The organism is Bradyrhizobium sp. 482_C4_N1_8 (assembly GCF_052075965.1).
Classification (GTDB): domain Bacteria; phylum Pseudomonadota; class Alphaproteobacteria; order Rhizobiales; family Xanthobacteraceae; genus Bradyrhizobium; species Bradyrhizobium barranii.
On the sequence record NZ_CP197231.1, the window covers coordinates 8,169,493 to 8,227,163 of the forward strand.

Annotated in this window: 47 protein-coding genes and 1 tRNA gene (1 of these 48 running past the window's edge); 21 read left to right on the forward strand and 27 right to left on the reverse strand. The window is 64.9% G+C overall.

The genetic code is table 11. From position 1 onward, the window contains the following. Window positions 1–267: 267 nt before the first annotated feature. A complete protein-coding gene (locus AB7Z56_RS38770) occupies window positions 268–747 on the forward strand; it encodes a tautomerase family protein (RefSeq protein WP_071909434.1) in 480 nt (159 codons plus the stop codon). 126 nt (window positions 748–873) lie between these two features. Here AB7Z56_RS38770 and AB7Z56_RS38775 read toward each other — a convergent pair whose 3' ends face one another. Together AB7Z56_RS38775 and AB7Z56_RS38780 are read right to left on the reverse strand one after the other, a co-directional pair. Next, complete coding sequence (locus AB7Z56_RS38775; protein ID WP_063986720.1) at window positions 874–1,119, reverse strand: hypothetical protein; 246 nt, start codon at window positions 1,117–1,119, stop codon at window positions 874–876. A gap of 11 nt (window positions 1,120–1,130) precedes the next feature. Next, entirely contained in the window at window positions 1,131–1,616 is a 486-nt protein-coding gene (locus AB7Z56_RS38780; RefSeq protein WP_063986719.1) for an L-2-amino-thiazoline-4-carboxylic acid hydrolase, read from the reverse strand. 472 nt (window positions 1,617–2,088) lie between these two features. On the opposite strand from AB7Z56_RS38780, the gene AB7Z56_RS38785 reads away from it, so the two are divergent. After that, a complete protein-coding gene (locus AB7Z56_RS38785; protein ID WP_354234281.1) occupies window positions 2,089–3,387 on the forward strand; it encodes a heme-binding protein in 1,299 nt (432 codons plus the stop codon). Window positions 3,388–3,546: 159 nt separating this feature from the next. Continuing rightward, window positions 3,547–4,071 carry a DUF4440 domain-containing protein gene (locus AB7Z56_RS38790; protein ID WP_084795403.1) on the forward strand — a complete coding sequence of 175 codons (525 nt, stop codon included), beginning with the start codon at window positions 3,547–3,549 and terminating at the stop codon, window positions 4,069–4,071. A 201-nt stretch (window positions 4,072–4,272) separates the two neighbouring features. On the opposite strand, the gene AB7Z56_RS38795 is transcribed toward AB7Z56_RS38790, so the two are convergent. Further along, a tRNA-Val gene (locus AB7Z56_RS38795) sits at window positions 4,273–4,347 on the reverse strand. Between the two features lie 73 nt (window positions 4,348–4,420). After that, window positions 4,421–4,780 (reverse strand): cell cycle two-component system response regulator CpdR, encoded by a 360-nt coding sequence (cpdR, locus tag AB7Z56_RS38800; RefSeq protein ID WP_007597092.1) that lies wholly within the window; start codon window positions 4,778–4,780, stop codon window positions 4,421–4,423. Between the two features lie 329 nt (window positions 4,781–5,109). On the opposite strand from cpdR, the gene AB7Z56_RS38805 reads away from it, so the two are divergent. From AB7Z56_RS38805 to AB7Z56_RS38815, 3 genes are all read left to right on the forward strand, one after another. Next, window positions 5,110–6,000, forward strand: a complete 891-nt coding sequence (locus tag AB7Z56_RS38805; protein ID WP_014491809.1) for an N-formylglutamate amidohydrolase — start codon at window positions 5,110–5,112, stop codon at window positions 5,998–6,000. A gap of 547 nt (window positions 6,001–6,547) precedes the next feature. Then, window positions 6,548–7,330 carry a histidinol-phosphatase gene (gene hisN / locus AB7Z56_RS38810; RefSeq protein ID WP_014491808.1) on the forward strand — a complete coding sequence of 261 codons (783 nt, stop codon included), beginning with the start codon at window positions 6,548–6,550 and terminating at the stop codon, window positions 7,328–7,330. 33 nt (window positions 7,331–7,363) lie between these two features. After that, window positions 7,364–8,329, forward strand: coding sequence for a Bug family tripartite tricarboxylate transporter substrate binding protein (locus tag AB7Z56_RS38815; protein ID WP_063985694.1), 966 nt, complete (start codon window positions 7,364–7,366; stop codon window positions 8,327–8,329). Window positions 8,330–8,550: 221 nt separating this feature from the next. On the opposite strand, the gene AB7Z56_RS38820 is transcribed toward AB7Z56_RS38815, so the two are convergent. Further along, complete coding sequence (locus tag AB7Z56_RS38820) at window positions 8,551–9,441, reverse strand: LysR substrate-binding domain-containing protein (protein WP_063986722.1); 891 nt, start codon at window positions 9,439–9,441, stop codon at window positions 8,551–8,553. Window positions 9,442–9,533: 92 nt separating this feature from the next. Here AB7Z56_RS38820 and AB7Z56_RS38825 point away from each other — a divergent pair, with 92 nt between their 5' ends. Then, window positions 9,534–10,286, forward strand: a complete 753-nt coding sequence (locus AB7Z56_RS38825) for a sulfite exporter TauE/SafE family protein (RefSeq protein WP_028148087.1) — start codon at window positions 9,534–9,536, stop codon at window positions 10,284–10,286. Window positions 10,287–10,289: 3 nt separating this feature from the next. On the opposite strand, the gene AB7Z56_RS38830 is transcribed toward AB7Z56_RS38825, so the two are convergent. Further along, the gene (locus tag AB7Z56_RS38830) at window positions 10,290–10,859 is read right to left on the reverse strand and encodes a LysE family translocator (protein WP_283017743.1); all 570 of its coding nucleotides are present in this window, start codon (window positions 10,857–10,859) and stop codon (window positions 10,290–10,292) included. Between the two features lie 214 nt (window positions 10,860–11,073). Between AB7Z56_RS38830 and AB7Z56_RS38835 the strand changes: the two genes are divergently transcribed. Both AB7Z56_RS38835 and AB7Z56_RS38840 read left to right on the forward strand, forming a co-directional pair. Beyond that, window positions 11,074–12,870 (forward strand): adenylate/guanylate cyclase domain-containing protein, encoded by a 1,797-nt coding sequence (locus AB7Z56_RS38835; RefSeq protein ID WP_063985696.1) that lies wholly within the window; start codon window positions 11,074–11,076, stop codon window positions 12,868–12,870. A gap of 190 nt (window positions 12,871–13,060) precedes the next feature. Then, window positions 13,061–15,871, forward strand: coding sequence for a di-heme-cytochrome C peroxidase (locus AB7Z56_RS38840; RefSeq protein ID WP_231143653.1), 2,811 nt, complete (start codon window positions 13,061–13,063; stop codon window positions 15,869–15,871). A 34-nt stretch (window positions 15,872–15,905) separates the two neighbouring features. Here the strand turns inward: AB7Z56_RS38840 and AB7Z56_RS38845 are convergent, their stop codons facing one another. Further along, the gene (locus tag AB7Z56_RS38845; RefSeq protein WP_028148092.1) at window positions 15,906–16,853 is read right to left on the reverse strand and encodes an alpha/beta fold hydrolase; all 948 of its coding nucleotides are present in this window, start codon (window positions 16,851–16,853) and stop codon (window positions 15,906–15,908) included. A gap of 207 nt (window positions 16,854–17,060) precedes the next feature. Between AB7Z56_RS38845 and AB7Z56_RS38850 the strand changes: the two genes are divergently transcribed. Both AB7Z56_RS38850 and AB7Z56_RS38855 read left to right on the forward strand, forming a co-directional pair. Next, a complete protein-coding gene (locus tag AB7Z56_RS38850; protein ID WP_063985698.1) occupies window positions 17,061–17,522 on the forward strand; it encodes an Hsp20 family protein in 462 nt (153 codons plus the stop codon). Window positions 17,523–17,675: 153 nt separating this feature from the next. Then, window positions 17,676–18,446 carry an alpha/beta fold hydrolase gene (locus AB7Z56_RS38855; RefSeq protein ID WP_063985699.1) on the forward strand — a complete coding sequence of 257 codons (771 nt, stop codon included), beginning with the start codon at window positions 17,676–17,678 and terminating at the stop codon, window positions 18,444–18,446. A 104-nt stretch (window positions 18,447–18,550) separates the two neighbouring features. Here AB7Z56_RS38855 and AB7Z56_RS38860 read toward each other — a convergent pair whose 3' ends face one another. Beyond that, window positions 18,551–19,321 (reverse strand): hypothetical protein, encoded by a 771-nt coding sequence (locus tag AB7Z56_RS38860; protein ID WP_231143654.1) that lies wholly within the window; start codon window positions 19,319–19,321, stop codon window positions 18,551–18,553. 491 nt (window positions 19,322–19,812) lie between these two features. Here AB7Z56_RS38860 and gltB point away from each other — a divergent pair, with 491 nt between their 5' ends. Then, complete coding sequence (gene gltB, locus AB7Z56_RS38865; protein ID WP_441256775.1) at window positions 19,813–24,546, forward strand: glutamate synthase large subunit; 4,734 nt, start codon at window positions 19,813–19,815, stop codon at window positions 24,544–24,546. Window positions 24,547–24,709: 163 nt separating this feature from the next. Then, window positions 24,710–26,161, forward strand: coding sequence for a glutamate synthase subunit beta (locus tag AB7Z56_RS38870; protein WP_063985701.1), 1,452 nt, complete (start codon window positions 24,710–24,712; stop codon window positions 26,159–26,161). Between the two features lie 206 nt (window positions 26,162–26,367). Here AB7Z56_RS38870 and AB7Z56_RS38875 read toward each other — a convergent pair whose 3' ends face one another. Beyond that, complete coding sequence (locus tag AB7Z56_RS38875; RefSeq protein WP_231143655.1) at window positions 26,368–28,110, reverse strand: outer membrane beta-barrel protein; 1,743 nt, start codon at window positions 28,108–28,110, stop codon at window positions 26,368–26,370. Between the two features lie 190 nt (window positions 28,111–28,300). Here AB7Z56_RS38875 and AB7Z56_RS38880 point away from each other — a divergent pair, with 190 nt between their 5' ends. After that, window positions 28,301–29,308 (forward strand): KpsF/GutQ family sugar-phosphate isomerase, encoded by a 1,008-nt coding sequence (locus AB7Z56_RS38880; RefSeq protein WP_063985702.1) that lies wholly within the window; start codon window positions 28,301–28,303, stop codon window positions 29,306–29,308. Window positions 29,309–29,471: 163 nt separating this feature from the next. Here the strand turns inward: AB7Z56_RS38880 and AB7Z56_RS38885 are convergent, their stop codons facing one another. Next, window positions 29,472–30,023: a carboxymuconolactone decarboxylase family protein gene (locus AB7Z56_RS38885; RefSeq protein WP_063985703.1), complete on the reverse strand. Its 552-nt coding sequence runs from the start codon at window positions 30,021–30,023 to the stop codon at window positions 29,472–29,474. A gap of 72 nt (window positions 30,024–30,095) precedes the next feature. On the opposite strand from AB7Z56_RS38885, the gene AB7Z56_RS38890 reads away from it, so the two are divergent. After that, window positions 30,096–30,422 carry a winged helix-turn-helix transcriptional regulator gene (locus AB7Z56_RS38890; protein WP_063985704.1) on the forward strand — a complete coding sequence of 109 codons (327 nt, stop codon included), beginning with the start codon at window positions 30,096–30,098 and terminating at the stop codon, window positions 30,420–30,422. 183 nt (window positions 30,423–30,605) lie between these two features. On the opposite strand, the gene AB7Z56_RS38895 is transcribed toward AB7Z56_RS38890, so the two are convergent. The 5 genes from AB7Z56_RS38895 to hemH all read right to left on the reverse strand — a co-directional run bounded on the left by AB7Z56_RS38895 (window position 30,606) and on the right by hemH (window position 35,022). Then, window positions 30,606–31,049, reverse strand: a complete 444-nt coding sequence (locus tag AB7Z56_RS38895; protein WP_063985705.1) for an NfeD family protein — start codon at window positions 31,047–31,049, stop codon at window positions 30,606–30,608. A gap of 112 nt (window positions 31,050–31,161) precedes the next feature. After that, entirely contained in the window at window positions 31,162–32,166 is a 1,005-nt protein-coding gene (locus AB7Z56_RS38900) for an SPFH domain-containing protein (RefSeq protein WP_071909416.1), read from the reverse strand. Window positions 32,167–32,361: 195 nt separating this feature from the next. Continuing rightward, window positions 32,362–32,889 carry a hypothetical protein gene (locus tag AB7Z56_RS38905; protein ID WP_245328496.1) on the reverse strand — a complete coding sequence of 176 codons (528 nt, stop codon included), beginning with the start codon at window positions 32,887–32,889 and terminating at the stop codon, window positions 32,362–32,364. A gap of 106 nt (window positions 32,890–32,995) precedes the next feature. Next, window positions 32,996–33,973, reverse strand: a complete 978-nt coding sequence (locus AB7Z56_RS38910; RefSeq protein ID WP_063985708.1) for an ABC transporter substrate-binding protein — start codon at window positions 33,971–33,973, stop codon at window positions 32,996–32,998. Between the two features lie 11 nt (window positions 33,974–33,984). Continuing rightward, complete coding sequence (gene hemH / locus AB7Z56_RS38915; RefSeq protein WP_063985709.1) at window positions 33,985–35,022, reverse strand: ferrochelatase; 1,038 nt, start codon at window positions 35,020–35,022, stop codon at window positions 33,985–33,987. An 82-nt stretch (window positions 35,023–35,104) separates the two neighbouring features. Here hemH and AB7Z56_RS38920 point away from each other — a divergent pair, with 82 nt between their 5' ends. Beyond that, window positions 35,105–35,503: an MAPEG family protein gene (locus tag AB7Z56_RS38920; protein ID WP_063985710.1), complete on the forward strand. Its 399-nt coding sequence runs from the start codon at window positions 35,105–35,107 to the stop codon at window positions 35,501–35,503. A gap of 175 nt (window positions 35,504–35,678) precedes the next feature. Here the strand turns inward: AB7Z56_RS38920 and AB7Z56_RS38925 are convergent, their stop codons facing one another. The 3 genes from AB7Z56_RS38925 to AB7Z56_RS38935 are packed head-to-tail and all read right to left on the reverse strand — an operon-like array spanning window position 35,679 to window position 39,525. After that, entirely contained in the window at window positions 35,679–36,809 is a 1,131-nt protein-coding gene (locus AB7Z56_RS38925) for a nickel/cobalt transporter (RefSeq protein WP_187387826.1), read from the reverse strand. Then, window positions 36,806–37,444 carry a DUF1007 family protein gene (locus AB7Z56_RS38930; RefSeq protein ID WP_063985712.1) on the reverse strand — a complete coding sequence of 213 codons (639 nt, stop codon included), beginning with the start codon at window positions 37,442–37,444 and terminating at the stop codon, window positions 36,806–36,808. The genes AB7Z56_RS38925 and AB7Z56_RS38930 overlap by 4 nt, the downstream gene beginning before the upstream one ends. Next, window positions 37,444–39,525, reverse strand: a complete 2,082-nt coding sequence (locus AB7Z56_RS38935) for a M3 family metallopeptidase (RefSeq protein ID WP_063985713.1) — start codon at window positions 39,523–39,525, stop codon at window positions 37,444–37,446. The genes AB7Z56_RS38930 and AB7Z56_RS38935 overlap by 1 nt, the downstream gene beginning before the upstream one ends. A gap of 137 nt (window positions 39,526–39,662) precedes the next feature. On the opposite strand from AB7Z56_RS38935, the gene AB7Z56_RS38940 reads away from it, so the two are divergent. From AB7Z56_RS38940 to AB7Z56_RS38960, 5 genes are all read left to right on the forward strand, one after another. Beyond that, window positions 39,663–39,917, forward strand: a complete 255-nt coding sequence (locus AB7Z56_RS38940; RefSeq protein WP_063985714.1) for a hypothetical protein — start codon at window positions 39,663–39,665, stop codon at window positions 39,915–39,917. A gap of 675 nt (window positions 39,918–40,592) precedes the next feature. Further along, on the forward strand, window positions 40,593–41,735 hold the full coding sequence (locus AB7Z56_RS38945; RefSeq protein WP_063985715.1) for a type III PLP-dependent enzyme: 1,143 nt from the start codon (window positions 40,593–40,595) through the stop codon (window positions 41,733–41,735). Between the two features lie 145 nt (window positions 41,736–41,880). Next, window positions 41,881–42,468: a GNAT family N-acetyltransferase gene (locus tag AB7Z56_RS38950; protein ID WP_283017744.1), complete on the forward strand. Its 588-nt coding sequence runs from the start codon at window positions 41,881–41,883 to the stop codon at window positions 42,466–42,468. A 134-nt stretch (window positions 42,469–42,602) separates the two neighbouring features. Beyond that, the gene (locus AB7Z56_RS38955; protein ID WP_063985717.1) at window positions 42,603–42,992 is read left to right on the forward strand and encodes a RidA family protein; all 390 of its coding nucleotides are present in this window, start codon (window positions 42,603–42,605) and stop codon (window positions 42,990–42,992) included. A gap of 68 nt (window positions 42,993–43,060) precedes the next feature. Beyond that, the gene (locus tag AB7Z56_RS38960; RefSeq protein WP_063985718.1) at window positions 43,061–44,503 is read left to right on the forward strand and encodes a homospermidine synthase; all 1,443 of its coding nucleotides are present in this window, start codon (window positions 43,061–43,063) and stop codon (window positions 44,501–44,503) included. A gap of 63 nt (window positions 44,504–44,566) precedes the next feature. Here AB7Z56_RS38960 and AB7Z56_RS38965 read toward each other — a convergent pair whose 3' ends face one another. The 9 genes from AB7Z56_RS38965 to AB7Z56_RS39005 all read right to left on the reverse strand — a co-directional run. Then, entirely contained in the window at window positions 44,567–45,307 is a 741-nt protein-coding gene (locus AB7Z56_RS38965) for an acetoacetate decarboxylase (protein ID WP_063985719.1), read from the reverse strand. A 94-nt stretch (window positions 45,308–45,401) separates the two neighbouring features. After that, window positions 45,402–45,734, reverse strand: a complete 333-nt coding sequence (locus AB7Z56_RS38970; RefSeq protein ID WP_063986723.1) for a hypothetical protein — start codon at window positions 45,732–45,734, stop codon at window positions 45,402–45,404. A 101-nt stretch (window positions 45,735–45,835) separates the two neighbouring features. After that, entirely contained in the window at window positions 45,836–46,546 is a 711-nt protein-coding gene (locus AB7Z56_RS38975) for an MgtC/SapB family protein (RefSeq protein WP_283017745.1), read from the reverse strand. Window positions 46,547–46,654: 108 nt separating this feature from the next. Beyond that, entirely contained in the window at window positions 46,655–49,804 is a 3,150-nt protein-coding gene (locus tag AB7Z56_RS38980; protein WP_283017746.1) for a beta strand repeat-containing protein, read from the reverse strand. A gap of 321 nt (window positions 49,805–50,125) precedes the next feature. Beyond that, window positions 50,126–53,668: an FG-GAP-like repeat-containing protein gene (locus AB7Z56_RS38985; RefSeq protein WP_063985722.1), complete on the reverse strand. Its 3,543-nt coding sequence runs from the start codon at window positions 53,666–53,668 to the stop codon at window positions 50,126–50,128. Window positions 53,669–53,879: 211 nt separating this feature from the next. Next, on the reverse strand, window positions 53,880–54,899 hold the full coding sequence (locus AB7Z56_RS38990; protein WP_354098032.1) for a WD40 repeat domain-containing protein: 1,020 nt from the start codon (window positions 54,897–54,899) through the stop codon (window positions 53,880–53,882). Then, entirely contained in the window at window positions 54,899–55,939 is a 1,041-nt protein-coding gene (locus AB7Z56_RS38995; RefSeq protein ID WP_063985724.1) for a CobW family GTP-binding protein, read from the reverse strand. The genes AB7Z56_RS38990 and AB7Z56_RS38995 overlap by 1 nt, the downstream gene beginning before the upstream one ends. Before the next feature lie 55 nt (window positions 55,940–55,994). Beyond that, window positions 55,995–56,858 carry a metal ABC transporter solute-binding protein, Zn/Mn family gene (locus AB7Z56_RS39000; protein ID WP_063985725.1) on the reverse strand — a complete coding sequence of 288 codons (864 nt, stop codon included), beginning with the start codon at window positions 56,856–56,858 and terminating at the stop codon, window positions 55,995–55,997. 2 nt (window positions 56,859–56,860) lie between these two features. After that, window positions 56,861–57,671, reverse strand: partial view of a metal ABC transporter permease gene (locus AB7Z56_RS39005; RefSeq protein WP_063985726.1) — the 3' portion only. The gene runs 59 nt beyond the window's last position; only the last 811 of its 870 coding nucleotides appear in the window; the start codon falls outside the window, past its right edge; it ends in the stop codon at window positions 56,861–56,863.

The following is a 57,671-nucleotide window of genomic DNA, read 5'->3' on the forward strand; positions in this document are numbered from 1 at the left end:
GATGGTCTGCGCCCGCGTCAGCTTGACGTCGGGGCCGGCCCCTTCCGCAGTCGCAAAGTCGGAAGTGCAGACAAAGGAGAAAAGCCGAGCTCCGGCTCGCCCAGCTGTGGCGGCCCAACAAGGCTGAGCCAACGCAGACGTGATTCAGCGGTTACCGCGGATCGCCAGATCCTGAAGAGTCGACGGCGCAGTCAGTGATATTATCCCCATCATACCAAATGCTGCGCGGGCTTCCCTAAGGACCAGCCAACGTCAAGGAGAACTCGAGTGCCGTTGTGGAAAGTCTATCACCCCGTCGGGGCCTACTCGGCTCATGACAAGAAGGAATTCGCAGAGAAGGTCACCGCAATGTATGCGAGGATTCCCATCCCGAAATTCTACGCCGTGATGATCTTCGAGGAAGTCGCCGCAGGTTCGGTCTATGTCGGCGGAGCTTCGCACGAGAAATTCGTCCGCTTCAAGATCGACCACATGGCGAGGACGATGCCCGGCCCCGTCATCAGGGAATGGTGGGTGAAAGCAGTCGACAAGTTGATCGCGCCCTACGTCAAGGACCGGGGATACGACTGGGAGGTCACCATCGACGAGCTACCGGCCGACCTTTGGTCGATTCAGGGGCAAATTCCGCCGCCATTCGAATCCCACGCCGAAAAAAGATGGGTCAAGGAGAACCGCCCGAGTTCGTATGACCTCCAGGAAAAGCTGCCGGTCGGAGCCCTGTTCAAGCCGGGCGTGTCCGCCGGCTGAGGCGACGCCCGCAAGACTGTCGATCGACGCAAGACGCCGCTCCGCAGGGCGGACCGAGCCTCTATCCGACAGGACTGAAGGACCTGCTGCTCCGGCAGAAGAGCCAGTCCACCTGACGGGCGCCTGCTACCACGCCTCCGCGCCGGGGATTTTCTTTCGCACCGCGATGCGCTGGATCCAGACGCAGCGACGGACGGATCTGTTGGAGCGGCCGACGGCGGATATTCCCTCGCCGGCCTGAAGCAGCGGCGCCACGTTCTGCCGCAGCACGCGGCAGCGCTGGAGCTCGGCCTGCCAGTCGATGATCGCCGCGTCGGCGCATGACGCCATCAGCGCCAGCATTGCCATGGCAAGGCAGCTTGCCCGCATCATTTGCATTCCCTTCACTGTGATCCCCCGGCGTCGCGCCGGTAGCGAAAATCGCAATGGCTGGCGCCCTGCATGATCGTCTGCGTGCGCGTGAGCCTGACGTCGGGACCAAACCCTTCCGCGGTCGCGAAATCGGCAGTGCAGACCAGGAGGAAGCCGAGCTCCGGTTCGCCCAGTGCCTTGTAGAACTCGGCATAGGCGCATCGCGTCACGTCGAACGCGAAGGTGTCAGCCGTCTGCTCGACGATGTCATAGGCGAGCGCGTCGTCGCGGGCATAGGTCTTGAACGCCGACGAGACGGCCTTGCCGAGATCGGTCTTGTTCTCGGTCTCGTTCTTCGTTTTCCAGAACTCCTCGCCGAAGCCGCGATAGAGATCGCCGAGCGCCTTGCGCACCAGCGCGTTGGCGCGCGCCTCGCCGAGCTCGGCCTGCAATGCCTTGACCAGCGGCACCAGCACCTGCGCCTGGATCTTTGCTTGCTCGATGACGGAAACGCTCATGGGCAGCCTCGCTCGTCTCTCGTTGCTGCGACTCTTTGGCCCTGTGACCTGGCACACATTTGCGACCATCTTAAGGTTGTATGATAGCCCAGCATAACCGAAGCCGGCCAGGCGCCCGACATCCATTTTGATGATCTCATTTTCGAGCACGAAGAAGGAAGCAATGCTTCGCTCAGTTCGCAGGGCTCGCCGATTTCCCGACCGCATATTTGCCCGAACCGCAAGTTGAAAATCACGATCGATTCACGCAGATCCGTTCAGTATCCGGCCCGGCCAACAACGTAGGGCCGATCAATGTTCGTAGTCGGCACGCGCGCATGAGCGCGCGTGAACGATGTTGTCATGCCCGGCATCGGGCGGATCACGAGACGCGATCGGGATCACGAGGCGCAATAGCGCAGGACTCACCTGCCCGGACAACCGGCCCGGGGAAATGCCGGCATCGACAGTTGCAGCACCGCGAGGGATCACCATGGACGAGCCCAAACCACTCACCAGTGCATTCACCAAGACCGCGAATTTCTCCATCCACGAGGTCGACGAGGTGTTCAGGGACGCCGCGCAGCCCGCCGCGGGGGCCGCCGCGCGAGCTGCGCGTCCGCCGGTCACCTTGCCGCCCATCCTCGGTCCGCTGTCGGCCTTCACGGGCACCTTCACAGGACAGGGATTCAATACGATCTTCCGGCCCGACAGCAAGATCACGCCGACGCCGATGCCGGGGCCGATCAGCACCACCGACCCCGACGACAACGTGCTGGAGCTGAATCTCACCGACGAGACGATGTCGTTCTCGAACAATCTTGGCTCGATCCCCAATCGCGGCTCGCTGCAGCAGGCAGATGCATTCCTCAACGGCGTGCCGTATCTCCAGACCATCAACGACATCACCACGGGAACGCCCGTGGGCATTCACTTCGAACCCGGCATCTGGCTGGCGGTGCCCGCCACCACCAATCCGCACGAGCCGTTCACCGTCGCGCGCATGGCGTCGATCCCGCACGGCACGACGATCACTGCGCAAGGCACCGCGCTGCCTCCGGTCGCCGGTAAGCCAACCATCGCGGCCATCGACATCACACCGTTCATCGGCGGCAATCCGGGCAACAAGATCACATTCCAGAACCAGACCGCGACCAACAAGACGACTCGCAGGCTACCTCAGGATCTGACCGCACTGATGGCTTCCGGCAAGCTCACCCAGGCGATGATCACCGACCCAAACACGGTGCTGCGCGATCAGATCGCGCATCAGACCATCACCCAGACCATCGTCATCGAGACATCGACGAAGCCTGGCACGCCGCTGACCGGCGGCCCGTTGCCGGCCATCCCCTCGCCCGGCCCGCATCCGCAGGCGCCGAGCTTTGCCGGCGGCGCCGCGAACATCGCGTTCCTTCAGGGCTTGCCCGTTCCGACGCCGGGCGGCAATGGCTCGAACGCCAACGCCTTCCAGATGGACGCGGTGTTCTGGATCGAGACGGTGGTTTACGACATCGACGTGCCGGCCCTGCCGCCCGGAACGCCGCCGGTGATCCTGCAACCGCGCCGGAGGAGCAACGTGCCGCTGGTTCCGAGCTTCGTCGCCGCGATCCCGTTCGTGCCCAACAAGGGATTCAAGGGCGGCCACGTCAGGGTGGCGACGACGCAGATCCAGTATTCACAGAAGGTCATGCTGGATTTCGCCGGGCTGACCTGGCCGCACGTCTCGGTCGCATCGCTGGTGCCGGCCGCACCCGTGCCGATCCCGGATCATCTGTTGCCGCTGACGTAAGGCGGATGGCGGTGTGACGACGATGCGCCACGTCCGCGGTATCGGACGTGGCGTGAACCAACGCATCCGTGATGCAACGGTGACCGCCGCTCGCGCGATCCTGAAAGGCCGGCGCGGCGATCAATGGTATGATCATTGTCATCCAAAAGAGAGATGATCATGCCCCCTTCCAAGATGTCTCGCGGCTCCATCAGGCTACGACCGTTTGTACGGCGCGGTCATCTTGCGGCAATTGCCGCAACGCTGTTTCTCGCCGCGACAGCCTGGTCGGCCGGGCCGGCGCTGGCCGCGGCAGATGATGCGCAGGCGCGAACCATCTTCGAAAAATTCATTGCCGCGCAGAATGCGCACAACGCGGACGATGTGAAGGCCATGCTGTGGAATTCGCCCGGCGTGCTGTTGTTTGCGAGAGGCATCGAAACGAGAGGCCGTGATGCGGTCGCGGACCGCTTCAAGGGCTACTACGAGGGCACCTGGCACCTCGAACCCGACATGTCGAAATTCCACGTCGCCGTGATCTCGAACGAGGTCATGCAGGTCCTCGTTCCCATCGTCTTCACGCGCGGCCTTCCCGGCAAGCCAGCCCAACAGAATACGTTTCTGATCAGCCAGACCTACGTGCGGGATGCGAACGGCTGGTCCGTCGCCTCCGTCCTGCCGGTCGCGAACACGGAACTGAAATAGCTGCGATCGAGTATTGTCGGGGCGTGGCTCGCTGCAGAACCGGGGCAAATCCCGGATTGCGCTTCGCTCCATCCGGGCTACACGCACGCTTCGCAATCGCGGATTGTTTGGGCTTGCCTGGCCGAAGCTCGCGGCGGGCAGCCCGCCTGTGCCCTTTGGGCTTCGGCGTGGCATCCTTCTCTCGCTATCGCGAGCGAAGGATGGTGGGCGCGACAGGGATCGAACCTGTGACCCCTACCATGTCAAGGTAGTGCTCTCCCGCTGAGCTACGCGCCCTAGATGTCTCTAGATCGGGTCGGGTCCCTATAACGGCTCAGGGGAGCCGGTGCAAGGACCGAAGGGGGCCGATTTAGGCCGCCAGCATCTTGTTCACTTCGCTGACCAATTCGCGCAGATGCACGGGCTTGGACAGCACCTTGGCGTTCTTGGGGGCGTCCGAATCCGAGTTCAGGGCGACCGCGGCGAAGCCGGTGATGAACATGATCTTGATGTCGGGGTCGAGTTCCGAGGCCCGGCGGGCGAGCTCGATACCGTCCATCTCCGGCATCACGATGTCGGTCAGCAGCATCTCGAACGGCTCTTCCCGGAGCCGCTGATAGGCGGCCATGCCGTTGTCATGGGACGAGACCTGAAAACCAGCGTTTTCCAGCGCCTTGACCAGGAAACGGCGCATGTCGTTGTCGTCTTCGGCGAGCAGGATTTTGGGCATGGCAGGAAACGTCAAATCCCCAGAGGATATCAGCAGAGGTTACTAAGCCCGACAGAGGGTAAATTTGGGGTGAAAATCTTTACCCTGGGCTGGCTGCGCTGCCGGTCCCTTGTGAACCCGAATGCGGCACGAATCAATCGAGCCGCGCCGGCGCATCCCCGCTTCCCTGCCCACACGGTTAAGACATGTTCCAGCGCAGATCACATCTTTTCGCTTGGCAGAATGGTTGCGATTCCAGACAATGACGACACATAAGAGCCGCTCCACCGGCCGAATCAATTCGATCCGAGACCCGGATCCCGCGGCGCGAAGGGACGAAGCCTGAGAAGATGACCCGGTTTGACGGCGACGTGTCGCCCGCCTTCGAGATCGTGGAGCCCGCGCAATGGCGCGCGCCTGTCATCTTCAACTCGCCCCATTCCGGCTCGACCTATCCGGACGAATTCCTCAGCGCCTCCAGGATCGACCTGACGACGCTGCGGCGGTCCGAAGATTCCTTCATGGACGAGCTGATCGGCCATTTGAGCGAGCGCGGCTTTCCGACCGTGCGGGTCAACTTTCCCCGCTCCTATGTTGACGTCAATCGCGAGCCCTATGAGCTCGATCCCCGCATGTTCACCGGACGGCTGCCGAGCTTTGCCAATACCCGCTCGATGCGGGTCGCCGGCGGGTTAGGCACCATCCCGCGCGTGGTCGGCGACGGCCAGGAGATCTATCGCGAACGCATCCTGGTCGACGATGCGCTGGCGCGGATCGAGACGCTCTACAAGCCCTATCATCGCGCGCTGCGCCGGCTGATCAACAAGGTGCACCAGATGTTCGGCACCGTGGTGCTGGTCGATTGCCACTCGATGCCCTCGGTCGGCGTCAGCAGGGACGAGCCGCGGCGGCCCGACATCGTGATCGGCGACCGCTACGGCACGAGCTGCACACCGCTGCTTCCGGACAGGGTCGAGGAGACCATGGGCGGGCTCGGCTATTCGATCGGCCGCAACAAGCCCTATGCCGGCGGCTTCATCACCGAGCATTACGGCAACCCCGCAAGCGGCCTGCACGCGGTGCAGCTCGAGCTCAACCGCGCGATCTACATGGACGAGCGGCGGCGCGAGCGCAGTCCGCGCTTTGCGCAAGTGGCAAGCGACTTCGGCGTGCTCGCCGACGTGCTGGCGACGACGATCCCGTTCGGCGATCTCGGCCCGTTCCAGGCCGCGGCTGAATAGACGCGAGCCGTCGCCGCGCGATCGCGTCGCCGATCAAACATCAGATCAAGCTGCCAGCGTATCGTGCGCCGAATCTTCGCTTCGCGTTTTCGCGCGCTCGAAGTGAAGATCGAGGCTCAAAGAAAAAAGGGCCGCTTCTGATGAAGAAGCGGCCCAAGTCTAGGGAGGAAACGCCCAAGGAGGGCAGCGGTAACGCAGAGCGCTACCGCACCGCAACAATATGCGGCCGCGACGCACAAAGTGCAAGGGCTTTTGAGCCGTTTCCCATGCAATATGCACATGGCTCAATTGCTTATAGCGAAACCCAGATTCAGTTTCTTTGATAAGGAAATTCAATGGGTTGATAACCGTTTGCATACGAACGAGGCATACTCGGAACTAAGTTTTCAACTCTATGATCGATATTTGGCCAGCATATGACTGGGACGGGGCAGCCGGTTGCGGCATCCAAAATACCAGGGAGCAAACCAACTCAGCGCTGCACGCGAGAAGCGAATTGAGCTAGGCAGGAGCGAGCTTCACCCGACTTTCGTTTTGAGGATGCGCCGTGACGGTGATCGACTTCTCAGCCTTCATCGGACGGCTCGCCACCGCCTCCGGCGAAACCATCCTGCCGTTCTTCCGCACCTCGCTGTCAATCGACGACAAGAGCAAGACCAAGGATTTCGACCCCGTGACGGAGGCCGACCGCGCCGCGGAGGCGGTGATGCGCCGGCTGATCAAGGCGAGCTTCCCCCAGCACGGCATCGTCGGCGAAGAATTCGGCAATGAGCGCGAGGACGCCGATTATGTCTGGGTGCTCGACCCCATCGACGGCACGAAATCCTTCATCGGCGGCTTTCCGATCTGGGGCACGCTGATCGCGCTGCTGCACAAGGGCGCGCCGGTGTACGGCATGATGCACCAGCCCTTCATCGGCGAGCGCTTCTCCGGCGACAACGGCTCGGCCACCTATAAGGGCCCGTCCGGCGAGCGCCGGCTTCAGGTCCGCCGCTGCGCCTCGCTGTCGGAAGCAACGAGCTATACCACCAGCCCGCTGCTGATGAACGAACGCGACCGCGCCATTTTCAGCCGCATCGAACAGGGCGCGCGGCTGTCGCGCTATGGCGGCGACTGCTACTCCTATTGCATGCTGGCGGCCGGTCACGTCGATCTCGTGGTCGAGACCGAGCTGAAGCCTTACGACATCGCAGCCCTGATCCCGATCGTGACCGGCGCCGGCGGCGTCGTCACCACCTGGGAAGGCAAGCCGGCCCAGGGCGGCGGCCGCATCATCGCGGCCGGCGACGCTAGAGTTCACGAAGAAGCACTGAAACTGCTCAACGGATAAGCGCCCCAAGGAGCGTGCATGAAAAGAGCCTGCATGAACAACTGGCCTAAGCTCCTCCTCGCATTCCTGCTCCTGTTTCCCGCCCTCGCCTCCGCGCAGAATTTCCCCGCAAAACCGATCAAGCTGATCGTGCCGTTCCCGGCCGGCGGGCCCAACGACATCATTGCCCGCGTGATCGGCCAGCGCATGTCGGAGCTGTCAGGGCAGCCGGTGCTGATCGACAATCGCGGCGGCCAGGGCGGCGTGCTCGGCACCGACGCGGTCTCGAAGGCCGCGCCTGACGGCTACACCATCGCCATCTCCTCGGCCGGCGCGCTCGCGATCAGCCCGAGCATGGAGCGGGTCGCCTACGACACCTCGAGCGACCTCACGCCGGTGACGCTGGTTGCGACCGTGCCGGAAATGCTTGTCGTTGCCACCAACGTGCCCGCAAAGGACATCGGCGAGCTGATCGCGCTCGCCAAGGCGCAGCCCGGAAAGCTCAACTTCGCCTCCTCCGGCCCCGGCAGCCTGCCGCACCTCGCCGGTGAGCTGTTCAAGCTGACGGCCAAGATCGACATCGTACACGTGCCCTATCGTGGCGCTGCTCCCGCGGTGAACGATCTCCTGGGCCAGCAGGTGCAGATGACCTTCCTGGATCTTCCGGTGCTGCTGCCGCAGGTCAAGGCGGGCGCGTTGAAGCCGATCGCGGTCGGCTCGGCCGAGCGCTCCGCGACCGCGCCCGACGTGCCGACCACCGCGGAAGCGGGCTTTGCTGATCTTCGCATCGAGAACTGGTACGGCATGGTGGCGCCGAAGGGCACGCCGAAGGAGATCGTCACCGCGCTGCATGGCCTGGCGACGAAGGCCATGGCGGATCCGGCCGTCAAGGAAAAGCTCGCCGCCCAAGGCGCGACGCTGATCGGCGACGAGCCGGAGCATTTTCGCAGCTTCATCGCGGACGAGACCGCGAAGTGGGCGAAGGTGATCAAGGACGCCGGCGTCGAGACGGCGAAGTGATCAACGGCTTGAGTCGTGACGCCGCCACGAGGTAGGTGCGTTCCCCCCCCTTGCGGGGGAGGGTTAGGGAGAGGGGTCCACACGGGGACTCCATCGATCTCTCTTCTTCGCGACAGCGATACCTTTTCCTGGGCCACCCCTCTCCCCCGCCCTCCCCCGCAAGGGGGGAGGGAGCGCAGTTGTGCGCACAGCCGCAGCGCAGGCTCACATCAACAGGCCTCTTACACCGCCGCCGCCCGCAAATGCTCCACCAGCATCTTGGCCGGCCTTGGCAGCGCCTTGAAGCTGCGGGCGCAGATCACGAGCTTGCGGTTGGCGAAAGCATCGCGCAGGCGGACCATGGCCAGCGGCATCAGCTTGGCGCAGCGGCGGGCGGCGGATATCGGCACCAGGGCGATGCCGACGTCAGCGGCGACCATCTGGCAGATCGCATCGAAATCGCGCAGACGCGCACGGTAATGCGGACGCATGCCGAGCCGGGCGGCGTGCTTCGAAATGTGCATCTGGAGCGCAGTGGCGCTGGTCAGCCCGACGAAATCACAATCCCGCGCCTCCTGGAAATCGATCTGGCGGCGGCCGGCGAACGGACCGCGCCTGGACGTCACCAATGTCAGGTGGTCCTCGCTGAAGACGAAACGCTCGATATGGTCGGGCAGCGCGTGCTCGGCGGCAAAGCCGAGATCGGCGGCACCGGCGGTGATTGCTGCCGCGATATCGGTGCTCTCGCGCTCCTCGATGTCGATGGCGACGTCGCGATGCTCGCGCAGGAAGCCCGCCAGCGCCTTCGGCAGATGCTCCGACAGCCCCGAGGTGTTGACGAGAAAATGCACGCTCGCGCGCACGCCGCTGGCAAAGCCGGCGAGATCGCCGCGCATGGCGTCGACCTGGTGCATCACGACCCGTGCATGATCGAGCAGGCTCTCGCCCGCCGCAGTCAGCTCGACACCGCGCCGCCCGCGCTTGAGCAGCGCGACGCCGAGCGCGTCCTCGAGCCCCTTTATGCGCGCGCTGGCAGAGGCCAAGGCGAGATTTGATCGCTCGGCGCCGCGGGTGATGCTGCGCTGGTCGGCAACCGCGATGAAGAGCTGGAGGTCAACGAGGTCGAAGCGCATGGCCGGATTCTCCTCAGCCTCCGCCAAGAACGAAGGCTGTCTCCGTAACCTCCAGATTGTGCCGGCGCGCGGCTTCGGTCAATGTGCAAGATATGATTGACCCGCTCCTCATCCTCATCGCCGCCGTCTTCCTGATCGCCGGATTCGTCAAGGGCGTGGTCGGGCTCGGCCTGCCGACCGTGTCCATGGGCCTGCTCGCGGTGAACATGGCGCCGAGCCGCGCGATCGCCATCGTGATCGTGCCCGCCATCGTCACCAATATCTGGCAGACCTTCGCCGGCCCCTATCTGCGCGACATCCTGAGGCGGCTCTGGCCGCTGATGATCGGCACCGTGATCGGATGCTGGCTCAATGCCGGCGCGCTGACCGGCCCGCATGCCCGTTACGGCACGATCGTGCTCGGAATCCTGCTCGTGATCTACGCGATCATCGGGCTCAGCAAATTCAAGTTCCACGTCGCGCCGCAGAACGAGAAATGGGTCGGCGGCGTGGTCGGCGTGATCACCGGCGTGATCTCGGCCTCGACAGGCGTGCAGGTGATCCCCTCGATGCCGTTCATGCAGGCGATCGGCATGGAGAAGGACGAACTGGTGCAGGCGCTCGGCGTGTTCTTCACAACGGCGACGCTGGCGCTCGCCTTCAATCTCACCGCCGGCGGATTGCTGACGCCGGCGAACGCAGTGCCGGGCGCCGTGGGCATGGCCATGGCCTTCGCCGGCATGTTCGTCGGCCAGTCGGTGCGGGCGCGGATGCCGGCGGAAGCGTTTCGCCGCTGGTTCCTGATCGCGATGATCCTGCTCGGCGTTTATCTCGCGGGCAGCGCGCTGCTGAAGGAGTTCGCCTGAGGCCTACGATTTGGGTTCGTAGCCAGGCACCCATTTTTCGTGCTGGGGCAGATCGTCCTGGATCGTCCACCATGGTGCGCGCGACGAGGTGAAGACGTGGAGGCGGATCAGGCCGAGCGTCAGGAAGGCGAGCGGCTTGTGCGGAGAATCGGCTGCGACGAATTGCGGCAGGAAGGCCAGGAAGAACAGCGCGACCTTGGGATTGAGCGCGTTGGTGAAGACGCCCTGGAGGAAGACCCGCCGCAGCGGGCTCCGCTCCGGCTCGTCGATGGCTGCGGCCAGCGCCGGGCGCGACCACAGCATCTGAAGTCCCGTCACGACGAGATAGGCCGCGCCGACCAGCTTCAGGATCGAGAAGGCGGTCGATGAGGCCATCAGCAGGGCCGAAAGGCCGATTGCCGCGCCCGCAACGTGGAAAAAGCAGCCGAAACTGATGCCGAGCGCGGCCGCGGCGCCGCCCCGCCAGCCCATCTGCATGCTGCGGCCGATCACGTAGACCGAGTCCGGGCCAGGCGTGATGTTGAGCAATATGCCCGACAGGATGAAGAGCCAGATCTCGTGAATGCCCAGCATGTGAGGTGCCCCCGTCAGCCTTGAAAGGCGGGCTTATTCGGTTCGGCCGCCGCCGTCCACCGCCAGGATTGCGGAGAATTTACCTCAAATTTGCAATGCGGATCATGCTTTCGCTCGGCCTTATCTGCTCTATAAAGGCAGTGTTCTTGGAAATGCGGGATTCGAGGCGACTGCCACGCGGGGGCCGGTCATCGATCCCTTGGAGCTCCGGGCTATGGAAAGACGTCTGGCCGCCATCGTCTGCGCCGATGTCGCCGGCTATTCGCGCATGATGGGCAGCGACGAGGCCGGCACCCATGCCGCCTTTAAGGCCCATCGCAGCGCGATCCATCCCATCATCCTCAACCATGGCGGCCGCGTCGTCAAAAACACCGGCGACGGCTTCCTGCTGGAGTTCCCGAGCATCGTCGGCGCCGTCGAGGCCGCGATCGCGATGCAGACGCTGATGGCGGAGCGCAACCATCACCTGCCTGCCGAGCGCGCCATGCAGTTTCGCCTCGGCATCCACATGGGCGACGTCATCGCCGACGAGGACGAGGTATTCGGTGACGACGTCAACATTGCCGTCCGCCTCGAAGCGGTGGCGAGCCCCGGCGGCTTCGCCATCTCGGCCAAGGCCTACCGGGAGGCGAGCAAGCACCTGACCGCGCTGCTGGTCGATGCCGGCAACCATCGCTTCAAGAACATCAAGGACCCGATCGGGGTCTGGACCTGGATGCCCGAGGGTGCGCCAGCGCTCGCGCCCGAGCTCCGGGAGGCGTCGGTGCTGTCGCAGCAGTACCGCACAGCGATCGTCGGTGTGCTGCCCTTCGCCAATCTCAGCGACGCCCAGGACGAATATTTCTCCGACGGCCTCACCGAGGATCTGATCCACGCGCTGTCGCTGCAATCCTTCTATCGCGTGCTGAGCCGCAACTCGACCTTCGCGTTCAAGGGCAAGAACACCAGCACCCGCCTGATCGCGCGCGAGATCGATGCCACCTATCTGATCCAGGGCTCGGTGCGGCGCGCCGGAGCCAAGATCCGCGTCACCGCCGAGCTGGTCGCGCCGGAGACCGGCGAGCAGCTCTGGACCGGCCGCTACGACCGCGACATCGGCGAACTGTTCGCGATGCAGGACGAGATCACCACCAATCTGTCCGCCGCCATCGCCACCGAGATCGTCCGGGCGGAGGCCTCGGCGCCGGCGCGGCTCTCCACCGACGTGACCGCCTGGGACCGCTTCCTCAAGGGGCTGTCGCACTACTACCGGCAGACCAAGGAGGACCTGGCCACCGCCGTCGACCTGTTCCGCGAAGCCATCAGCCTCGACCCCAAACTGTCGATCGCGCACGCCTATCTCGCCACGATCCAGATCCAGAGCATCCAGTTCGGGTGGGTCAAGGGCACACGCGAGATGTGGGCCGAGGCGATGGCCCTCGCCGAGACCAGCGTCCGGCTCGACCCGCGCTCCTCCTTCGCCTTCTCGATCTTGTCCTGGGCGCATGCCATGGAGGCGCATTACGAGGCCGCGATGGACGCCGCCAAGCGCGCGGTCGCGCTCAACCCCTACGACAACGGCGCACGCGGCGTGCTCGGCATCTGCCATTTCGTCATCGGCGAGCACCGCGAGGCGATCGAGCTGTTCTCGATGGCCGCGCAGCGCGACAACAGCGACCCGCGCTACCAATGGGCCGCGCTGAACGCCTTCAGCCATTATCTGCTGGGGCAATACGACGCGACCCTGTCCTGGGCCCGCGAGCAGCTCTACATCAACCCGAACCACATGCAGGCGCTGGCGATCCGTGCCGCGGCGCTGGCACAGTTGGGTCGGGACGATGAGGCGGGCGAGGCCGTCGGCGTGCTGATGCGCAACTACCCGACGCTGAATGTCGATCGTCACTTGCGCAATTTCCACTGGAAGCGGCCCGAGGACCTCGCCCATTACCGTGAGGGGCTTCTGAACGCGGGCGTGCCGCTCAGCAAGCTGACCCTGGTGCAAAGCGACGTCAAACGCGCGGCCGAGTCCTGACAGGCAGGCCTTCTCGGTCCCGCCCCCGTCCCCTCGCAACCTCGGGCCGGCTTTTATTGACAGGACCGTGAATTCAGCCACACTTCTTTACACGCTGAAGTAGTATAAGTTGCTGTCGGTTTGTTAGGACTTTCCGCGCTCTATCGGCGCGTCTTCATTTCACGATTCGCTGTTTTCAGGATTTTGGGCCATGAACGACCCCGCCTCGAAGCCTCCCTTCGATCCCTCGATCCAGGTCTCGCCAGACAATCCCTGCCCTTTCCTGCGCGGCCTCGTTGGCGAAGGTTTCGTCGACGGCGGGACCGTCCCGATCGGCAAGCTATCGCAGACGATCGCGAATGCGAGCGGCGACAAGGGGCTGATGAAGACGGTGGCCCGTGTCGAGACCCGCGGCATCGCACTGATCGCCAACGGCTTCGGTCACATCCTGAAGAGCATCTTTTCGGGCGCACAGCTCGATGCGCTGCGCGGCGGCCCCCTGGACAAGCGCGGCGCCGGTTCGCGCATCCTCGGCGTCGACGGCAAGGTCAACGAGGATCAGATCGCCCGCCTGGCCAGCTTCGGCAGGGACTATACCGATCCGAACGGCGGCGGCACCGAGCCCGGCATCAACGCGTCGGAAATACAGACCTACATGCGCGACAACTTCAAGCGCGCCGGGAGCGCTGCGCGCTGGTATTACCGGATCTTGATGCAGTTCGAATGGCCCATCCTGCTGAAGATCATGGGCAAGGGTGAAGGCGAGAACCGCTATCTCGCCATCGCCGACGTGCGTACGCTGTTCAACGAGCGCAAATTCCCTGAGAGGATCACGCAGCGGGTCGTCAGCCAGCCGGTCAAACCGCCCTCGCTCATATTGCGCGTTGCCGGCGGGTTAGTCGCCGCGCTGCTCGTCTTTGGCGTCGTGGCGCTGCGCTTTCCGGATCAATTCCAGCCAATGCTGCCCGGCATCCTCGGTGACCTCGTGGCGCCGCCATTGCCGAAGCTTGTCGAACCCCAGGCCGCGTACTGGCTCGAGCAAAACTGGGCGCTGGAGGACCGGCACTGGTTTCATCACGCCAGCCAGGGCACCGCGACCTTCCCGGTGCCCTACAGCTGGTTCATGGCGCTCGAGCAGCCGCGGCTTCATTTCTTCGCAAAGCCCGGGATGCTGCATGACAGCGACCATCTCCAGCGCTTCGGCTTCATCCCGAGCCCGCAGACGATCAACACCGACGACGCCACGCTGCGCCGGTTCGGCTACGCCAATGTCTACGACAAGACCAAGCCGGTGCCGGCGCGACTTTGGGATCCGCCGGTTAACTGGGGCACCCAGGCCGAAAACGTCGACGGCCTGCCCGTCGGCTTTGCGCGCATGACCGGCGTACCCGATCCTGCGACCGGCCAGGTCGGCGACGACCGGATCGGCCTGACCTGCGCCGCCTGCCACACCGGCCAGATTCACTACAAAGGCATCGACATCCGTTTCGACGGCGGCCCGGCGATGACCGACCTGAGGAAGCTCGAGGTCACGACGGGTCTGTCGATCGCCTACACGCTCCTCGTGCCGGGTCGCTTTACCCGCTTCGCCGACCGTGTGCTCGGCCCCTCCGCCAGCGGTGCGGATCGCGATGCGCTGAAGCAGAAGCTGCGCACGATCAGCACGTTCCTGATCGACTGGGAGAAGACCTACGCGAAAACCATCGACGGCAAGACGAGATTCAACGAGAAGACGAAGCGGGAAGAGAAGCAGCAGGACACCGAGGAAGGATACGGCCGTCTCGACGCGCTCAACCGCATCGGCAATCAGGTCTTCGCCCAGGACATGACGCTCAGCGGCCTCAGCGGCTTCGAAAAGAATCTGCATGCCAAGGACGCGCCGGTCAGCTTCCCGCCGATCTGGACCGTGCCCTGGCTCAAATTCGCGCAATATGACGCGTCCATCGAACAACCGCTGATCCGCAACGCCGGCGAAGCGCTGGGCGTGACGGCGCTGCTCAATCTGTCCGACAATACCCCCAAGGACACGCTGTTCCGCTCGTCGATGGATATCAAGAATCTGAACTGGATCGAGGATCTGCTGAAGGGGTCGGCGCCCTATCCGAAAAAGCAGCTCTCCGGACTGACATCGCCGAAATGGCCGTCGGACATCTTCGGCGACAATGCCTGGAAGATCGATGGTGAGCGCGTCAAGAACGGCCGCAAGCTCTACGCGCAGATCTGCGTCGAATGCCATCTCGGGCCGGTCAACGATCCCGTGTTCGACACCGAGTTTCCGGACCAGAGCATCTGGTCCTCGTCGCGCTGGGAGACCATCGGCAAAGACAAATTCCTGAACGAGGTCCAGAAGAGCGTCAAAGGCATGGGGACCGATCCCGCTCAGGCGAGCGTGCTGCAGACGCGGACGGTTCAGGTCCCGGGCTTTCTCGAGCTCGATCCCACGCAGAAGCTCAATGCCTGGTGGAGCTGCAATCTGCCGGCTATTTCCTCGACCGACATGCCGTACTCGGTCGGGCTGATGGTGCTCGTCGACATCGTCAGCCGCAAAGCGATGGACGATGCGAAGATCGACCCGAAGGTTCAGCAGGCCTGGTGGGGTGAGCGCAAGAACTGCCCGAATCCCGGTCCGCAGCCGGCCGAGGCGAAGGAGCCGCCGCCCTGGTATCGCGCGCGCCCGCTCAACGGCGTCTGGGCCACCGCGCCTTACCTGCACAACGGATCGGTGCCCTCGCTCTACTGGATGCTGAGCCCCGCGGCCGAGCGCCCCAAATCGTTCTGCATGGGTGGTGGTCGCGACTACGATCCGAAGCAGGTCGGCTTCGCGGTCGTCGACGGCGAGAGCTGCAAGACCGGCCAGTCGCACTTCTCGACGCGAGCGTCTGATGGCACCGAGACCTTCGGCAACAGCAATGCCGGCCATTCGTTCGATGGCACGCCGGGCCCCGGCAAGGACGGCACCATCGGCCGCGTGCTCAAGGAGCAAGAGCGCTACGACCTGATCGAGTACCTGAAGACGCTGTGAGCTGGTCTTCTTACCTCGCCCCGCCGCTGCTTCCTCACTTGAACAGCGGCGTGCCCGGCACGAAGGCGTCGAAGGCGGCCCAGAACTGGGAGCGGTAGCGGTCCTGCTCCTGGAGGATCTCGTGCTTGGCGCCGGCGATCACGAGATGGGAGCCGGCGCGCAGGTGGTAGGCGAACTCCTCGATCGCCGCGGTCGAGACCACGGTGTCGCTGGAGGCCGCCAGCATCAGGATCGGCTGGCGGATCTGGGAAGGGTAGTTCTTGCCCTTGAAGGTGTTCATGGCGTGGAAGGCGGTATCGGCCCAGGCGACCGTCGGTGACGCGAGCCCGAGCGTCGGATCCTCCTCCAGGATCGCGGCATTGCGCGCATAGCGCACGGGATCGCTGGTCAGCGGATTGTTGATGAAGGGATTGAGCCCGGTGATGTGGTCGCTGCCGCCCGGGACATAGCGACCGCCCATCCCCATCAGGCGCATCGTCTTCAGCAGCGCCCGCGCCGGAAACGAGGTGGCGCGGCCGGGCAGGTCGATCATCGGCGCCGACAGCACCATGCGGTCGAACCAGCGCTTGCCCGCGTGCGCCACCCGCAGCATCACCGTGCCGCCCATGGAATGGGCGAGCGCGAAGAAGGGCGGCGGGCAATCCGGCAGCACCACCTGCTGCACGAAGGTCTCGACGTCGATCTCGAAATCGGAGAAGTCGCGCACATAGCCCTTGCGCGGATCGCGCAGGCGGCGCGAGGAGTGGCCCTGCCCGCGCCAGTCGATCATCGCCACCGCGAAACCGCGGTCGCGCAGGTCGCGCACGGTCTCGAAATATTTCTCGATCTGCTCGCTGCGTCCGGTGAAGACGCAGACCGTGCCCTTGCGGTTCGCCGGCGGCGCCCAGCGCGCAAAGCGCAGCTCGGCGCCATCGGGTGTCTTGATGGTGCCGCTGACGACGTCTTCGGGAACGGGATTGGACGGAATCGAGATCAGCGTCATTGGGCGAGAAATGCTGCAAATCAAGGGGCTGGAGCGCCGAAAAGGCGCAACTTGCCGCCCTCTTGAACGCCGTTCCCCTGAACCCATATCACCATGGTGCAGGCCGCTACCAGTGTTTCGGAACCGGAACATTAGGCTGCACACAGACTAAAGCCCGGCCCGATTGGCGGGCGGGTTACCAACAGTCGCTCAATGGAGGACTAGACCATGCGTACCTACGACCTGACTCCGTTTTACCGTTCCACCGTCGGCTTCGACCGCCTCTTCAGCCTGCTCGACCAGGCCGGTTCGGACGGCAGCCCCGGTTATCCCCCCTACAACATCGAGCGTACCGGCGAGAACACCTACCGCATCACGGTTGCGGTGTCCGGCTTCGCCAAGGACGAGCTCTCCCTCGTCGCGAAGGAAAACACGCTGACGATCAAGGGCGAGAAAGTCGCCAACGAGAACTCGAAGTCCGAAGTGCTCTACCGCGGCATCGCCGCGCGTGCCTTCGAGCGCGCCTTCCAGCTTGCCGACTTCGTGCAGGTGAAGGACGCCTCGCTCGAGAACGGGCTGCTTCACGTCGACCTCGTGCGCGAGATTCCCGAAGCCAAGAAGCCGCGCCAGATCGCCATCAACGCGGGCGCGCCGAAGGCGCAGGTGATCGAGAGCTCGGTCGCCGCCTAAGCACGCCGACAGCCGCCAAGTTGCGAAAACGCCCCGGTGCCCCGGGGCGTTTTTTTGTTTTGCATTGCATCACAGAACGGTGAGGACATGTAACGCCGCGACCACACGCTCCGTCCTTTGGGCATCGCAGCAAAAACAATACGGAGCACGATCATGTCACTTTGGCGCAGCCTTTTCGTCGCCGCGAGCTTGCTGGCGGCCCCCATCAGCCTGGCTCACGCGCAGACGCCGCAGACGGTGAAAGCCAAGAACGTCGTTCTGGTGCACGGCGCCTGGGCCGACGGATCGAGCTGGTCGGAGGTGATCCCGATCCTCCAGGCCGCGGGCCTGCACGTCACCGCCGTGCAAAATCCGCTGTCGTCGCTTGCGGACTCCGTCGAGGCGACCAAGCGCGCGCTGGCCGAACAGGATGGCCCGACCGTGCTGGTCGCGCATTCCTGGGGCGGCACCGTGATCAGCCAGGTCGGCAACGACCCGAAGGTCACCGGCCTCGTCTACGTCGCCGCACGCGCGCCCGATGCGAACGAAGACTTCGTCGCGCTGTCGAAGCAGTTTCCGGCAGGCCCGGCCCGCGCCGGCATCGTCGAACGCGACGGCTACACAAAGCTCTCGGAAGACGCCTTCCTGAAGTATTTTGCCAATGGCGTGAAGCCGGAGCAGGCCAGGGAGCTCTACGCCGTGCAATGGCCGACGGCCGCCTCGATCTTCGCCGGCCGCACCACGGAAGCTGCATGGCACACGAAGCCAAGCTGGTACGCGGTGTCGAAGAACGACGGCACCATCAATCCCGATTTCGAACGCTTCCTCGCCAAGCGCATGAACGCAACCACGATCGAGCTCGATGCCGGCCACCTCTCGCTGGTGTCGCATCCGAAGGACGTGGCGAATCTGATCCTGGAAGCGGCGGGGTATCCGCGCAGCTGAGCGCGCGATCGCCGCAATGAAAAAGCGCCCGAGCTCTTCGGGCGCTTTTGTTTTGCTCAGGTCTCCGTCCAGCGCGTGGCGCGCAGTCGCGTCAAGCGAGCGCGCTAGTCCAGCCCCTGCGCCGCCGGCATCTCCTGCGTCGGCATGATCGTCGGAGCCGGCTTGGCCTGACCGACGGTTGGCGCGGCGGTTTGCGGTGCGGCTTCGGCGGGCTTTGCTTGCACGGCGGCGGTCTGCTGGGTGAGCTGTGCCTGCGGCGCTTGTGCCTGCTGCGGAGCTGCCGCGGCCGGCTTGGCGGCGGCGACAGGCGCCTCGCCGCGGCGCGGTGCGGCCTTCGGCAGCGGCACGGTGCGGCTGGCGACATGCGGGATGGAGGCCGGCGGACGCGGCGGGCCGCTGCGGACCATGGTCGGCGGCGGCAGCGCGCTTTGTGGACGGTAAGGTGCAACCGTCGGCACCTCATCGCTGGGCGCCATGCCGAAGGCGTCGGCGGCCGGCATGAAGCGCAGAATTCGCCCGTCGCGGGCATCGATCGCCAGCCGGCCGTCGTCGCCGCGGCGGTCGATCACCGCGATGGTGTAGACGCCGCCGCGCAGGCGCGGGATGCCGAGCGGCGAGAAGCCGTTGTCGCGCAGCACAGCGTAGACCTCGGTCGACGGCAGCAGCGCCGGCGCCGGACCGCGCTCCTCGTAGCCATAGCCGTAACCGTAACGGGGCGGCGGCGGCGCGGCTTCCGGCGGCCCATAGGGTCCGTCGAAATCCGAGACCGCGATATAGGCGGCCCGCGCAGCGCCGTTGGCCGGAACTTGTGCCTCGGCGGCCGTCGCCACCAGCGCCAGCGTGGCAGCGGCCACACATCCTGTGAAAAACTTCATGGTCGACACGCTCCTGTCAGGCCCCCGAATACCTCGCGCTCTTTCGCTTCTTGCGGCGTGGCGCGCCTTTCGAAGGGCTGATCCGAAGCTTCATTCGGGATTTCGGCGTCTACAGGGCCGGATCAGGGCGCGTTTGCTTCAAAACCGGGGCCGCGTGCCATGCGGAAAGCGCTGATTGACACTCTGGGAATCGGGACTTCCGCGCGCTTGTGTGATAGACAAAAATTTGGCAAGGTGATGGTTAGGACAGGAAGACTGTCTCAATTTTGCTTGCAGTTCCGGCATACGGATTGCAACGAAAGTCGGTGCTTTCGAGCGCCAGGAAGGCAACAGGCAAAGCCGTTCTCGGGGACGAAGAACGCCTTGGCCTGAATTTAAGAAAATGCGGCTCGCAGCGGACGAGCGGTGACCCAGAGGCGGGTGCCGCGGAACGCCCAAGGTGCGCCGAAGATAGCGGTGAGGCAGCTTGCCGCATGGAGAGGATTGGAACAATGACCGGGTCGCAATTCGAGCGCGCAAACATCGTGGCAGAAGAACTGTCGGCGACGGTCGCCTCGAAAACGACTGATCCGATTCAGGAACACAATTCGCGCCCGCCGGCTGTAGGTCTGTACGATCCGAGCCTGGAGAAGGATTCCTGCGGCGTCGGCTTCATCGCCAACATCAAGGGCAAGAAGTCCCACGAGATCGTCGCGGACGCGCTCAGCATCCTCTGCAACCTCGAGCATCGCGGCGCCGTCGGCGCCGACCCGCGCGCCGGTGACGGCGCCGGCATCCTGGTGCAGATCCCGCACGCCTTCTTCAGCCGCAAGGCCGGGGAGCTCGGCTTCACGTTGCCGGCTCCGGGCGAATACGCCATCGGCGCGCTGTTCATGCCGCGCGACACCGCTTGGCGCAACGTCATCAAGAGCATCATCGCCGACCAGATCAAGGAAGAGGGCCTGACCCTGCTCGGCTGGCGCGACGTGCCGACCGACAATTCCTCGCTCGGCGTCACCGTGAAGCCGACCGAGCCCGCCTGCATGCAGGTGTTCATCGGCCGCAACGGCACCGCCAAGACCGAGGACGATTTCGAGCGCCGGCTGTACATCCTGCGCAAGTCGATCTCGCAGGCGATCTACCAGCGCCGCGACCGCGGCCTCGCGGGCTATTACCCCTGCTCGATGTCGTGCCGCACCGTGATCTACAAGGGCATGTTCCTCGCCGACCAGCTCGGCAAGTACTATCCCGATCTGCACGAGGCGGACTTCGAGAGCGCGCTGGCGCTGGTGCATCAGCGCTTCTCGACCAACACCTTCCCGGCGTGGTCGCTGGCGCATCCCTATCGCATGATCGCGCATAACGGCGAGATCAACACGCTGCGCGGCAACACCAACTGGATGGCGGCGCGCCAGGCTTCCGTGAGCTCCGAGCTCTACGGCAAGGACATCAACCGGCTCTGGCCGATCTCCTATGAAGGCCAGTCGGACACCGCCTGCTTCGACAACGCGCTCGAATTCCTGGTGCAGGGCGGCTACTCGCTGCCGCACGCCGTCATGATGATGATTCCGGAGGCGTGGGCGGGCAATCCCCTGATGGATGAGAAGCGCCGCGCCTTCTACGAATATCATGCTGCGCTGATGGAGCCGTGGGACGGCCCCGCCGCAATCGCCTTCACCGACGGCCGCCAGATCGGCGCGACGCTCGACCGCAACGGATTGCGGCCGGCGCGCTATCTCGTGACCAAAGACGACCGCATCGTGATGGCGTCCGAGATGGGCGTGCTGACGATCCCCGAGGACCAGATCATCACCAAGTGGCGGCTGCAGCCCGGCAAGATGCTGCTGGTCGACCTCGAGCAGGGCCGCCTGATCCCGGACGACGAGATCAAGGCCGAGCTCGCCCGGAGCCATCCCTACAAGGAGTGGCTGGAGCGGACCCAGATCGTGCTGGAAGAGCTGCCGAAGGTGCCGACCACCGGCGTGCGCTCCAACCTGTCGCTGCTCGATCGCCAGCAGGCGTTCGGCTACAGCCAGGAAGACATCTCCATCCTGATGACGCCGATGGCCTCCACCGGCGAGGAAGCCGCGGGCTCGATGGGCAACGACACGCCGATCTCGGCGCTGTCGGACAAGGCCAAGCCGCTGTTCACCTACTTCAAGCAGAACTTCGCGCAGGTCACCAACCCGCCGATCGACCCGATCCGCGAGGAGCTGGTGATGAGCCTCGTCTCCATCATCGGACCGCGGCCCAACCTGTTCGACCTGCAAGGCCTCGCCACCACCAAGCGCCTCGAAGCGCGCCAGCCGATCCTGACCGATGCGGATCTCGAGAAGATCCGCTCGATCTCCGACGTCGCCGAGTCGCACTTCAAGTCGCGCACGCTCGACACCACCTTCCACGCCGGTCTCGGTGCTGCCGGCATGGACCAGGTGCTCGACGAGCTTTGCGCGCGTGCGGAAGCCGCCGTCCGCGAGGGCGTCAACATCATCATCCTGTCCGACCGCATGGTCGGCAGCGACCGGGTGCCGATCCCGGCACTGCTGGCCTGCGCCGCCGTGCATCATCATCTGATCCGCGTCGGACTGCGCACCTCGGTCGGCCTCGTCGTCGAATCCGGCGAGCCGCGCGAAGTGCATCACTTCGCCTGCCTGGCCGGCTACGGCGCCGAAGCGATCAATCCCTATCTGGCGTTCGAAACCATCATCGCGATGAAGGACCGCCTGCCCGGCTCGCTCGACGACTACGAGATCGTCAAGCGCTACATCAAGTCGATCGGCAAGGGCCTGCTCAAGGTGATGTCCAAGATGGGCATCTCGACCTACCAATCCTATTGCGGCGCGCAGATCTTCGACGCCGTCGGCCTCAAGGCGGACTTCGTCGGCAAGTTCTTCGCCGGCACCCACACCCGTGTCGAGGGCGTCGGCCTTGCCGAGATCGCGGAAGAAGCGGTGCGCCGTCATGCCGACGCGTTCGGCGAGGCGCAGGTCTACAAGACCGCGCTCGACGTCGGCGGCGAATATGCCTATCGCAGCCGCGGCGAGGACCATGCCTGGACCGCGGAGTCGGTCGGGCTGCTCCAGCACGCCGCCCGCGGCAATTCGCTGGAACGCTACCGCGCCTTCGCCAGGATCCTGAACGAGCAGTCGGAGCGGCTGTTGACGCTGCGCGGCCTGTTCCGGATCAAGAACGCGGACGAGGAGAAGCGCAAGCCGATCCCGATCGACCAGGTCGAGCCGGCCAAGGACATCGTCAAGCGCTTCGCCACCGGTGCGATGAGCTTCGGCTCGATCTCGCGCGAGGCGCACACCACGCTCGCGATCGCCATGAACCGGATCGGCGGCAAGTCGAACACCGGCGAAGGCGGCGAGGAAGCCGACCGCTTCAAGCCGATGCCGAACGGCGATTCCATGCGTTCGGCGATCAAGCAGGTCGCCTCGGGCCGCTTCGGCGTCACCACGGAGTATCTCGTCAACTCCGACATGATGCAGATCAAGATGGCGCAGGGTGCCAAGCCCGGCGAAGGCGGCCAGCTGCCCGGCCACAAGGTCGACGCGACCATCGCCAAGGTCCGTCACTCGACGCCGGGCGTCGGCCTGATCTCGCCGCCGCCGCATCACGACATCTACTCGATCGAGGATCTGGCGCAGCTCATCTACGACCTCAAGAACGTCAACCCGACGGGCGACGTCTCGGTCAAACTGGTCTCCGAGATCGGCGTCGGCACGGTCGCCGCCGGCGTTGCCAAGGCGCGCGCCGACCATGTCACCATCGCGGGCTTCGAGGGCGGCACCGGCGCTTCGCCGCTGACCTCGATCAAGCATGCCGGCTCGCCCTGGGAGATCGGCCTTGCCGAGACCCACCAGACCTTGGTGCGCGAGCGGCTGCGCAGCCGCATCGTGGTCCAGGTCGACGGCGGGTTCCGCACCGGCCGTGACGTCGTGATCGGCGCGCTCCTCGGCGCCGACGAGTTCGGCTTCGCCACCGCGCCGCTGATCGCGGTCGGCTGCATCATGATGCGCAAGTGCCACCTCAACACCTGCCCGGTCGGCGTCGCGACCCAGGACCCCGTCCTGCGCAAGCGCTTCACCGGCCAGCCCGAGCACGTGATCAACTACTTCTTCTTCGTCGCCGAGGAAGTCCGCGAGATCATGGCATCGCTCGGCTTCCGCACCTTCAACGAGATGATCGGCCAGGTTCAGCTGCTCGACCAGACCAGGCTGGTCGCGCACTGGAAGGCCAAGGGCCTCGATTTCTCGAAGCTCTTCGTCAAGCAGAAGGAAGAGAAGGGCCAGAAGATCTATCATTCCGAGCGCCAGAACCATCATCTGGAGGCGGTGCTCGACCGCACGCTGATCGAGAAGGCGACGCCTGCGCTCGACCGCGGCGCGCCGGTGAAGATCGAGGCCAGGATCAACAGCACCAACCGCTCGGCGGGTGCGATGCTGTCGGGCGCGGTCGCCAAGATCTACGGTCATGCCGGCCTGCCGCACGACACGATCCATGTCGGGCTCAAGGGCACCGCCGGCCAGGCATTCGGCGCGTGGCTGGCGCAAGGCGTCACCTTCGAGCTCGAAGGCGAAGCCAACGACTATGTCGGCAAGGGCCTCTCGGGTGGCAAGATCATCGTCAAGCCCCCCGCCAACAGCGGCATCGTGCCGGAAGAGAGCATCATCGTCGGCAACACGGTGATGTATGGCGCCATCCAGGGCGAGTGCTACTTCCGCGGCGTCGCCGGCGAGCGTTTCGCCGTGCGCAACTCGGGTGCGGTGGCGGTCGTCGAAGGCGCCGGCGATCATTGCTGTGAATACATGACCGGCGGCATCGTGGTCGTGCTCGGCAAGACCGGGCGCAACTTCGCGGCCGGCATGTCCGGCGGCATCGCCTATGTGCTCGACGAGACCGGCGACTTCGACAAGCTTTGCAACATGTCGATGGTCGAGCTCGAGCCGGTGCTGTCGGAAGAGCTGATCAACGCCGGCACCTATAACCACTCGGGTGACCTCGAGGCGCACGGCCGGGTCGACGTGTTCAAGAACCTGCTCGACTCCGACGTCGAGCGCCTGCACGTCCTGATCTCGCGCCATGCCAAAGCGACCGGCTCCAAGCGCGCCGCCGACATCCTTGCCAACTGGAAGGACTGGCTGCCCAAATTCCGCAAGGTGATGCCGGTCGAATACCGGCGCGCGCTGCGCGAAATGGCCGCCAACGCGGACGCCGAGCCGAAAATCGCGATCGGCGCGTAGAGCGATAAGCCCTCATGGTGAGGAGCGCGATAGCTGCGTCTCGAACCATGAGGTCACCAGCGGGGCCTTTCATCCTTCGCGACGCGGCGCCAGTGCGCCGCTCCTCAGGATGAGGGTCTGGCTAGAGAGAAGACGAATTTAAGCGGCAGGGACTTCGGGTTTAATGGGCAAGATCACGGGTTTTCTCGAAATCGAACGGCATGACCGCAAGTACACCCCGGTCGCCGAGCGCGTGAAGCATTTCAACGAGTTCGTCGTTCCCTTGACCGAGAAGGAAACGCGCGATCAGGCCGCGCGCTGCATGAATTGCGGCATCCCCTATTGCCACGGCACGGGCTCGGTGGCGCCCGGCACGCCCGGCTGCCCGGTCAACAACCAGATCCCCGACTTCAACGACCTCGTCTATCAGGGCAATTGGGAAGAGGCCTCGCGCAACCTGCACTCGACCAACAATTTCCCGGAGTTCACGGGGCGCATCTGCCCGGCGCCGTGCGAAGCGTCCTGCACGCTCAACATCGACGACAACCCCGTCACCATCAAGACCATCGAATGCGCGATCGTCGACCGCGCCTGGGACAATGGCTGGCTGAAGCCGGAAGTGGCGACCGTCAAGACCGGCAAGAAGGTCGCGGTGATCGGCTCGGGTCCGGCCGGGATGGCCTGCGCGCAGCAGCTCGCGCGCGCCGGCCACGACGTGCATCTGTTCGAGAAGTTCGCCAAGGCCGGCGGCCTGCTGCGCTACGGCATCCCCGACTTCAAGATGGAGAAGGGCGTCATCGACCGCCGCGTCAAGCAGATGGAAGGCGAAGGCGTCACCTTCCACTACAACAGCCATGTCGGCGCTGACGGCAATGTCGACCCGCGCGAGATGCTCAACGATTACGATGCCGTCGCGCTGACCGGCGGCGCAGAAGCCCCGCGCGACCTGCCGATCCCCGGCCGCGACCTCCAAGGCATCCACTACGCCATGGACTTCCTGCCGCAGCAGAACCGCCGCGTCTCCGAGGAGCCGCTCGGCGGCGTCCAGGAGATCCTGGCCGGCGGCAAGCATGTCGTCGTCATCGGCGGCGGCGACACCGGCTCGGACTGCATCGGCACCTCGCTGCGCCAGGGTGCGCTCTCGGTCACCCAGCTCGAGATCATGCCCGCCCCGCCCGAGCGCGAGAACAAGGGCCTGACCTGGCCGAACTGGCCGCTCAAGATGCGCACCTCCTCCAGCCAGGCCGAAGGCGCGGTCCGCGAATACGCCGTGCTGACGCAGAAGTTTTCCGGCGAGAACGGCCAAGTCAAGAAGCTGCACTGCGTGCGCGTCGACGACAAGTTCAAGCCGATTGCCGGCACCGAGTTCGAGCTCGATGCCGAGCTCATCCTGCTCGCGATGGGTTTCGTGCATCCCGTGCACGAGGGCCTGCTCAAGCTGCTCTCGGTCGATCTCGACCCGCGCGGCAACGTCAAGGCCAACACGCTCGACTACCAGACCTCGCGCCCGAACGTGTTCACCGCCGGCGACATGCGCCGCGGCCAGTCGCTGGTGGTGTGGGCGATCCGCGAGGGCCGGCTGTGTGCGCGGTCGATCGACACGTTCCTGATGGGGAAGACAGATCTGCCGCGGTAACCGCGGCTGGTTCTGCTGCCAGATTAGCAAACGGTGTCATCGCCCGGCTTGACCGGGCGATCCAGCATTCCAAAGACAGTTGTAATCGAAACGATAGGCCGCGGCGTACTGGATGCCCCGGTCAAGCCGGGGCATGACAGCGGAGTAGGTGGCGAGAGCGGAGCCGAACTAGGCCGCATACGCTCAAACGCGACGCACCGCCGCCCTCAATTCTGCAACCTCACCCCCACCAACATCACCGTCCCCTGCGAGCTCGACCCCGGCTGGTTCGAGTTCAGGATGTCGTGGCGCAGCGTGCCCTTGATCCAGATGTTGCGGTTGAGCTTGTAGATCAGATTGCCTTCGAGTGAGTAGGTTTTGTCGTTGCGATTCTGGTTTTGGTAGTCGTAGGTGCCGTAGGTGAACTTGCCGACCGCGGTGAGCCAGCGGCGGAAGTCGTGATCGACCTCGATCCCGTAGGTGCGCACCAGCACGCCGGAGGAGCCGGGGACCGTGGACTCCGCGATCTGCGTGTCGGTGGCGAATTTCACCGTGGTCAGGCCGCTCGCGTTCCAGATCAGCGAGCCCGCGGTGAGGAAGCCCGCGAGCTGGCTGAGGCGCGGGTCGACATAGTTACGCGCGGTATAGCCGACCGAGATCTCACCGATCAGGATGCGCGAGAACTCGAAGCTCGAGCCGACCTTGGCGTAGCCACCCGATGAATCGCGGAAATAGCCGTTGCGGTCGGCGGGCTGGTCGTGCACGCGACTGTCGCCTTCGATCTCGACGAACGGCTTCAGCCCCGGCTTGAGGTCGTAGGAGAAACGACCGATGCCGCCATACTGGTTGAAGTCGCGGTCGTCGTTGCTGAAGGTCGAGCCGTCGGTCAGCTTGGAATCGGTGTAGGCGGTGCGATCGACGGTGGCGCCGGCAGCCACCTGGAAGCGATTGAAAGTCTGGTCGAAGCCGAGCGTGGTGCCGTAAGCGGCGTAGATCGGATATTTCTGCAGGCCCGCCTGCACGTTCGGGCTGCCGGGATTGTCGGTCGCGACCCGCAGCCGGAACTGCGAGGTGAGCTTGAGGTCGCGACTGACGTCAAAACGACCGTCGACATGACCGGTGAAGTCGGGGCGGTCGATCTCGACCGGCGACGGCGAGGCGAAGCCGTCGATCGTCGCCGGCATGTTGTTGGTGTAGCCGGAGAACGAGCCGCGCAGATCGGCGACCAGCGCGTGGCGCTCCCAGTCGGACATCACGAGAAGATCGGGCGCGACGACATAGGCCGGCGAGCCGACCGGCTTGTTCAGGCGCGCCGGATTGGTGTCGTAGCCGGCCGAGAGCTCGAGCCCCCCCTTGATCAGGAAGCTGCCGGCATAGTCGCCGACCGCTCCGAACGCATCGTCGTCGGCCTTGAGGCGGCGGCGCAGCGGCTGGCCGGGCACGGTGCCCGCCATCGCCCGCGGCACCGGCGCCTTGTTTGCGGTTTCCGACGGCGGCGGCGCGATGCGCGGCGGCCCTAGCGTCCGGTCCGGCGTTGCCGGCGGCACCGGCGAGCCGGGTCCGACCGGGCGCTTCGGCCTCGGCTGCCCGGGATAGAGCTTTGGCTGCTGCCGCTTGCGGTTGAGCGAGTCGTAGCCGGAGCCGCTGGCGCCGTTGGCGGCCGGCAGGCCGTACGTCGGCACCTGGCCGACGCGCGAGGTCGCCGGCGCCTGCTGGCGCTTGCGCGGATCGGCATTGGGATCGGGCAGCGCCGGGAGCGCATCCAACGGCGCCTGCGGCACGCCCGCCGTGCGGCGCGTCGGCAGCGTGTCGGGCGCGGCAAAGCCGCCGCGGTTGGGATTGAACAGGTCGGGCGTGAGGCTCTGGGCGGCCGCCGGCGCGCTTCCGAGGGCGGTCAGCGCAAGGCACGGCAAAGCCGCGCGCAGGAAATGCCCGCGTTTGCTCCGGCTCGTGCCTGGAGGCGCCCCCACGATGTAAGAACTCCAACGAAATCAAAGACTTTCACGACGACCTCCGCCAGCGAGCGGGAACCATCGTTAATGGAGTTAAAACAATTATGGTTAATGACCCGTTTCGGGCCCTGGCGCTCTCGTCGCCTCGCCGGTCTCGGCATGCTAAGCAGGGCCAACGGGCGCGCGCCCCTCCTCCCTGGACCTGAACATGTCGAGCTCGAAACCGCTGATGACCCCATCATCCGGCCCTACTCCCGACAGCGTCGAATCCGCGCTCCGCACGCTGGAGACGGAGAGCGGCGGCATCAACGCGCTCGCCGCCGCCCTGCGCGGTCCGCTGGGCGCGACCTTCGCCAAGGCGGTCGACCTGATCCGCAACGCCAAGGGCCGCGTCATCGTCACCGGCCTCGGCAAGTCCGGCCACATGGCGCGCAAGATCGCGGCGACGCTGGCCTCGACCGGCACGCCGGCCTTCTTCGTCCACACCGCCGAAGCCGCCCATGGCGACCTCGGCATGATCACCGCCGACGACGTCATCATGGCGCTGTCCTGGTCCGGCGAGCAGCCGGAGATGAAGACGCTGGTGAACTATTCGGCGCGCTTCGCGATCCCGATGATCGCGGTGACGTCGAACGCGGCGTCCTCGCTGGGTCAGGCCGCCGACATCGTGATCGAGCTGCCGAAGGCGCGCGAGGCCTGCCCGCACAATCTGGCGCCGACCACCTCGACGATGATGCAGGTCGCGATCGGCGATGCGATCGCGATCGCGCTGCTCGAAGGCCGCGGCTTCACCGCGCTGGAGTTCGCGCATTTCCACCCCGGCGGCAAGCTCGGCGCGATGCTGAAATTCGTCCGCGACTACATGCGCACGGGCGCGGAGATCCCGCTCAAGCCGCTCGGCACCAAGATGTCGGACGCGGTGATGGAGATGTCCGCCAAGGGCCTGGGGTGCGTCTGCATCGTCGACGATGCCGGCGGGATCGCGGGCATCATCACCGACGGCGATCTGCGCCGCCACATGCGGCCGGATCTCCTGACGGCATCCGTCGACGACATCATGACCAGGCAGCCGAAGACCGTGCCGCCCTCGATGCTCGCCACCGAGATGATCGAGGTGCTGAACACAAGCAAGATCACGACGCTGGTGGTGACCGAAGCGGACAAGGTGGTGGGCATCGTGCACCTGCACGATCTGCTGCGGGCGGGCGTGGCTTAGGGCGCGCTCTTTCCACCCGTCATTCCGGGGCGCGCCACTTGGCGCGAGCCCGGAATCCATTCATCTCCGAGGTTGCGGCCCGATGGATTCCGGGCTCGCGACTTCGTCGCGCCCCGGAATGACGGCGGGGGTGAGACGCTCCTCGCAATGACGGCGGTTGGGGCTACACCGGAAACCGCGCAGCCTTCTCCTCCAGCGGCAGCTTCAGCCCGTTCGCCAGGTACGACACTGTGCGGTAGAAGCCGCACAGCAGCATGATCTCCAGGATCTGGGCCTCGTCGTAATGCGCCGACAGCGCGGCGAATTTGGCGTCATCCAACGTCGCGCGGTGATGCAGCGCATCGACCGCCGCGATCAGCGCCTGCTCCGCCGGCGACCAGCACGGTGACGTCGCATCGCCCCGCGCGGTCGCATGCACCTCATCTTCGGTGAGCTTCGCCGGCCCGGCGAAGATCGCGACATGCACGCCCCATTCATACTCGCATCCGGTCAGCGCGCAGGTGCGGTCGATCACGATCTCGCGCTGGCGCAATGACAGCGGACCGGGATCGAGCAGGCCGCCGGCGCGGAACTTGTCCCAGGCGCGCGTATGGCCCGCCATCACCCGGAACAGCGCCAGCGGCGGGGCGCCGCGCATGATGCGGTCGAACTGCGCCTGGATCTCCGGGGGATAAGGCGGGACGAGCGGGGCGATACGCGGCGCGGCCTGGGACATCAGCTGTCTCCGTTGCTACAATTATCGTAGCAACACGCTACATTATTTGTAGCACCGCGCAAGAGGGCCGGGATGGCGAAACAGGCAGCATCAGGGAGCCGGACCGTGCGCGGCTCACGCACCGGCCGGCCGATCATGGCGCTGCTCGACCTGCTCGGCCGACGCTGGAGCCTGCGGATCCTGTGGGAATTGCGCGACCAAGCCCTCACCTCCCGCGCGTTGCGCACCGCCTGCGACGAGGCCTCGCCGACGGTGCTGCAAGCGCGGCTGACGGAGCTGCGCGATGCGGGATTCGTGGAGCTGGGCGACGGTGGAGGTTACGGGCTGACAGCGCTTGGGCGCGAGCTGTGCGAGACGTTCATGCCGCTGCACCGGTTTGCGGAGAGGTGGAAGAGGTAAAATCTGGACGCAGCCACACGCTCCGATCTTCCTTCTCCCCTTGTGGGAGAAGGTGGCGCGAAGCGCCGGATGAGGGGTTGCCTCCGCAAACATAGCGCAGCGTTGGAGGAAAGAGACCCCTCACCCGTCTCGCCGCTACGCGGCGAGCCACCCTCTCCCACAAGGGGAGAGGGGAAGAGAGAACTACGCCGCGGCCACCGTCAAATTTGCACCGTCAACCTGCACCACCTTCACCCGCGTCCCGGCCGGCGTATCGGGGCCGGCCACGCGCCACACCGTGTCGCCGAGGCGCACGGTGCCGTTGCCGTCGATGATCGGCTTCTCCAGCGTGAACTCGCGGCCGAGCAATGCCTCGCTTCGCTTGTTCAGGAAGGGGCTCGTGCTTGCGTCCAGCTTCGGCCGCGCGAGCCGGCGCCACACCGGCACGGCGGCGGCTGCGAAGATTGCGAACATCACCAGCTGGATCTGCCACGACACGGCGACAGCAAAGGAGATCAGGCCGACCAGCAGCGCGGCGAGCCCGAGCCAGAACAGGAATACGCCCGGCGCCAGCACCTCCAGCGCCATCACGATGAAACCGAAGATCAGCCAATTCCAGGTGCCGAGCGATACGAACATGTCGGTCATGACACGACCTCTTTATGCTGGCGTATGCCCTGATCGGAAAACCGGTCCCCACTTTTCCGGGGCATGCGCTTTAAATTGCCGCATGCACTTTTCGAAAATGCATGCGCTTTGATTACCCCTGTCGCGGCGGCACCGCCGGCGGCGTGGGGCCGGTCGTCGGCACCGAGCCGCCGCGGCGGGCGGCAGCGGCCGCGGACGCCGCGCTTTCGCCGAACGTTGCCTTGGCGATCTCGCCGATGCCGGCGAGCGAGCCCAGCATACTCATCGCTTCGACCGGAAGCATGATGACCTTCTGGTTCGGCGAGTCGGCCAGTTGCCCGAACGCTTTGATATACTTGTCGGCGATGAAATAGTTCAGCGCGGCGACATCACCCTTGGAAATCGCTTCGCTGACCATCTGCGTCGCCTTGGCCTCGGCCTCCGCGGAACGTTCGCGAGCCTCGGCGTCGCGGAACGCAGCTTCCTTGCGGCCCTCGGCCTGGAGGATCTGGCCCTGCTTGGCGCCCTCGGCGCGCAGGATCTCGGACTGGCGCTGGCCTTCGGCGGCCAGAATGTCGGCGCGCTTGACGCGCTCGGCCTTCATCTGCCGGCCCATGGCTTCGACGAGGTCGGCGGGCGGCACGATGTCCTTGATCTCGATGCGGTTGACCTTGAGGCCCCAGGGCGAGACCGCGGCGTCGACGACGCGAAGCAGGCGCTCGTTGATCTCGTCGCGATGCGACAGCACCTGGTCGAGATCCATCGCGCCCATCACCGAGCGGATGTTGGTCATGGTCAGGACGGTGATGGCCTGGGTCAGGTTGGAGACCTCGTAGCTCGCCTTGGCGGCATCGAACACCTGGTAGAAGGCGACGCCGTCCACCGTCACGGTGGCGTTGTCCTTGGTGATGACCTCCTGCTCGGGAATGTCGATCACCTGCTCCATCATGTTGATCTTGCGTCCGACGCGATCGAAATAGGGCACGATCAGGTTGAGCCCGGGGCTCAGCGTCTGGGTGTATTTGCCGAACCGCTCGATGGTCCAGTCATAGCCCTGCGGCACCGTCTTCACGCCGGCGACCAGCGTGACGATGACGAGCAACACCAGAACAATCGCGAAAACATCGAAACCGCTCATATTTCCTCCAAGGCGGGAAAGCCCTTTCCCGCGCTGTCATTGGTCGGGAACGCGACCTTACCGGTTCAGCGGTCACCATTCACGTCGGCGCGGAGCGACATTTCCACAAGAAGTACGGAGGCGGAACGATCGCCGATAAGTATTGTGAGAAAGCCCTTGAAAGGGCACGGAGGCAACCTAGCAACGGCCGGTGTCCTAGTTGGACCATGTAAAATTCACCGGCTTCAGCGCGGCGAGCTCGGGCCGCTCCTTTCGCAGCTTCGCCAGTTGGACGGCCGTCGGCCTTGTCTCGAAACTGCGTTGCTGCCCCGGAAAGACGGTCGCAACGTAATACAGTCCGGGGGCGGGAAGATCGATCTTGGGCGTATGCACCGGCACGAATCCCATCGACGCGCCATTCGGGAGATAGGTGCCCGGGCGCCCCGTCGTCGTATAGTTTTGCAGCTCAAGCCCCGTCGTTCCGACCGCGACTGGAATCGCAACAAAGCCGTCCGGAGCAACGCTGATCCCTCGCGCATTGATCGCGGGAAAACCGTTGTGAACGAACTGAAGATAGTTGATCGTCTCGCTGCCGCCGTTCGCGACCAGGACAATGGCCGTATCGCTCTTGACGGCACCGCCGGCCCGCACCGCTTCCGGATACATGGTCGACGCTACGTCCCCGGTCGTGTTGCAGCCAGCGAGTCCGCAGGCCACGACAGCTACAAGCAACAATCCCCGCATGTAATCGCGCCCGCCCCGTTCGAGCCGCATCGCTCGCGGCAACATCCCCACCGTCATTTTGCCCCAGGAATTCCGGAATCACCAGTCGAAGGTAGCTTCGGCGCCCCTATTCAACCACGGTGTTGGCGAGCGCAAGCAGCGAGGGCGACATGGTCAGCCCCAGCGCCCTCGCCGTCTTCAGGTTGATCGCCAGCTCGAACTTGGTGGGGTTCTGGACCGGCAGGTCGGCTGCCTGCGCGCCTTTCAGGATGCGATCGATGTAGTTGGCGGCGCGGCGGAGCTGCTCGGCGCTGTCGGTGCTGTAGGACATCAGCCCGCCCTCGTCGACGAAGGTGCGGCTCCAGAACACCGCCGGCACGCGGGCTTCACCGATTGCAGCCAGGAGCTGGGCACGATTGGCCATGGTGAAGAAGTCAGGCAGCACCAGCAGGCCGCCGTCCTTCCGCGAAGCCAGCGCGGCGATCGAGCCAGCGTCGTGAACCGGCGCTGCCTCGACCGACACGTGAAGCGTCCGTGCGGCGTCCTCGATCGTGCGCAGCATCAGGGGCGCGAACGGCGCGGTGGCAGGATTGTAGACGACGAAGACGCGGGACACTTTTGGCGTGACCTGCGTCAGCATCTCCAGCCATTTGCCGGCGAGCGGGCCGTCGTAATCGGTGAAGCCGGTGATGTTGCCGCCGGGATGAGCGAGGTTTTTGACAAAGCCCTGGCTGACGGGATCGGTGACGACGGCGAAGACGATCGGAATCGTCGTGGTGCGCTGGCGCAGCTCCTCGACCGACGGCGTGCCGACCGCGAGCAGGATGTCCGGCTTGAGCGCCACGAGTTCGTCGGCGAGGCGCGCGATGCGTGCCCGGTCGCCGGCGCCGCTGCGCCAATCGATCCTGAGGTTGTCGTGCTCCTTCCAGCCATGGGCGGCGAGCGTCTCGACCAGGATCGTGCTGCGGGCCTGCCCGATCGCGTCATCCGCGGCCGTGACCGAGAGCACGCCGAGCCGCCGCGTCGCGTTCGGCTGCTGCGCCAGCACCGAGGCCGGCAGCGCGGCGATCGTCCCAAGAAGCGCCAAAGTCTCGCGGCGGTTCATGGGACACGCCATCAGATCCAGCCCTGAAGCTCGCGCAGCACCAGGGTGCGGATCACGTCCATACCGGGATCGCTGTCGTTGAGACAGGGGATCGCGGAAAACTGCTCGCCGCCATTATGCTTGAAGATCTCGGCATTCTCCTGCGCGATCTCCTCCAGCGTCTCCAGGCAGTCGGCGGAAAAGCCCGGCGTCACCACCGCGATGCGGCGCACGCCTTCCTTGGCCAGCCGCTCCATGGTCTTGTCGGTGTAGGGCTGGAGCCACTCGTCATTGCCGAAGCGGGACTGGAAGGTCAGCAGCAGTTTCGTCTCGTCCATGCCGAGTCGGCGGCGCAGCGCATCGGTCGTGGCGACGCAGTGGGACTGATAGGGATCGCCCTTGTCGACATAGGATTTCGGCATGCCGTGGAAGGATGCCACGATCAGCTCCGGCGCGAACGGCAGCGTCGCTAGATGCGTCTCGATCGAGATCGCGAGCGCCTCGATATAGGCCTCGTCCTCGTAATAAGGCGGCGTCACCCGCAGCGTCGGCTGATTCCGCAAGCGGGCGAGCACGCGAAACACTTCGTCGCAGACCGTCGCCGAGGTCGAGGCGGAATATTGCGGATAGAGCGGCACGGCGAGGATGCGGTCGCACCCCTTCGCGATCAGCGCATCGATGCCCGACTTGATCGAGGGATTGCCGTAGCGCATCGCCCAGTCCACGACGACGTGGTCGCTGTCAGACAGTGCGGCCGCAAGCTTGTCGCTCTGCGAGCGCGTGATGGTCTTCAGCGGCGACTCGTTCCGCTCATTGTTCCAGATCTTCTGATAGTCCAGCGCCTTGGTGCGGGGACGGCTGCGCAGGATGATGCCGTTGAGCACGAACTGCCAGACCAGCCCCTGGTCCTCGATGACGCGGGCGTCCGAGAGGAACTCCTTGAGATAGACCCGCACGCCGGGCGCATCGGCCGTATCGGGCGTGCCGAGATTGACCAGGAGCACGCCGACGCGCCGCAGGCTGGACCGGACGGCGGGCTTTTGCGCTGCGATGGGGGCAATTGTCGTCATGATCAGTTGCGTCGCGCGTTGCTCCGAACTTGTCAAGATGAGGTCGATTTCGCTAGGGTCGCGCCCAAGCGGGGAGGGGCTGATGACACTCGCGGAATTCTGCGTATTGGGAGCGCTGCTGCTTTATCTGGCGACGATCGTCTCGATCAAATGGACGCGGTTTCGCATCTTCGACAATTCCCGGCCGCGCGACCCCGCCTTCTTCGAGGATGCGCTGGCGCAGCGCGCGCTTGGTGCCCACCAGAACGGCATCGAGACCTTTCCGTTCTTCGCCTTCGCGGTGCTGCTTGCCGAATTCCGGGATTCGCCGCAGCGGCTGATTGACGAGCTCGCCGTGCTGTTCCTGATCGTGCGGATCGCCTACGTGCTGACCTATCTCGGCAACCGCCCGACACTGCGCTCGATCCTCTGGAGCATCGGTTTTGCGATCAATCTCGGGATCTTCTTCATGCCGGCGTTGAAGCGGTTTTTGCCGGTGTGATCTTTCTTCCTTCTCCCCTTGTGGGAGAAGGTGGCGCGCGTAGCGCGACGGATGAGGGGTATCTCTCCGCACGATTCAATCGTGAGAGGTTTGCTCGCGGAGAGATACCCCTCACCCGTCTCGCCGCTACGCGGCGAGCCACCCTCACCCACAAGGGGGGAGGGAAAGAGCAACCTTAAAAACACGTCGTCCGTTCGGCGGCGATGTAGCCGAACAGCAGGCCCGCGCCGAACAGCAGCACGAGAGCGGCGGCGCCGAATTCGATGCCGCGCATGAACAGCGCACCGCCGCCGTCGCGCCCGGCGCTGAGGCGGGCGGCGATGTCCTTGGCGGAGACGGCGACGACGGCGATAGCCGCGACCGTAATTGCGGTACCGAGTCCCATCAGCAAGGTCGCGGCGATGCCGGCCCAGAACAGGCCCTGCGCGAGCGCGAACACCAGCACCAGGATCGCGCCCGAGCAGGGCCGGATGCCGACGGTCAGGATCGCAGCGAACCCGCGCCGCCAGCCGCCGGGACCGGCGAGCTCGCTCGGCGTGGGGCCGTGGGAATGGCCGCAATGCTCGTCATGGACGTGGTCGTGCCCGTGGTGGTGATGGGCGTTGGCGTGACCTTGGTCGTGATGATGGTGATCATGACCGTGATCGTGGTCGTGATGATCATGGACATCATGGTGATGGCCGTGATCGTGATGGTCATGCGGCACGCCGGCGATCGCCGGCACCGGCTGGACCGCCTGCAGCGCGCGGATGAAGGTGCGGCCCTTGACCCAGACCAGCCGCAGGCCGAACAGCGCGATCAGGCCGTAGCTCGCGATCTCGATCGCGCCTTCCGCCTTGCACATGGTCTTGGCGGTGGCGTTCAGCACCCAGGCCGAGATGCCGACGATCAGGATCGCCACCAGCGACTGCATCAGCGCCGAGGCAAACGACAGCGCGATGCCGCGCCGCGCGGTCTCGCGGTTGGCGACGAGATAGGAGGCGATCACCGCCTTGCCGTGGCCGGGGCCGGCGGCGTGGAAGATGCCATAGGCAAAGGAGATGAAGAGCAGCGTCCACACCGCCGAGCCGTCGGACTTCGCGGCGCGAATGGTCGCCGACATCTGGCGATAGAATTCCGACTGCTTTGCCAACAGCCAGCCAATGACGCCGCTGGCCTCGGGCTCCGCGGCCTGCGCCGGGCGTGGTGCACCGAACGGATTTTGCGCGAGGAGATCGTGAAGCGCGGCGTCCGCCACACCGAGCACGACGACAGCCGCAGCGCAGGCAAGCAGCCCGCGTGCGAACGGGGAGAGTTGCGGCTTCAAGGGCAATCCACCGTGATCTTGTTGGCGAACATCATGCCGAAATTCGAGTTCTCACCGTTCAGGAAGGTCTGCTCGTTGAGCTTCTGCGCGGCGGCGGAGCCGTCGTTGGGACGATCGAGCTTCATCTGGCAGCCGGCGGGCGCGCCGACCAGCTTGACCGGATTGTCCTTGGCCATCTGGAAGTCGATGAAGTAGGAGCGGTCGAACACTTCGAGCACCAGCTGCTTGGGCTTGACCGGGTTCTTCAGCGGCAGCGTGAAGTGCAGGGTCAGCACGGTATCCTTGTAGTCGAGGAAGTAGTCGACCGGCTCGTTAAAACGCTCCTTCTTGCCGTCGCCTCGCGCGAAGGTGAAGTAGGCGTATTCCTTCAGCGACTCGACATTGGTCTGCGCCAGCGGCCCCAGCTCCTCGCGCGTATAGGCGCCCTTGGTCTTGCTCTCGAGCCCCTGCAGGGCATAGGCCGAGAACATGTCATCAAAGGTCCAGGCGTGGCGGACGCCGGTGATCGAGCCGTCGGCGGCGTAGAGCAGCTCGCTGGTCGCGGTGATCCAGACATGCGGATGCGCCCGCGCCGCGCCGGCTGCGAACGTCATCGCAGCGGCGAGCAACAGGCCGAACAGGGCACGCATGCCCATCAGGCTGCCCTTGCGCCATCGAGCAGGCCGCGCCGGCGGAGCAGCGCGTCGGGCTCCGGCGGGCGGCCGCGGAAGGCTTCATAGGCGGCCTCGGGATCGACCGATCCACCCGAGGAGTAGATGTCGTCGTGCAGGCGCTTTGCCACTGCAGGATCGAAGATGTCGCCGGCCTCCTCGAAGGCGCCGAAGGCGTCGGCGTCCATCACCTCCGACCACATGTAGCTGTAGTAACCGGAGGCATAATGGTCGCCGGAGAAGATGTGGCCGAACTGGGTGGGGCGGTGGCGCAGCGAGATCTCCTCGGGCATGCCGATCTTCTCCAGCTCCTTCTTCTCGAAGGCGCGGACATCCTGCGCGGCGGAAGCCGGCTGGGTGTGGAATTCGAGATCGACCAGCGCCGAGGAGACGAACTCGACCGTGGCAAAGCCCTGGTTGAACTTTCGTGCGGCGAGGAAGCGCTGGAGCAGATCGTCCGGCAGCGGCTCGCCGGTCTGGTAGTGGCGGGCGAACTGCTGCAGCACCTCGGGCCGCTCCTGCCAGTGCTCGTAGAGCTGGGACGGCAGCTCGACGAAGTCGGTGAACACCGCGGTGCCCGAGAGTGACGGATAGGTCACATTGGAGAGCATGCCGTGCAGGCCGTGGCCGAACTCATGGAACAGGGTCCGGGCATCGTCGGGCGACAGCAGCGAGGGCTCGCCGTTCGCGCCCTTGGCGAAGTTGCAGACATTGATGACGAGCGGCGCGATCTCGCCGTCGAGCTTCTGCTGGTCGCGCAGCGAGGTCATCCAGGCGCCGGAGCGCTTCGACGGCCGGGCATAGTAGTCGCCGTAGAACAGCGCCTTGTGCTTGCCGTCCGGCCCCTTTACCTCCCAGACCCTTACATCCGGGTGCCAGGCCGGCACGTCCTTGCGCTCCTCGAAGGTGATGCCGAACAGGCGGGTGGCGCAGTCGAAGGCGGCGGCGATCATGTGATCGAGCGTAAGATACGGCTTGATCGCGGCGTCGTCGAAATTGGCGCGCTGGAGGCGGAGTTTTTCGGCATAGAAGCGCCAGTCCCAGGGCGCGAGCTTGAAATTGCCGCCCTCTTCCGTGATCAGCGCCTGCATCTCGTCGCGGTCGGAGAGCGCACGCGCACGCGCCGGCTTCCAGACCCGCTCCAGCAGGCCGCGCACCGCATCCGGCGTCTTGGCCATGGAATCCTCGAGCCGGTAGGCGGCGAAGGTCGGATAGCCCAGAAGCTTGGCGCTCTCCTCGCGCAGTTGCAGGATCTCGACGATGGTGCCGTTGTTGTCGTTGGCATTGCCGTTGTCGCCGCGCGCCGTGAAGGCCTTGTAGACCTTCTCGCGCAGGTCGCGGCGGGCCGAGCTCTTCAGGAACGGCTCGGTCGAGGAGCGCGACAGCGTGACGATGGCCTTGCCGTGCATGCCGCGCTCTTCCGCCGCAGCCTTGGCGGCGGCGACAAAGCTCTCCGGCAGGCCCTCGCGGTCGGCCTCCCCCAACTCCATGAACCACTCCTGCTCGTCGCCAAGCAGGTGGTGGCTGAAGCCGGTGCCGAGTTGGGCGAGCTTCTCGTTGATCTCCGCCATCCGCGCCTTCGCCTCTTCGGAGAGGCCGGCGCCGGAACGGTGGAAACGGGTGTAGGTGCGCTCCAGCAGGCGGAGCTGCTCCGGCGAAAGACCAAGACCGGCGCGGTTCTCGTGCAGATGGGCGATGCGACCAAACAGCACGGCGTTCATCATGATCGGATTCCAGTGCCGCGCCATCCGCAAGGAGACCTCCTTGTCGATCTCCAGGATGGCCGGGTTGGAATGCGCCGAGACGAGGTCGTAGAAGACCGCCGCGACCTTGGTGAGGAGCTTGCCGGAGCGCTCCAGCGCCGTGATGGTGTTGGCGAAGTCGGCGGCCGCCGGATCGTTGGTGATCGCCGCGATCTCCGCGGAGTGATCGGCGAAGGCCTGCTCGAAGGCGGGCAGAAAGTGCTCGGGCTTGACCTCGTCGAAGGGCGGGGTCGCAAACGGCGTCACCCAGGCCTTCAGCAGCGGGTTGGTCTCGGGGTCCGTGGTTTGGCGGGGGTCTGACATCGCTAGTCCCGGTTTTTGTGGTTCGATTGTTGGGGTCAGCTATAGCACGCGATGGGGCTTTTTTGGGCCATTTGCCCTTGCTCCCGGCCGCCTTTTCGGGGAGATTGCGGCCCTCGAAGCCACGGACCCCAGAGCTCATGAACGCGCCTGTCTCCTCTTCCCGTCAGATCGTCTGGCCGAGCGTCATCACTGTCGTCAGCGCCGCCATCCTGATCGGCGCCGAGGTGTTCGGCGCCGCGTTCGCCGGCGGCTGGGCGCTCGCGATCCTGTTCGGGCTCGGCGAGCAGGGCACGCACATCCTGCAGGCTGTGCTGTTCGCGCTCGGCGTGCTCGTGATGACCGCGTTCATCCGCGCGGCTCAGCGCGTCGAGCCGTTCACGAAGCGCCGCTGACGCTTCCTCGCGCGCGCAAGACGCGCGCACGGCTGAGAAAACTTAACGCGCGTTCATCTTCCGCGCCGCTCGTGCAACACTGCGCAAGCAGATGTTAGGCAATTCTGTCCTCAGCCTAAAAAAATTCTTGCGAAGCTGAGTCAAAACGCTTATGTGCGCTCTTGCCCAATTTCGCACGTGCCTGTGGTCGTGTGTCAGTCGGTAGGTATCCGGACAAGAGGCCGGACAGCCGCCAAGGGGTGAAGAAGCCGAGGGGCTCTTCGGAAGTGCGGAAGTCGCGAGACCGAAAGGTCGGACGAGGAAGCAAACCCGGAGCGTCCAGCATCTCTCTCAAAGAGATGCCTAGTCGAAGGTGACTTCACTTTTTGCAACCGTGACTGGCAGCCGGAGGCGAACCGGCGCACCCCGCTCTCAACGGGGGACGCGACTTAAAGCAACGACGGATCGGGCTTTTTTGGTCTCTACCGGCAGTCCAACGCCGGCGCGGGCTACTGAAAAGGCTTGTCCTTCATTGCCAGGTGTGCGGGCGGGAACAATCCCAACCAATCCACGGCAGCACAGTCTGGTTTGAGTCTTTGGCTCGTCGCGCCTCCATCGCGCGATCTGGCCGGAGCGCTCTTATCCGACGACATTTTTTGAACGGATCCCCGTCGCTGGGCCGTTTGGGAGAGTGCTATGACCGAACGTATTCAGGAATTCCTGCGCAACCGCCGCAGCGAGGGCCGGGACACCGAGCCTTGCCTCGTCGTCGACCTCGAGGTCGTGCGCGACAATTACCAGACCTTTGCCAAGGCGCTGCCCGACAGCCGCGTGTTCTATGCCGTCAAGGCGAACCCGGCGCCGGAAGTGTTGTCCCTGCTAGCATCCATGGGCTCCTGCTTCGACACCGCGACAGTCGCCGAGATCGAAATGGCGCTGGCCGCAGGAGCTACGCCCGACCGCATCTCCTTCGGCAACACGATCAAGAAGGAGCGCGACATCGCGCGCGCCTTCGCGCTCGGCATCCGGCTGTTCGCGGTCGACTGCGTTCCTGAGGTCGAGAAGGTCGCCCGTGCCGCTCCCGGCGCGAAGGTGTTCTGCCGCATCCTCTATGACTGCGCCGGCGCCGAATGGCCGCTGTCGCGCAAGTTCGGCTGCGACCCGGAAATGGCTGTCGACGTGCTCGACGTTGCCAAGCGCCTGGGCCTGGAGCCGTGCGGCATCTCCTTCCATGTCGGCTCGCAGCAGCGCAAGGTGAAGGCGTGGGACCGTGCGCTGGCGATGGCCTCGCAGGTGTTCCGCGACTGCGCCGAGCGCGGCATCAACCTCTCTATGGTCAACATGGGCGGCGGCTTCCCGACCAAGTACCTGAAGGACGTGCCGCCGGTGGTCACCTACGGCCGCTCGATCTTCCGCGCGCTGCGCAAGCACTTCGGCAACCAGATTCCGGAGACCATCATCGAGCCGGGTCGCGGCATGGTGGGCAATGCCGGCATCATCGAATCCGAAGTCGTGCTCATCTCGAAGAAGAGCGACGAGGACGAGGTGCGCTGGGTGTATTTGGACATCGGCAAGTTCGGCGGTCTCGCCGAGACCATGGACGAGTCGATCCGTTACGCCATCCGCACCCCGCATGACGGTGCGGACATGACGCCGTGCGTGCTCGCAGGCCCGACCTGCGACAGCGCCGACGTGCTGTACGAGAAGAGCCCGTATCCGCTCCCCGTCACGCTCGAGATCGGCGACAAGCTGCTGATCGAAGGCACCGGGGCCTATACGTCGACCTACTCGGCGGTGGCGTTCAACGGCATCCCGCCGCTGAAGACGTACCACATCTGATTTGCCACATCTGATCCGCCTCTCGTTTTGAGGCCTGACGAACCCGGGAGCCGGTCCGCCGGCTCCCTTCCTGACATTGCCATTCTGACGACGTCTTGAGCCGGCGTGCTTCTCGCACGCGGGTTCAAGCGGGGACTGACGCGCCATGACTGCTTTTCGGAAGCCACAAGTCGCCCTCACTTCGAAAGCCGCTCCGTTCGCGATCCGTGCGGAACGTGCTGCCGACGTCGCCGCCCGTGAAGCGCTGCTGGATGCAAGCTTTGGCGAGAACCGCCACGGCCGCACCTGCCAGCGCCTGCGCGACGGACGTGCACCTGCCGCAGGCCTTGCCCTGTCGGCTGTGCGCGAGGGGACACTCGTGGGAACCGTGCGGCTGTGGCACGTCAGCGCCGGAGGCAGGCCCGCTTTGGTCCTCGGACCGCTGGCGGTGGACCCTGCCTTCCGCGAGCTCGGGATCGGCGCCGCGCTGATGCATCAAGCGCTGGCCGCCGCCCGGGCGCGCGGGCATGCCGCCGTGATCCTTCTCGGCGATGCCCCCTATTACGCCCGCTTCGGCTTCTCGCCCGAGAAGACCGGCGCATTGATGCTGCCCGGCCCGTTCGAGCGCGATCGCCTGCTGGCGATCGAATTCCAGGCCGGTGCGCTGGATGGCGTTGAGGGGATGATCGTGCCGACCGGCACGGCCCTGCCCAAACGGAGGGTAGTTCGCGCCCTCCAGGCGCACGCGGCCTAAGGGATTGCCATGATGGCGACGACTTAAGCCGCGTTCCGCGGCGATGCTCGCGCGTGCCCGTTCCTTTGGGGTTGCGCGGGCCTGAGAAACGCCCTTTAACCCGCCAACACCCCGTTCAGTCGAGGCCCACGACCATGTCCCGTCGCCTGATCTCCACCGGCTCTCCCCTCGAGAAGACTGTCGGCTACAGCCGCGCCGTGATCGACGGCGAGTTCGCCTTCGTCGCCGGAACCACCGGCTATGACTACACGACGATGACGATGCCATCAGATGTCACGAGCCAGTCACGCAACTGCTTCAAGACCATCGAAGCCGCCCTGAAGGAGGGCGGATTCGAGATGGCCGATATCGTCCGTGCGACCTACTACGTCACCGACGCCAGCTACATCGATGCCCACTTCGCCGTCTGCGGCGAGGTTCTCGGCGATATCAGGCCGGCTGCGACATTGCTGGTCGTCAGCGCCCTCGCCAAGCCCGAGATGAAGGTCGAGATCGAAGTCACCGCCAAGCGCCGCAGCGTCTGACAAGCGCCGCAGCGCCTGATCCACCCCCCCACCCTTTGTCTGCCAGCACGTTCCGGAGAAACCATCCCATGAGCCACCCCTCGCAGATCTACGCGAAGATCACTGGTCCCATCGTCATGGTCGGCTTCGGCTCCATCGGCAAAGGAACGCTGCCGATGATCGAGCGGCATCTCGACTACGACAAGTCGCGCGTCACCGTGATCGATCCCAAGGACGAGGGCCGCAAGGCGCATTGCGAGAAGCAGAACGTCCGCTTCATCCAGAAGGCCGTGACCCGGGACAATTACCGGGAGTTGCTGACCCCGCTGCTCACCGAAGGCGGCGGCCAGGGTTTTTGCGTCAATCTCTCGGTCGATACCGGCTCCACCGACATCATGGAGCTCTGCAATGAGCTCGGCGCGCTCTACATCGATACCGTCAACGAGCCCTGGCTCGGTTTCTATTTCGATTCCTCGAAGGGCCCGGAAGCGCGTTCCAACTACGCGCTTCGCGAAGTGACGCTGGCCGCCAAGAAGGCGCGCCCGGCGGGCTCGACGACGGCCGTCTCCTGCTGTGGCGCCAATCCCGGCATGGTCTCCTTTTTCGTCAAGCAGGCGCTGCTCAACGTCGCCGCCGACCTGAAGCTCAATGCCCCCAAGCCGAAGACCAAGGCCGAGTGGGCCGATTTGATGCGGCAGGCCGGCATCAAGGGCATCCACATCGCCGAGCGTGACACCCAGCGCTCCAAGTCGCCGAAAGAGCCTGATGTCTTCGTCAACACCTGGTCGGTCGAAGGCTTCCTGTCGGAAGGCGTGCAGCCGTCCGAACTCGGCTGGGGCACCCATGAAAAATGGATGCCCGAGAATGCGCGGACCCACGAAGCCGGCTGCGGCGCCGCCATCTATCTGATGCAGCCCGGCGCCAACACGCGCGTGCGCACCTGGTGCCCGACCCGCGGCGCGCAGTATGGCTTTCTCGTCACCCACAACGAGTCGATCTCGATCTCCGATTACTTCACGGTGCGCGACGCATCGGGCACAGCGGTCTACCGGCCGACCTGCCACTACGCCTACCATCCGGCCGACGATGCCGTGCTGTCGCTGCACGAAATGTTCGGCCGTGCCGCGAAGATGCAGGAAAAGCACCACATCCTCGATGAGAACGAAATCGTCGACGGCATCGACGAACTGGGCGTGCTGCTGTTCGGCCACGACAACAATGCCTATTGGTACGGCTCGCAGCTCTCCATCGAAGAGACCCGCCAACTCGCGCCCTATCAGAACGCCACCGGCCTGCAGGTGACCTCCGCCGTGCTCGGCGGCATGGTGTGGGCGCTGGAAAACCCGAACGAAGGCATCGTCGAAGCCGACGAGATGGATTTCGATCGTCTGCTGGAGATCCAGCTGCCGTATCTCGGCCCGGTGAAGGGTTACTACACCGACTGGACGCCGCTGACGGATCGTCCGGGACTGTTCCCGGAAGACATCGACACGAGCGATCCCTGGCAGTTCCGGAATGTCCTGGTGCGCTGACCTCTCAGCGCTTCCGGTTGATAGCGATGCCCGGCCTTGTGCCGGGCATTTCTTTTTGCCGACCTATTTCGCCAAGTAATCGAACGCCACGCTGCCGAGCCCGAGCGTCAGGTCCGCTTTGAAATGCAGCGCCGAGACCACCTCGCGCACCGGCAGGCGGGCGACGTCGCAGAGTGCGTGAGGAAACAGGCCGAGCGCGGCAGGGCCGGTCCATGCTTCCTTCAGCACGACGTCATCGAGATGAAACCGCACCAGCTCGCAGATCCGCGGGCTGCCGTCGACATGCGGGATGATCTTCAGGATGAAGTTCGGCGCCGCCATCGATTTCAGCACCATGTCGTGGTCGACCTTGCGGTGCTTGTAGCCCATCGTGGCCGAAGCGCAGAGGACCGAGCCGTAATGCAGCGAGCCGACCAGGACGTCGCTCTCGATCTCGATCTTGGGCCTTGCGAGCTTTTTCGGAAAGCCCCACAGCTCGCGGCCGCCGGCGATCGGGGCCTCGTCGTCCAGATACATCGCGTGGGTGTAGCCGCCCTCCTCGCCCTTGAAGCGGACCGGAATCACCTGCCCGGTTTCGGTGTAGTCGCCGAATCCGGTCGAGTCGGGCATGCGGATGAATTCGTATTTCACCACCGGCTCCGCCACCTCGAGCGGCTCGGGCACGATGGCGGCGAGGGCTTCGGGATCGGTCCTGTAGGTGATGATGAAATATTCGCGGTCGAAGAAGCGATATGGCCCCGGCGGGAATGCCGGGTTGGTGAGCGGCATCGAATAAGCGGTGCGGCGGACGTCTTCGATCTTCATGGGAGGCCCCATCTGTCGTTGGCGCGACAGATTATGGAACGGGCCGTCTGCCGAGGCGAGATCAAATGCGCGTCACAATACGCCGGCCGCCGGGCTACTTCTCCTTGATCGGCGGCGCGATCTTCTCCGCGGGCGCCGCCGGCAGTGCCGGCTTGGTCGCCGCACCCTGCGTCTGCGGATCGGGGCGCGCGGGCTCGGGGGCCGGCGTGGTCGGCCGGTCGCCACCGGGCTTGGCCTGCGCGGGCGTCTTGTCCTGATCGCTGGACGGCGTGCCCTGGAGCGGTTGCGTCGCCTGCGCCGTCTGCGTCCGGCTTTCGGCCCGGATCTGCGCCAGCGATAGACCTGACACCACGACGCCTGCTGCGAACAGCGAGCAGGCGATCATCAGGTCGCGTTTCAGTCTGCGCTTGTCATTTGGGCCGGGCATGTCGATCACCGCCTTTGTCCGCGGGACCAACGAACTTGCCCGACTGCGGTTCCATGGCGGACGAGGCGGGAACCGTGCCTTCGCGCGCCAAAACGCCACGCTCAGTCGGAGGTGTTGACTTCCGCGTGGCGGACGCCCGGCAGGTGCTGGAGATCGGTCGCCACCGCGTTCAGCTCGTTCGGATCGACTGCGGTCGCAACCAGCTTTGCGACAATCTCGATCAGGTCATCCCCAGTCTCAACCACGTCGATATCGGCCACCGGATATTTCGCGGCCTCCAACTTGTCGACGAGACGGTCGCGCATGTCGGGCAGGGCGTCGGCCGCGACGGCGAGCTTGAAATAGTAGGTCGCCTCCGAGGTCTTCTCGTTCAGCGGAATGCGGTTGATGGCGTTGACCAGCGGGCGCAGCATGGTGTTGCCGGCGATGACGAACACGGTCAGCGCGGCCGCCTGCGCGACCATGTCCGCGCCGGCACAGGAGCCGACGGCGGCCGAGGCCCACAGCGTCGCCGCGGTGTTGAGCCCGCGCACGTCCATGCCCTGCTTCATGATGACGCCGGCGCCGAGGAAGCCGATGCCCGAGACAACATAGGAGATCACGCGGACCGCACCGTCGGCGCCGGTCAGGTGCATGGCGAGATCGACGAAGGCGGCAGCACCGACCGCGACCAGCACGTTGGTGCGCAGACCCGCGGTGCGCTGGCGGTACTGCCGCTCGGCGCCGATCAGCGTGCCCAGCACGAAGGCTGTGAACAGGCTGACCAGCGTGTCGGCGAAGTCAGCAATCTGGAAGGTCGTCAAAAACCGCATGGTCCCTCGCACGGGTTGGCACACGATCTATGCGAGAGTGCCGACGAGGTCAATTTGAACGGGCACCGGCTGTGGAAGCCGATGCCCGGTCGTCTTGCTTTCTCCGCCTTAATGAGCGGCCGCGAGCAACATCTGCTGGGGCGGCGTGTAGTTCAGCACGGTGCCGCCGTTGCCGTCGGAGGCGAGCACGAAGGACGAGGCCGAGTATTGCGCCAGCAGGGCCCAGGAGTAGCTCTGGCCGCCGTCGGTCGTGACCGTCAAATTGTTCGCGCCGTCGACATCGACACTGCTGACCACCGTGTTGCGGAAGTCGATGGTGTCATCGGCGCCGAAATTGGCGATCGAGCCGGTCAGACCCGCCGGCGTGTCCAGCACCAGCGCTGCGCCGTCGGAGCCGCCGAAATCGACGTTCTGGAGCAGGCCGCCGGCGTAGACATGCTCGCTGCCGCCATCCAGATGCGCGTTCGAGACGTTGCCGCCCGCCCCGACATCCTGCTCGCCACCGCCGCTGACCGTCGTTGCGGTCGCAGCGCCTGCGACGAACTGATAGCCGCCATTGATCGTCGCGCTGCCGTCGGTAGCGCCGGCGTCCACGTACTGGAAGCCGCCGGCTGCGATCGTCGTGCCCGTTGTCGCGCCACCGGAGCCGACATATTGCCGCCCACCGGCATTGATGACGGTGCCGGCAGCGTGGCCATTGCCGAGCACCTGCTGATCGCCGTCGAGCACGGTGTCGGTGACGGTACCTTGGTAAACATCCTGGTAGCCACCCGCCGCGACCGTCGTTCCGGCGGCCCTACCGCCCTGATAGACGTGTTGGGAGCCGCCACTCGCGACGAGGACGCCATTCGCCGTGCCGTAATCGTATTGATTGCCGCCGGCGCCCACCGTCGTGCCCGTCGCCGTTCCGCTCAGATATTGCGTTCCGCCGTCGATCGTCGAGTTGACGTCGCGGCCGCCGGCGGCAACGGACTGCTGTCCGCCAGCCTTGATCGTGGTGTGGGCCGAGGTGCCGTTAGCGTAGACCTGCCCGAAACCGTACAACAGGGTATCTGTCGCACGCCCACCGGCGCGGATGTCCTGATAGCCGCCGGCTTCGATCATCGCGCCGGTCGTGCCGGTGCCAAAAACATGCTGCTGGCCGCCGTTCTTGACCACCGATCCGGTCGAGATGCCGTAGTCTTCTTCGATTCCGTTGCGCAAGACGGTCGCCCCGACCGAGGTGCCGCGGACAACAAGGCTCGGGTTGAAGGACGAGGAGGCCGCCGCGACGATCGCGTTCTCAAGTGAGGCGCCGCTCGCTAGCGTGTAGCCAAAGGCGAGAGGGATCGATTGCGACACGCCGGTATTGCCGGCGGCGTCGCGCAGACGGGCCGTCACATAGGAAAGTCCGGTTGCCGGAGACAGATTGTCCAGCCGCCAGGTGCCGTCGGCGGCGCTGGTGACTGCGTGATCCGTTGGACCAAACGACAAGGTGAGCGCGGAGGTCGCGTCAGCCAGGTCGAGCGTGCCCCGGACGGTGATCGAAAAGGGCGTTGCATCGGAATTTTCGATGCTCGTGATCGCGAGGACGGGGGCGGTCGCATCGACCGTAAAGGTGAATGCGGGCCCGGGGTTGCTATGGTTGCCCAGGCTATCCGTGGCGGTCGCGGCGTAGCTGTAGGTCGAGCCGTCCTGGAGGCCGGACACGCCGAGGCTCCAGCTGCCGTCGCTGCCAACCGTGGTGACGCCAACGACGGAATTGTCGCCGGCATTCGTGACCGTGACGGTGTCTCCGGCATTGCCGGAGCCGGACAGGGTCGTCATCCCGCCATGGAAGTGCGCCGCGTTGATGTAATTGTTGCCGTCCGCACCCGGCGTCACGTCCGCATCGACGATCGTCAGGGCCGGAGGCGTGCGGCTGATCGTATATTGCGTGGTGGTCGAATTCGGCGCGGTGAGGAAAACATCCTCGCCGGTCGAGGAGTTGCTCGTTGTCCACTCCACCACCACGTCGGCTTTTCCGTCTCCATTGAGGTCACCGACGGTGATTCCGTTGGCGCCCGAAGCGAGCGGCAACGTCACCGCCGGGCCGAACGTGCCGTCACCGCGACTGTAGAAGGTCGAAAGCGTATTGTTGCTGCTAGCGACCACGGCGAGGTCCGTTTTACCGTCGCCATTGAAGTCCGCGGCCGCCAAGTTCCAGATGGGCGCCGGTGTCAGGAAGGTCTGTGGCGACGCGAAGGTGCCGTCGCCGTTGCCGAGCAGGATCGCAATCGAGTTGTTGGTTCCGAGTGCAAGATCAAGCTTGCCGTCGCCGTTGAAGTCGCCGCTGATCGTTCTGGATGAGGTGCCGGCCGTGATCGGGGATTGGAACGTGCCATCCCCGTTGCCAAGCCGCACGGCAACCGGCGAACTTGACGAGTCCTGCACAAGCAGATCGATCTTTCCATCGCCGTTGAAATCTCCGCTTGCGAAGGCGTTGGAGGCATTCGTGGCAATGGGCGATCCGAAAGAACCATCGCCGTTACCGAGCAGCAGCGACGTGCCGATGTTGTTCGACATGATCACGTCGGCCCTGCCGTCGCCGTTGAAGTCGGCAAACGCCCTGATATTGCCGCCAGTGCTGCCACCCGTCGCATACTTCGTCGCCGCCGCGAACGTGCCGTCGCCATTGCCCAGCCTGACGTCCAGGGTCCCGGTGAAGATGTTGCCCATCAGGACGTCCAGCTTGCCGTCGCCGTTGACGTCGCCGAGTCGAATCGACGATTCCAGCTCCGAGGCGCCGGTCAGCGAGGTTTGCTTGAACTGGCCCGTGCCGTCATTGGTCCTGACATCGAGAAAATATGCGGAAGCGCTGACGGTTCGGATGTACACCATATCCTGCTTGCCATCGCCGTTGACGTCGCCGACCGCCGCCGTGTTGATGATGCTGAAGCGCGGGCCGGCCATCTGCGACTCGGACTGGAATGGCCCGATATAATAGCCGCTGGAATCGTGCACATTGGTGCCGGTCAGTTGCAGCCCCAGCGAACCGCTGCCCGAGCCGGTGTTGACCGTGACCGTGTAGCTCGCGCCGTTGCTGCCAGCCACCGGCGTGATGTCCGTGATGCCGGCACCATTGATGCTCCCCGTCGTGGCGAGGGTGAACTGATCGACCGTGACGCCGGACACCGGCTTCGAAAAGGTGACGGTGTAGTGCACGACGGACGCGTCGGTCGACGACGGATCGGTGCCTGTGATGCTGACGAGCGTCGGAAGATCGGGGATGAGTGGCATGGGGATTCCCTGGCGTGGCGCTTGATGCGAGGATTCGAATTGCACGCCGGCTCCGGACAGGCCGACGCCAAGCGCAACTGATCGCGCGGCAGCAATTCGAAATTGCACGCCGTGCTCTCTACATCTGCGACCCTACAGGGACTGCTTGTCGGTTATGTTACACATTAACGATAAACAACATAACGCAGGGAGCCTGTGCCTCGCAGAAACCGGTCCCTCGCAAGATCGACAGACGATCCATGCGAGAGTTGCGCCGCGGTCAATTTGAACGGGCATCGGCGCTATGGAAGCCAATGCCCGTCCGTCTTGGTTTTGCCTGCCTTAGTGAGCGGCCGCGAGCAAGGTCTGCTGTGGCGGCACATAGCTCAGCATCGTTCCGCCGTTGCCGTCGGCCGCGAGCACGAAGGACGAAGCTGCGTACTGCGCCAGCAGCGCCCAGGAGTAGCTCTGGCCGCCGTCGGTCGTGACCGTCAGATTGTTCGCGCTGTCGACATCGACACTACTGACCACCGTGTTGCGGAAGTCGATGGTGTCGTCAGCGCCGAAATTGGCGATCGCGCCAGACAGGCCCGTCGGCGCGTCGAGCACCAGCGTTGCGCCGTTCGAGCCGCCGAAATCGACGTTCTGGAGCAGGCCGCCGGCGTAGACATGCTCGCTGCCGCCGTCGAGATGCGAGTTCGAGGCGATGCCGCCCGCCCCCACTTCCTGCTCGCCACCACCGCTGACGGCTGCGGCGGTCGCAGCACCTGCGACGAACTGATAGCCGCCATTGATCGTCGCACTGCCGTCGGTGGCGCCGGAGTCCACATACTGGAAGCCGTCGGTCTCGATGGTCGTGGCGGTGGTTGCGCCGCCCGAACCGACATATTGCCGCCCGCCGGCATTGATGGTGGTGCCGGTGGCATGGCCGTCCGTGAGCACCTGCTGCTCACCGTCGAGCACGGTGTTGGTGACTGTCCCCTGGGAAACGTCCTGATAGCCGCCCGCCGCAACGGTCGTGCCATCCGCACTGCCGCCCTGATAGACATGCTGGATGCCGCCGCTCTCGACAAGAACCGCGATAGACGTCCCGTAGTCGTACTGAACGCCGCCTGCGCCAACGGTCGCGCTCGTCGTTGACCCGACGATGTACTGCCGGCCACCAGCGATGGTCGCACCGCTGTCGGTGGCGCCGGCGTCGACATACTGGAAGCCGCCGATCGCGATGGTCGTATTGGTGGTCGCGCCACCGGAGCCGACATATTGCCGGCCACCGGCATTGATGACGGTGCCGGCAGCCTGGCCACCGGCAAGCACCTGCTGATTGCCGGCGAGCACGGTGTTGGTGGCCGTCCCCTGGTAGACGTCCTGATAGCCGCCCGCAGCAACGGTGGTGCCGCTGGCACTGCCGCCCTGATAGACGTGTTGGGAGCCGCCGCTCTGGACCATTGCGCCGGTCGCTGTGCCGTAATCGTATTGATTGCCACCCGAGCCGATCGTGGCATTCGCGCTGCTGCCCGTCACATATTGCGTACCGAAGACAGTCGCATCGTGGTCGGCGCCGGCCGTGCTTTGGGTGCCAAGAGCCTCGATGACGGTGCCGTAGGTGCTGCCGTTGACGTAGATGTTCTGGAGTCCGCCCGACTTGATCGTGGTGTGGATCGCCGTGTTGCCGACCGTTTGCGTGCCATAAAGCACCGTGTCCTTGGCGGTCCCCTGGAAGCTCACGAGCTGAGTGGCGCCAGCCTGCACCAGGGTCCCGGTCGCCGTGCCGTATTCGAGCCCTTGGCTCCCACCATTGTATATCGTTGCCCCGGTCGAGGTCCCGCGGACGATTTCGCCCGCGCCAGAGAGAACGATCGCGCCGGTCTCCGCGGCGTTGGAATCCACGGTGAAGAAACTGTCGACAACCACCGCGTTGGCGAGCTGCGTGCTGGAGACAAGCGTATAGTTGCCCCTGATGAGCGTATAGGTCGGCGAGGCGCCGACATTGCCTGCGGCATCCGAGAATCTAGCCACGATCGTCGTCAATCCGTATGGCACGACCTGGCTATTGAACTGCCACGATCCGGTCGCGCTGGAGACGATCACGTCGGTCCCTCCAATCGAGACGGTCACCTGCGCCGGCACGTCGGTCGTCCCCTGCAGGGTGACCTTCGGGTTTGACACCGACGAGTCGGCCGACAAATTGATGCCCGTGATCCCGAGCGATGCGGTCGCATCGACCGTGAAGGTGAACGCCGGGCCGACGCTGCTGTTGCCGTGGGAGTCGGTCGCAGCCGCGACATAGCTGTAAGTGGTGCCGTCCTGCAGGCCGGACACGCCGAGGCTCCACGTGCCGTTCTGGCCGACCGTGGCCGTGCCGACGACTGCGTGAGTCATGGCGTCGGTGACCGAGATGGTGTCGCCGGCATTGCCGGTGCCGGCCAACATCGTCGCCCCACCATGGAAATGCGCCGCGTTGATGTAATTGTTGCCGTCGGCGCCGAGCGTGACGTCCCCGTCGGTGATGGTCAGCGCCGGCGACGTCCGCGCGATCGTGTACGCCGGTCCCGTCTCGCTGGATGAACCGGTCAGCAGGATATCGGTGCCCGAACTTTGAGTGAAAGGATTGGTGCCGAATTGATATCCGACCAGAACGTCGGCCTTGCCGTCGCCGTTCAGGTCACCGACGCCGATCTGCCCGGCGGTCTTGTCGAGCGGCGAGATCCTCACTTGCCCGAACGTGCCGTCGCCGTGACCGAAGAAGGTCGAGAGCGTGTTGTTGGTTCCGACGACCACGAGATCAGCCACGCCATCGCCGTTGATGTCGGCGACCGCGCCGGATCCGATCGTACCCGCCGCCTGAAGAGTCGTCCCGGACGAGGTGAAAGTACCGTCGCCGTTGCCGAGCAGGATCGAGATTGTGGCGCTGCTGACGGCCGCCATGTCGAGCTTGCCGTCACCGTTGAAATCGCCGGTGAGGACAGATGTCGCCGTCTTGACCGGGGACGACGGAGCCTGGAACGTGCCGTCACCATTGCCGAAGCTCAGCGCTATTGCCAGATTGGTCGAATTCCTCGTCACGAGGTCGAGCTTGCCGTCTCCATTGAAGTCGCCATAGGCGATGGAGCCGACGCCGAGATTCGTGGTGATGGCAGTCCCAAACGTACCGTTGCCATTTCCTGGCAGGACCGTGCTGCCGACGACGATGTCGAGCACGCCATCGCCGGTCACGTCGATCACTTTAGGTGTTTGATAGACGCCGCTGCCGGCGGAATAGCTCGTGTTGGCCCCGAACGTGCCGTTACCGTTGCCGAGACGAACAGTCACGGTACCGTCGAGGGTGACCTGTGCGATGTCCAGCTTGCCGTCGCCATTCAGATCGGCAAGCGCCAGCAAGGGCAATAGGCCTGGGCTCGAGGTGTTCGAGGCTGAGGAGAAGTGACCGGTGCCGTCGTTCAGCGCCACGCTGACGTAGCTCGGGTTGACGAAAAAGTTTGTCCCCATCACGACGTCCAGCTTCCCGTCTCCGTTGACGTCGCCGATCGCGAAGGACGTCGGGCTGTTTACGGTCAGCTTCGATTCGGATTGGTACGGTCCGACATAGTAACCATTGGTATCGTGGACGTTGCTTCCCGTGAACTGGAGCGCCACCGAGCCGGAGCCGAATCCGGTATTCACCGTGACCGTATAGCTCGAAAGGTTGCTGCCGGCGACCGGTGTCACGTCGGTGATGCCCGCGCCGCCGATGCTGCCACTCGTTGCAAGGCTGAACTGATCAATCGTGACGCCAAGAACAGGCTTCGAGAACGTGACGGTGTAGTGCACCGTTCCGGCGTCGGTCTGGGTCGGATCGGTCGCTGTGATGCTGGTGATGGTCGGAAGATCGGGGATGACGGGCATCTGAATTCCCTGCGGTGGCGCGTGTTGATGCGGGGATTCGAAATGCACACTGGCCCCGGACAAACCGGCGCCAGGCACATTCGATCGCGCGGCAGCAATTCGAAATTGCACGCCGTGCTCTCTACATCTGCGACCCTACAGAGGCTGCTTGTCGGTTATGTTACACGATAACAAAAATAACATAACAGGGAGAGGCTGTGGATAGTCGGCCTCATAGCTCCAGTAGACCGCCGTCCCCATTTTCGTCGGCGAAGGCCAGCAGCGTGCCCTTGGCGTTCCAGGCAATCGCGGCGACCGGAGGCGTGCCATTGCGGCGAACGAGGATCTCGGCGCCGTCCTCGAGCCGCACCATCAGCACGGTGCCATCGCTGTAGCCGGCGGCGAGGATGTCGTTCTTCGGATGGCAGGCGACCACGGACACGCGCGCCTGCAGGGGCGCGAGCATCGCGGGCTCCTTGCCCATCGGGCCGTCCTTGCTGCCGAACGGCCAGATGATGACTGTGTCGGCACCCGAAGTCGCCAATCCTTTGCCGCCCGCGCTCCATGACATCGAGCGGACGCGGCCGGGATAGCCGGTCATGCGCATGTGCCTGTTGTCGGCAAGCCGCCAGCCGTGCAGCGCCGCCTCGTGCATCGTGGTGACCAGGAACTTGTTGTCCGGGCTGAAGGTGACGCCGAGATGCGAGCCGGCCCAGGGCAGGAATTCGGCCGATCCTTCCATGTTCGGAAACCACAGCGTCGCGCCGTTGTAATGGGCAATCGCGAGCCGCAGGCCCTTCGGCGCGAACGCGAGACCGCCGACGGTCGAGGGCACCTCGAGCGACTTCTCCTCGGTCTTGCCGCTCTTGACGGTGGCCGTCTTGCCGGCCGACCAGGCATAGGCCCCGTCGGGATGCAGCGCCACCGCGTCGATCCAGCGCCGCTTCGGATCGGTGGCGAGCAGCGTCACCTCACCCTTGGCGTCGAGCGACACGACCTTGCCATCGTCGCCGCCCATCATGAGGCGCTTGCCGTCGGAGGCGGTCGACAGAATGCCGCTACTATGCACGGCGACCGTCGTGATCTCGCCCTTGGCGTCGACGAACGCGACATTCTCCTCGCCGCCGACGAAGGCGGCGCGGGGCCCAAGGAAATACACCGAGGTCACGCCCATCCCGAGCGTAACAGGCTTGACGCGATCGGTGACGGAGACGATCGAGGCGGAATCGGGGGCCGGCGTAAACTCTTTCATCACGAGACGATGCAGCTCTCAAAACCCTCGCGAATGGCCTTTTCCGGCAATTCGCGACCGATGAAGACGAGGCGGCTCTGGCGCGGCTCGCCGTCCTTCCATTTCCGCTGGTGGTTGCCCTCCAGCATCATGTGAACGCCCTGGAAGACGTAGCGGTCATCGTCGTCGTGGAACGCAAGGATGCCCTTGGAGCGCAAAATCTTCCCGCCCTCCACCTGCACCAGGTTCTGGAGCCAGGGCATGAACATGTTCGGATCAAGCGGCTTGTCGGTCTTGAGCGAGAGCGACTGCATGTCCTCGTCGTGATAGTGCTTCAGGCCGTGGCCGTGATCATGGTGGTGATGGTCGTGGCCGTGATGATCATGGTCATGGTCATGATCATCGGCATTTAAAAAGTCCGGCTCGATGTCGAGGATGCGGTCGAGGTCGAACGCGCCGCGGTCGAGCACGTCAGCCAAGGCCACCGAGCAGCGCTCGGTGCGGTGCAGCTTCGCATAGGGATTGATGGCGCGGATGCGGGCCTCGACCTCGGCAAGCTCCGGCTTGGTGACGAGATCGGTCTTGTTGAGCACGATGACATCGGCGAAGGCGATCTGGTTCTTGGCCTCGGGCGCATCCTTGAGCCGGTCCGACAGCCATTTGGCGTCGGCAACCGTGACGACGGCGTCGAGCCGCGCGTTCTTCTGCACGTCCTCGTCGACGAAGAAGGTCTGGGCGACAGGCGCGGGATCGGCAAGGCCGGTGGTCTCGACGATGATGGCGTCGAACTTGCCCTTGCGCTTCATCAGGCCGTCCATGATGCGCACGAGGTCGCCGCGCACGGTGCAGCAGATGCAGCCATTGTTCATCTCGAACACTTCCTCATCGGCGCCGATGATGAGGTCGTTGTCGATGCCGATCTCGCCGAATTCGTTGACGATGACGGCGTATTTCTTGCCGTGGTTTTCCGACAGGATGCGATTCAAAAGCGTGGTCTTGCCGGCACCGAGATAGCCGGTCAGCACGGTCACGGGAATTTTCGGGGAAGTCGCTTCAGACATAAGAACTCCGACATCGGGCTTTTCCGCGCGACGCGAGGCGGGGTGGCCCCCTGCCCTAGTGGTCAAGCGCGCTGGTCAGGGCCTTTATATTGTGCCTGACCATGTCAATGTAAGTGGGGGCAAGCCCCTTTTCGCCCGTCAGACCGTCCGAAATCAGGGTCCCGCCGACCTTGGCCCCGGTCTCGGCCGCGATCCGCCGGATCAGACGGTCATCACTGATGTTTTCCAGGAACACGGCCGGGATCTTTTGGGCCTTGATCTGGCCGATGATGGCGGCGATGTCCCGCGCGCTGGGCTCGGTCTCCGTGGAGACCCCCAAGGGGGCCACGAACTGGACACCATATTCGGCGGCGAAATAGCCGAAGGCGTCGTGGGTGGAGATCACCTTGCGCCGCTCCGGCGGGATTTTCGCCGCGGCCTCCCGCACCTCGCGGTCGAGCGCTTCGAGCTTGTCCAGATAGGCCTTTGCCCGGGCGCGGAAGAACTCGGCGTCGTCAGGGTCGGCCGCAGCCAGCGCATTGGCGATGTCGCTCACGTAGATCCTGGCGTTGGGGACGGACTGCCAGGCATGTGGATCCGCGGCCGAGCCGAGCTTCAGCGGTGCGATGCCGGCACTCACGGTGACCACCTGCGCCTTGCTTCCTGCGGACTGCACCAGACGGGGCAGCCAGCCTTCGAGGCCGAGCCCGTTGACGATGACGAGCTTTGCATCCGCAATCCGCTTCGCATCGCTTGGCGCGGGCGTGTAGACGTGGACGTCGCTGTCGGGGCCGACCAGCGTCGTGACGTCGACCCGATCGCCGCCAACGTTCCGGACGAAATCGCCGAGGATCGAGAAACTCGCGACGACATTGAGCCGCTCAGCCGCATGCAGCGGCGAGGCGATCAGCAGGAGCACACAAAGCAGGAGGCGCCGCATCGTCACGCCTCCAGATGCCGGCCGGGAAACATCTGCCGGACGATGCCGCCGACGCGGCCGAACAGCACCGAGACGATGTAGAGCACCGTCGCCACCAGAATGATCGCAGGCCCCGACGGCACGCGGGTCTGGAACGACAGCACGAGGCCCGCATAGCCCGAGACGGCGGCAGCGACGACGGCGATGCAGATCATGACAGTGAGATCGCGCGACCAGAACCGGGCAATGCCGGCCGGCAGGATCATCAGGCCCACCGCGAGCAGCGTGCCGAGCGCCTGAAAGCCGTTGACGAGGTTGATCACGACGAGCGCGAGGAAGGCGAGATGCGCGGGGCCGCCGGCACGGCTGACGGTGCGCAGGAACAAGGGATCGACGCTCTCGATCACCAGCGGGCGATAGATCACCGCGAGCACCAGCAGCGTGACCGTGGCGTTGAAGGCCACCACCAGCAGCGTCTGGTCGTCCATCGCGAGGATGTTGCCGAACAGCACGTGCAAGAGGTCGATGTTGGTGCCCTTGATCGAGACGATGGTCACACCCAGCGCCAGCGAGGCCAGATAGAAGGTCGCAAGCGAGGCGTCCTCCTTGAGCCCGGTCGAACGCGCGACCACGCCGGCGAGGATCGCAACCGCAAATCCTGCAACCAGGCCGCCGGCGGTCATCGCGAACAGATTGAGGCCGGAGAGCAGGAAGCCGACGGCAGCGCCGGGCAGGATCGCATGCGCCATGGCATCGCCGACGAGGCTCATTCGCCGCAGCATCAGGAACACGCCGATCGGCGCACCCGCCAGCGACAGCGCGATCACGGCGGCG

Coding starts and splice junctions, on each gene's coding strand:
- AB7Z56_RS38975 (WP_283017745.1), bottom strand. CDS start 46,546: ATGCGGTTTTTGACGACCTTCCAGATTGCTGACTTCGCCGACACGCTG.
- AB7Z56_RS38880 (WP_063985702.1), top strand. CDS start 28,301: ATGTCGAGCTCGAAACCGCTGATGACCCCATCATCCGGCCCTACTCCC.
- AB7Z56_RS38840 (WP_231143653.1), top strand. CDS start 13,061: ATGAACGACCCCGCCTCGAAGCCTCCCTTCGATCCCTCGATCCAGGTC.
- AB7Z56_RS38825 (WP_028148087.1), top strand. CDS start 9,534: ATGATTGACCCGCTCCTCATCCTCATCGCCGCCGTCTTCCTGATCGCC.
- AB7Z56_RS38790 (WP_084795403.1), top strand. CDS start 3,547: ATGCCCCCTTCCAAGATGTCTCGCGGCTCCATCAGGCTACGACCGTTT.
- AB7Z56_RS38940 (WP_063985714.1), top strand. CDS start 39,663: ATGAACGCGCCTGTCTCCTCTTCCCGTCAGATCGTCTGGCCGAGCGTC.
- AB7Z56_RS38845 (WP_028148092.1), bottom strand. CDS start 16,853: ATGACGCTGATCTCGATTCCGTCCAATCCCGTTCCCGAAGACGTCGTC.
- AB7Z56_RS38965 (WP_063985719.1), bottom strand. CDS start 45,307: ATGAAGATCGAAGACGTCCGCCGCACCGCTTATTCGATGCCGCTCACC.
- AB7Z56_RS38855 (WP_063985699.1), top strand. CDS start 17,676: ATGTCACTTTGGCGCAGCCTTTTCGTCGCCGCGAGCTTGCTGGCGGCC.
- AB7Z56_RS38785 (WP_354234281.1), top strand. CDS start 2,089: ATGGACGAGCCCAAACCACTCACCAGTGCATTCACCAAGACCGCGAAT.
- AB7Z56_RS38895 (WP_063985705.1), bottom strand. CDS start 31,049: ATGACCGACATGTTCGTATCGCTCGGCACCTGGAATTGGCTGATCTTC.
- AB7Z56_RS38935 (WP_063985713.1), bottom strand. CDS start 39,525: ATGTCAGACCCCCGCCAAACCACGGACCCCGAGACCAACCCGCTGCTG.
- AB7Z56_RS38870 (WP_063985701.1), top strand. CDS start 24,710: ATGGGCAAGATCACGGGTTTTCTCGAAATCGAACGGCATGACCGCAAG.
- AB7Z56_RS38905 (WP_245328496.1), bottom strand. CDS start 32,889: ATGCGGGGATTGTTGCTTGTAGCTGTCGTGGCCTGCGGACTCGCTGGC.
- AB7Z56_RS38950 (WP_283017744.1), top strand. CDS start 41,881: ATGACTGCTTTTCGGAAGCCACAAGTCGCCCTCACTTCGAAAGCCGCT.
- AB7Z56_RS38995 (WP_063985724.1), bottom strand. CDS start 55,939: ATGTCTGAAGCGACTTCCCCGAAAATTCCCGTGACCGTGCTGACCGGC.
- AB7Z56_RS38860 (WP_231143654.1), bottom strand. CDS start 19,321: ATGAAGTTTTTCACAGGATGTGTGGCCGCTGCCACGCTGGCGCTGGTG.
- cpdR (WP_007597092.1), bottom strand. CDS start 4,780: ATGCCCAAAATCCTGCTCGCCGAAGACGACAACGACATGCGCCGTTTC.
- AB7Z56_RS38820 (WP_063986722.1), bottom strand. CDS start 9,441: ATGCGCTTCGACCTCGTTGACCTCCAGCTCTTCATCGCGGTTGCCGAC.
- AB7Z56_RS38970 (WP_063986723.1), bottom strand. CDS start 45,734: ATGCCCGGCCCAAATGACAAGCGCAGACTGAAACGCGACCTGATGATC.
- AB7Z56_RS38780 (WP_063986719.1), bottom strand. CDS start 1,616: ATGAGCGTTTCCGTCATCGAGCAAGCAAAGATCCAGGCGCAGGTGCTG.
- AB7Z56_RS38945 (WP_063985715.1), top strand. CDS start 40,593: ATGACCGAACGTATTCAGGAATTCCTGCGCAACCGCCGCAGCGAGGGC.
- AB7Z56_RS38985 (WP_063985722.1), bottom strand. CDS start 53,668: ATGCCCGTCATCCCCGATCTTCCGACCATCACCAGCATCACAGCGACC.
- AB7Z56_RS38805 (WP_014491809.1), top strand. CDS start 5,110: ATGACCCGGTTTGACGGCGACGTGTCGCCCGCCTTCGAGATCGTGGAG.
- AB7Z56_RS38920 (WP_063985710.1), top strand. CDS start 35,105: ATGACACTCGCGGAATTCTGCGTATTGGGAGCGCTGCTGCTTTATCTG.
- AB7Z56_RS38990 (WP_354098032.1), bottom strand. CDS start 54,899: ATGAAAGAGTTTACGCCGGCCCCCGATTCCGCCTCGATCGTCTCCGTC.
- AB7Z56_RS38830 (WP_283017743.1), bottom strand. CDS start 10,859: ATGCTGGGCATTCACGAGATCTGGCTCTTCATCCTGTCGGGCATATTG.
- AB7Z56_RS38885 (WP_063985703.1), bottom strand. CDS start 30,023: ATGTCCCAGGCCGCGCCGCGTATCGCCCCGCTCGTCCCGCCTTATCCC.
- hemH (WP_063985709.1), bottom strand. CDS start 35,022: ATGACGACAATTGCCCCCATCGCAGCGCAAAAGCCCGCCGTCCGGTCC.
- AB7Z56_RS38910 (WP_063985708.1), bottom strand. CDS start 33,973: ATGAACCGCCGCGAGACTTTGGCGCTTCTTGGGACGATCGCCGCGCTG.
- AB7Z56_RS38835 (WP_063985696.1), top strand. CDS start 11,074: ATGGAAAGACGTCTGGCCGCCATCGTCTGCGCCGATGTCGCCGGCTAT.
- AB7Z56_RS38815 (WP_063985694.1), top strand. CDS start 7,364: ATGAACAACTGGCCTAAGCTCCTCCTCGCATTCCTGCTCCTGTTTCCC.
- gltB (WP_441256775.1), top strand. CDS start 19,813: ATGACCGGGTCGCAATTCGAGCGCGCAAACATCGTGGCAGAAGAACTG.
- AB7Z56_RS38930 (WP_063985712.1), bottom strand. CDS start 37,444: ATGGGCATGCGTGCCCTGTTCGGCCTGTTGCTCGCCGCTGCGATGACG.
- AB7Z56_RS38890 (WP_063985704.1), top strand. CDS start 30,096: ATGGCGAAACAGGCAGCATCAGGGAGCCGGACCGTGCGCGGCTCACGC.
- AB7Z56_RS38960 (WP_063985718.1), top strand. CDS start 43,061: ATGAGCCACCCCTCGCAGATCTACGCGAAGATCACTGGTCCCATCGTC.
- AB7Z56_RS38900 (WP_071909416.1), bottom strand. CDS start 32,166: ATGAGCGGTTTCGATGTTTTCGCGATTGTTCTGGTGTTGCTCGTCATC.
- AB7Z56_RS39000 (WP_063985725.1), bottom strand. CDS start 56,858: ATGCGGCGCCTCCTGCTTTGTGTGCTCCTGCTGATCGCCTCGCCGCTG.
- AB7Z56_RS38775 (WP_063986720.1), bottom strand. CDS start 1,119: ATGATGCGGGCAAGCTGCCTTGCCATGGCAATGCTGGCGCTGATGGCG.
- AB7Z56_RS38850 (WP_063985698.1), top strand. CDS start 17,061: ATGCGTACCTACGACCTGACTCCGTTTTACCGTTCCACCGTCGGCTTC.
- AB7Z56_RS38980 (WP_283017746.1), bottom strand. CDS start 49,804: ATGCCACTCATCCCCGATCTTCCGACGCTCGTCAGCATCACAGGCACC.
- AB7Z56_RS38955 (WP_063985717.1), top strand. CDS start 42,603: ATGTCCCGTCGCCTGATCTCCACCGGCTCTCCCCTCGAGAAGACTGTC.